Source organism: Mucilaginibacter ginsenosidivorax, assembly GCF_007971525.1.
Taxonomy (GTDB): domain Bacteria; phylum Bacteroidota; class Bacteroidia; order Sphingobacteriales; family Sphingobacteriaceae; genus Mucilaginibacter; species Mucilaginibacter ginsenosidivorax.
The window spans coordinates 7428397-7486067 of sequence record NZ_CP042437.1 but is presented as its reverse complement, the minus strand read 5'-3'; the positions used below and the strand labels follow the sequence as shown (position 1 = coordinate 7486067).

The 57671-nt window shown below is 41.9% G+C and carries 46 protein-coding genes (2 of these 46 only partly in view); 22 read left to right on the top strand and 24 right to left on the bottom strand.

The window, feature by feature from the left end; genetic code table 11:
• The 7 genes from FSB76_RS30715 to FSB76_RS30685 all read right to left on the bottom strand — a co-directional run.
• On the bottom strand, nt 1-770 hold the 5' portion of the coding sequence (locus FSB76_RS30715) for a tetratricopeptide repeat protein (protein ID WP_147060363.1). It extends 307 nt beyond the left edge of the window; only the first 770 of its 1077 coding nucleotides appear in the window; it begins with the start codon at nt 768-770; its stop codon lies beyond the left edge, outside the window.
• Nucleotides 771-817: 47 nt separating this feature from the next.
• Nucleotides 818-3382: a DNA gyrase subunit A gene (gyrA, locus tag FSB76_RS30710; protein WP_147060361.1), complete on the bottom strand. Its 2565-nt coding sequence runs from the start codon at nt 3380-3382 to the stop codon at nt 818-820.
• A gap of 163 nt (nt 3383-3545) precedes the next feature.
• Complete coding sequence (locus tag FSB76_RS30705; protein WP_147060358.1) at nt 3546-3944, bottom strand: hypothetical protein; 399 nt, start codon at nt 3942-3944, stop codon at nt 3546-3548.
• An 11-nt stretch (nt 3945-3955) separates the two neighbouring features.
• Entirely contained in the window at nt 3956-4870 is a 915-nt protein-coding gene (gene hemF, locus FSB76_RS30700; RefSeq protein ID WP_147060356.1) for an oxygen-dependent coproporphyrinogen oxidase, read from the bottom strand.
• A 230-nt stretch (nt 4871-5100) separates the two neighbouring features.
• Entirely contained in the window at nt 5101-6333 is a 1233-nt protein-coding gene (locus FSB76_RS30695; RefSeq protein WP_147060354.1) for an MFS transporter, read from the bottom strand.
• Nucleotides 6334-6445: 112 nt separating this feature from the next.
• On the bottom strand, nt 6446-6643 hold the full coding sequence (locus FSB76_RS30690; RefSeq protein ID WP_090650362.1) for a cold-shock protein: 198 nt from the start codon (nt 6641-6643) through the stop codon (nt 6446-6448).
• 139 nt (nt 6644-6782) lie between these two features.
• Nucleotides 6783-7418 (bottom strand): peroxiredoxin, encoded by a 636-nt coding sequence (locus FSB76_RS30685; protein ID WP_147060352.1) that lies wholly within the window; start codon nt 7416-7418, stop codon nt 6783-6785.
• A 148-nt stretch (nt 7419-7566) separates the two neighbouring features.
• Between FSB76_RS30685 and FSB76_RS30680 the strand changes: the two genes are divergently transcribed.
• Complete coding sequence (locus FSB76_RS30680; protein ID WP_147060350.1) at nt 7567-9351, top strand: glycoside hydrolase family 15 protein; 1785 nt, start codon at nt 7567-7569, stop codon at nt 9349-9351.
• A 185-nt stretch (nt 9352-9536) separates the two neighbouring features.
• Here FSB76_RS30680 and FSB76_RS30675 read toward each other — a convergent pair whose 3' ends face one another.
• The 6 genes from FSB76_RS30675 to FSB76_RS30650 all read right to left on the bottom strand — a co-directional run bounded on the left by FSB76_RS30675 (nt 9537) and on the right by FSB76_RS30650 (nt 16372).
• On the bottom strand, nt 9537-11750 hold the full coding sequence (locus FSB76_RS30675) for a bifunctional alpha,alpha-trehalose-phosphate synthase (UDP-forming)/trehalose-phosphatase (protein WP_147060348.1): 2214 nt from the start codon (nt 11748-11750) through the stop codon (nt 9537-9539).
• A 144-nt stretch (nt 11751-11894) separates the two neighbouring features.
• Nucleotides 11895-12374 carry a hypothetical protein gene (locus FSB76_RS30670; protein ID WP_147060346.1) on the bottom strand — a complete coding sequence of 160 codons (480 nt, stop codon included), beginning with the start codon at nt 12372-12374 and terminating at the stop codon, nt 11895-11897.
• 597 nt (nt 12375-12971) lie between these two features.
• Nucleotides 12972-13451, bottom strand: coding sequence for a hypothetical protein (locus FSB76_RS30665; protein WP_147060344.1), 480 nt, complete (start codon nt 13449-13451; stop codon nt 12972-12974).
• Between the two features lie 227 nt (nt 13452-13678).
• A complete protein-coding gene (locus FSB76_RS30660; protein WP_147060341.1) occupies nt 13679-14488 on the bottom strand; it encodes a glucose 1-dehydrogenase in 810 nt (269 codons plus the stop codon).
• 106 nt (nt 14489-14594) lie between these two features.
• Nucleotides 14595-15767, bottom strand: coding sequence for an MFS transporter (locus tag FSB76_RS30655; RefSeq protein ID WP_147060339.1), 1173 nt, complete (start codon nt 15765-15767; stop codon nt 14595-14597).
• Between the two features lie 20 nt (nt 15768-15787).
• Nucleotides 15788-16372 carry a Crp/Fnr family transcriptional regulator gene (locus tag FSB76_RS30650; RefSeq protein WP_147060337.1) on the bottom strand — a complete coding sequence of 195 codons (585 nt, stop codon included), beginning with the start codon at nt 16370-16372 and terminating at the stop codon, nt 15788-15790.
• Nucleotides 16373-16542: 170 nt separating this feature from the next.
• Here FSB76_RS30650 and FSB76_RS30645 point away from each other — a divergent pair, with 170 nt between their 5' ends.
• The 9 genes from FSB76_RS30645 to FSB76_RS30605 all read left to right on the top strand — a co-directional run bounded on the left by FSB76_RS30645 (nt 16543) and on the right by FSB76_RS30605 (nt 34065).
• Complete coding sequence (locus tag FSB76_RS30645) at nt 16543-17697, top strand: putative sensor domain DACNV-containing protein (protein ID WP_147060335.1); 1155 nt, start codon at nt 16543-16545, stop codon at nt 17695-17697.
• A 129-nt stretch (nt 17698-17826) separates the two neighbouring features.
• Nucleotides 17827-20412: a DUF3857 domain-containing protein gene (locus FSB76_RS30640; protein ID WP_147060333.1), complete on the top strand. Its 2586-nt coding sequence runs from the start codon at nt 17827-17829 to the stop codon at nt 20410-20412.
• A gap of 248 nt (nt 20413-20660) precedes the next feature.
• The gene (locus FSB76_RS30635) at nt 20661-21884 is read left to right on the top strand and encodes a Pycsar system effector family protein (protein WP_147060331.1); all 1224 of its coding nucleotides are present in this window, start codon (nt 20661-20663) and stop codon (nt 21882-21884) included.
• Nucleotides 21885-21921: 37 nt separating this feature from the next.
• A complete protein-coding gene (gene ppk1, locus FSB76_RS30630; protein WP_147060329.1) occupies nt 21922-23961 on the top strand; it encodes a polyphosphate kinase 1 in 2040 nt (679 codons plus the stop codon).
• The gene (locus FSB76_RS30625; protein ID WP_147060327.1) at nt 23954-24826 is read left to right on the top strand and encodes an SdiA-regulated domain-containing protein; all 873 of its coding nucleotides are present in this window, start codon (nt 23954-23956) and stop codon (nt 24824-24826) included. The genes ppk1 and FSB76_RS30625 overlap by 8 nt, the downstream gene beginning before the upstream one ends.
• A 4-nt stretch (nt 24827-24830) precedes the next feature.
• On the top strand, nt 24831-25457 hold the full coding sequence (locus FSB76_RS30620; RefSeq protein WP_147060325.1) for a phosphatase PAP2 family protein: 627 nt from the start codon (nt 24831-24833) through the stop codon (nt 25455-25457).
• Nucleotides 25450-29052, top strand: a complete 3603-nt coding sequence (locus FSB76_RS30615; protein ID WP_147060323.1) for a BamA/TamA family outer membrane protein — start codon at nt 25450-25452, stop codon at nt 29050-29052. Before FSB76_RS30620 ends, FSB76_RS30615 begins: the two co-directional genes overlap by 8 nt.
• A 20-nt stretch (nt 29053-29072) precedes the next feature.
• The gene (locus FSB76_RS30610) at nt 29073-31421 is read left to right on the top strand and encodes a GAF domain-containing protein (protein ID WP_147060321.1); all 2349 of its coding nucleotides are present in this window, start codon (nt 29073-29075) and stop codon (nt 31419-31421) included.
• A 52-nt stretch (nt 31422-31473) separates the two neighbouring features.
• Nucleotides 31474-34065, top strand: coding sequence for a BamA/TamA family outer membrane protein (locus FSB76_RS30605; RefSeq protein ID WP_147060319.1), 2592 nt, complete (start codon nt 31474-31476; stop codon nt 34063-34065).
• Nucleotides 34066-34291: 226 nt separating this feature from the next.
• On the opposite strand, the gene FSB76_RS30600 is transcribed toward FSB76_RS30605, so the two are convergent.
• Nucleotides 34292-37318, bottom strand: a complete 3027-nt coding sequence (locus tag FSB76_RS30600; RefSeq protein WP_147060317.1) for a glycosyltransferase family 117 protein — start codon at nt 37316-37318, stop codon at nt 34292-34294.
• Nucleotides 37319-37517: 199 nt separating this feature from the next.
• On the opposite strand from FSB76_RS30600, the gene FSB76_RS30595 reads away from it, so the two are divergent.
• Nucleotides 37518-39206, top strand: a complete 1689-nt coding sequence (locus tag FSB76_RS30595; RefSeq protein ID WP_147060316.1) for a capsule assembly Wzi family protein — start codon at nt 37518-37520, stop codon at nt 39204-39206.
• Nucleotides 39207-39299: 93 nt separating this feature from the next.
• On the opposite strand, the gene FSB76_RS32300 is transcribed toward FSB76_RS30595, so the two are convergent.
• Nucleotides 39300-39443 carry a hypothetical protein gene (locus FSB76_RS32300; RefSeq protein ID WP_158643017.1) on the bottom strand — a complete coding sequence of 48 codons (144 nt, stop codon included), beginning with the start codon at nt 39441-39443 and terminating at the stop codon, nt 39300-39302.
• 81 nt (nt 39444-39524) lie between these two features.
• On the opposite strand from FSB76_RS32300, the gene FSB76_RS30590 reads away from it, so the two are divergent.
• From FSB76_RS30590 to FSB76_RS30565, 6 genes are all read left to right on the top strand, one after another.
• Nucleotides 39525-40571, top strand: a complete 1047-nt coding sequence (locus FSB76_RS30590) for a winged helix DNA-binding domain-containing protein (RefSeq protein WP_147060314.1) — start codon at nt 39525-39527, stop codon at nt 40569-40571.
• Nucleotides 40572-40741: 170 nt separating this feature from the next.
• Nucleotides 40742-41296, top strand: coding sequence for a carboxymuconolactone decarboxylase family protein (locus tag FSB76_RS30585; RefSeq protein ID WP_147060312.1), 555 nt, complete (start codon nt 40742-40744; stop codon nt 41294-41296).
• A 181-nt stretch (nt 41297-41477) separates the two neighbouring features.
• Complete coding sequence (locus FSB76_RS30580) at nt 41478-41897, top strand: nuclear transport factor 2 family protein (protein ID WP_225976360.1); 420 nt, start codon at nt 41478-41480, stop codon at nt 41895-41897.
• Nucleotides 41898-41908: 11 nt separating this feature from the next.
• On the top strand, nt 41909-42523 hold the full coding sequence (locus tag FSB76_RS30575; RefSeq protein WP_147060310.1) for a pyridoxamine 5'-phosphate oxidase family protein: 615 nt from the start codon (nt 41909-41911) through the stop codon (nt 42521-42523).
• On the top strand, nt 42524-43423 hold the full coding sequence (locus FSB76_RS30570; protein WP_147060308.1) for a helix-turn-helix domain-containing protein: 900 nt from the start codon (nt 42524-42526) through the stop codon (nt 43421-43423).
• A 47-nt stretch (nt 43424-43470) separates the two neighbouring features.
• A complete protein-coding gene (locus FSB76_RS30565; protein WP_147060305.1) occupies nt 43471-44241 on the top strand; it encodes a DNA-formamidopyrimidine glycosylase family protein in 771 nt (256 codons plus the stop codon).
• 303 nt (nt 44242-44544) lie between these two features.
• On the opposite strand, the gene FSB76_RS30560 is transcribed toward FSB76_RS30565, so the two are convergent.
• From FSB76_RS30560 to FSB76_RS30545, 4 genes are all read right to left on the bottom strand, one after another.
• Nucleotides 44545-44970: a GNAT family N-acetyltransferase gene (locus FSB76_RS30560; protein ID WP_147060303.1), complete on the bottom strand. Its 426-nt coding sequence runs from the start codon at nt 44968-44970 to the stop codon at nt 44545-44547.
• On the bottom strand, nt 44936-45445 hold the full coding sequence (locus FSB76_RS30555) for a low affinity iron permease family protein (protein ID WP_147060301.1): 510 nt from the start codon (nt 45443-45445) through the stop codon (nt 44936-44938). Before FSB76_RS30555 ends, FSB76_RS30560 begins: the two co-directional genes overlap by 35 nt.
• A gap of 93 nt (nt 45446-45538) precedes the next feature.
• Nucleotides 45539-46618, bottom strand: coding sequence for a class II fructose-bisphosphate aldolase (gene fbaA, locus FSB76_RS30550; RefSeq protein ID WP_147060299.1), 1080 nt, complete (start codon nt 46616-46618; stop codon nt 45539-45541).
• Nucleotides 46619-46842: 224 nt separating this feature from the next.
• On the bottom strand, nt 46843-48366 hold the full coding sequence (locus FSB76_RS30545) for a lipase family protein (protein WP_147060297.1): 1524 nt from the start codon (nt 48364-48366) through the stop codon (nt 46843-46845).
• Between the two features lie 301 nt (nt 48367-48667).
• On the opposite strand from FSB76_RS30545, the gene accD reads away from it, so the two are divergent.
• Nucleotides 48668-49513 carry an acetyl-CoA carboxylase, carboxyltransferase subunit beta gene (accD, locus tag FSB76_RS30540; RefSeq protein WP_147061123.1) on the top strand — a complete coding sequence of 282 codons (846 nt, stop codon included), beginning with the start codon at nt 48668-48670 and terminating at the stop codon, nt 49511-49513.
• 77 nt (nt 49514-49590) lie between these two features.
• Here accD and FSB76_RS30535 read toward each other — a convergent pair whose 3' ends face one another.
• Nucleotides 49591-50076: a hypothetical protein gene (locus FSB76_RS30535; RefSeq protein ID WP_147060295.1), complete on the bottom strand. Its 486-nt coding sequence runs from the start codon at nt 50074-50076 to the stop codon at nt 49591-49593.
• Nucleotides 50077-50156: 80 nt separating this feature from the next.
• A complete protein-coding gene (gpmA, locus tag FSB76_RS30530; protein WP_147060293.1) occupies nt 50157-50846 on the bottom strand; it encodes a 2,3-diphosphoglycerate-dependent phosphoglycerate mutase in 690 nt (229 codons plus the stop codon).
• 104 nt (nt 50847-50950) lie between these two features.
• Between gpmA and FSB76_RS30525 the strand changes: the two genes are divergently transcribed.
• Nucleotides 50951-51541, top strand: a complete 591-nt coding sequence (locus tag FSB76_RS30525) for an acetate uptake transporter (RefSeq protein ID WP_147060291.1) — start codon at nt 50951-50953, stop codon at nt 51539-51541.
• 23 nt (nt 51542-51564) lie between these two features.
• Complete coding sequence (locus tag FSB76_RS30520) at nt 51565-51948, top strand: SRPBCC domain-containing protein (RefSeq protein WP_147060290.1); 384 nt, start codon at nt 51565-51567, stop codon at nt 51946-51948.
• 128 nt (nt 51949-52076) lie between these two features.
• Here FSB76_RS30520 and FSB76_RS30515 read toward each other — a convergent pair whose 3' ends face one another.
• The 3 genes from FSB76_RS30515 to FSB76_RS30505 all read right to left on the bottom strand — a co-directional run bounded on the left by FSB76_RS30515 (nt 52077) and on the right by FSB76_RS30505 (nt 53457).
• A complete protein-coding gene (locus FSB76_RS30515; RefSeq protein WP_147060288.1) occupies nt 52077-52511 on the bottom strand; it encodes an OsmC family protein in 435 nt (144 codons plus the stop codon).
• Nucleotides 52512-52604: 93 nt separating this feature from the next.
• A complete protein-coding gene (locus FSB76_RS30510) occupies nt 52605-53021 on the bottom strand; it encodes a DUF3052 family protein (RefSeq protein ID WP_147060285.1) in 417 nt (138 codons plus the stop codon).
• A 4-nt stretch (nt 53022-53025) separates the two neighbouring features.
• Nucleotides 53026-53457 carry a DinB family protein gene (locus FSB76_RS30505; protein WP_147060283.1) on the bottom strand — a complete coding sequence of 144 codons (432 nt, stop codon included), beginning with the start codon at nt 53455-53457 and terminating at the stop codon, nt 53026-53028.
• Nucleotides 53458-53713: 256 nt separating this feature from the next.
• Between FSB76_RS30505 and FSB76_RS30500 the strand changes: the two genes are divergently transcribed.
• Both FSB76_RS30500 and FSB76_RS30495 read left to right on the top strand, forming a co-directional pair.
• Complete coding sequence (locus FSB76_RS30500; protein ID WP_147060281.1) at nt 53714-54961, top strand: nucleoside recognition domain-containing protein; 1248 nt, start codon at nt 53714-53716, stop codon at nt 54959-54961.
• A gap of 197 nt (nt 54962-55158) precedes the next feature.
• On the top strand, nt 55159-57671 hold the 5' portion of the coding sequence (locus tag FSB76_RS30495) for a PKD domain-containing protein (RefSeq protein WP_147060279.1). Its footprint extends 1615 nt past the window's final position; only the first 2513 of its 4128 coding nucleotides appear in the window; the start codon lies at nt 55159-55161; its stop codon lies beyond the right edge, outside the window.

Sequence of the window (57671 nt, the reverse complement as noted above, 5' to 3'; positions counted from 1 at the left end):
CAATTGGCTGCTACGAATGCAATATCGGCGTTATTTGAATTAATATCAAGTAGTTGGGCAATTAATGGCTCTAACGCTTTATAGTCCTTTAAATTGTTGTAGATGTTTGCCTCGTCAAGCAGTAAAAAACGATCGTTTGGCACAAGTTTCCTGCCTTTTTTTAGTATCTGCAGTGCTTTTGAAGTATCACCCAACGATTTATAAATACTCGACGCTGTTTCAATGTACTCGGTACGGGTGCTATCTACGGCTAACAGGTTACTGTAATACTTAGCCGCATCTACCAAATTCCCCATCTTGTTATTGGCATAGGCTATGTAATCATTGATTTGCTTAAAATTAGGGGCGTACTTTTTGGCATTTTCAAATGACTGCCGGCCGTTAGCGAAATCAGAATTATTTACAAATTCAAACCCCTTCCTGATGTAAACGTTGGTCAGGCACCGTTTTACATAATCCATTTCGGGCTGATAATTATATATCTTGCTTTTGGCCGAGAGCTTGTCGGTAAGATCTGATGTTTGTGCTAATAATGTGGCAGGCTGTCCCAGCGTATTTGCAGAATCAATAAATAAAATACTTGCGTTAATCAACGCCCGGTAGGTATTCTTAGCTAAATCTGCCGAATCTGATTTGGTAACTACCAGGCTATCTGCCGATTTTTTTGCCGCCCGCAGGTATTTCAGATCTTTACTTTGCTTGTAGAAAGCAAGGTTATTAACTACAACTTTCAGCGCTTCGGACTGAGCGAAGGCAAAAGTTGTAGTCATGAATGGTATTAAAACCGATAAAACAATTTTACGGCACTGCATATTTGTTATTCAGTTGGTGGTTCGTCAGTTTTTGATTCTTCGCTGCTTTCGGTCGCGTCGTTTTCCTCCGCTGTACCTGCTTCTGCATTTTCATCAAGTTCCTTCTCTTCATCCTCGTCGTGCTCAATTTTAGCAACCGAAGCTATCTCGTCGTTACCTTTGAGGGTTATCAAACGCACACCTTGCGTGGCCCTGCCCATTGTGCGCAGTTCACTCACGGCGATACGAATAATAATACCCGATTTGTTGATGATCATCAAATCTTCTTTATCAGTAACACCTTTTATGGCAACAAGGTTTCCGGTTTTTTCGGTAATATTTAAAGTTTTTACACCCTTACCGCCACGGTTGGTTACCCTATAGTCGTCAATATCGGTACGTTTACCATAGCCTTTTTCAGATACCACCAATACGGTTGTCTCGCTGTCGTTGATGCTGATCATACCAACAACCTCATCTGTTTCATCATCCAAAGTAATACCACGCACACCTGTTGCGGTACGGCCCATTGGTCTAACTGTCGACTCGTTAAAGCGGATAGCCCTGCCCGATTTAAGCGCCATAACAATTTCGCTGCTGCCTGTAGTTAAGGTTGCTTCTAATAATGAGTCGCCCTCATTAATGTTGATAGCATTGATACCGTTTGCGCGCGGACGAGAGTACGCTTCCAAAGAAGTTTTCTTAATGGTACCTTTTTTGGTACACATAATAATAAAGTTGTTCTCCAGGTATTCTTTATCCTTAAGGCTGATAAGCTTGATGTATGCCTTAATATTCTCCTCTTTAGGGATATTGATGATATTCTGGATAGCACGTCCTTTTGAGGTGCGTGTTCCTTCGGGAATTTCAAATACACGTAACCAATAACATTGGCCCGATTCGGTAAAGAATAGCATGTAGTTATGGTTGGATGCAACCAATAAATGCTCAATAAAATCGGCATCGCGGCTATTGCTGCCGATAGAGCCCTTACCGCCCCTGCCCTGCCGACGATATTCGGTTAAAGGCGTACGCTTAATATAACCTTCGCGCGATATAGTGATAACCACATCTTCATCCTCAATAAAGTCTTCTGTCTGCATTTCGGCAGAAGAGTGAACCATTTCGGTACGGCGTTCATCACCGTATTTTTCTTTGATCTCTAACAGCTCATCTTTAATAATCTGCATTCTTAAACCTTCATCGGCCAGGATAGATTTCAAGTGCTCAATCAGTTTCATTAAGGCTGCGTATTCGTCCTTGATCTTATCACGCTCAAGTCCGGTTAACCGGCGAAGCGTCATATCCAATATAGCGCGTGCCTGGATATCACTTAATCCAAACTGGGCCATCAAACCTTCCCTTGCTTCGTCAGGAGTTTGTGATGCGCGTATCAGGCGGATAACTTCATCCAAATGATCTAAGGCTATCAATAAGCCTTCTAAAATATGGGCGCGTTTTTCGGCTTCTGCAAGTTCAAATTTGGTACGGCGAATAACAACCTCATGCCTGTGCTCCACAAAGTGGTGTATCAGGTCTTTCAGGTTCAGCATCATCGGGCGGCCGTTAACCAGCGCGATGTTGTTTACACTAAATGATGTTTGTAAAGCAGTATATTTGAACAGGTTATTTAGTACGATAGCTGCATTAGCTTCGCGTTTTATCTCATAAACTATGCGGATACCTTCCCTGCTCGATTCATCGCGGATAGCAGAAATACCCTCCAGCTTTTTATCGTTCACCAGTTCGGCAGTACGCTCAATCATCAGCGCTTTGTTTACCTGGTAAGGTACTTCGGTAACAATAATACGCTCCCTGTCGTTTCCGTGAGTTTCGATCTCGGCCCGCGACCGGATAACAATCCTGCCCCTGCCTGTCTCTAACGCCTCACGCGGGCCTTCAAAACCGTAAATAATACCACCTGTAGGGAAATCGGGGCCTTTTACATATTTCATCAGCTCGGTAACCTCTATCTGGCGGTTATCAATTAACGCGATAGTAGCGTCAATAACCTCTGATAAATTGTGGGGCGCCATATTGGTGGCCATACCCACCGCAATACCCGAAGCGCCGTTAACCAAAAGGTTAGGGAATTTTGCAGGTAAAACGGTTGGCTCCTGTAACGAGTCGTCGAAGTTTAACTGAAAATCGATGGTATCTTTGTTGATGTCGGCCAGCATCTCTTCGGCAAGCTTTTGTAAGCGGGCCTCGGTATAACGCATTGCCGCAGGCTCATCTCCATCTATCGAACCATAGTTACCCTGTCCCTCAACAAGCAGGTAGCGTAAACTCCACTCCTGGGCCATACGCACCATGGTATCGTAAACAGATTTGTCACCATGGGGGTGATATTTACCCATTACCTCGCCCACAATACGGGCCGATTTTTTGTAGGGCTTATTGTTATTTAAACCCAAATCAAGCATGCCAAATAAAACACGCCTGTGTACCGGTTTCAATCCATCGCGGACATCGGGCAGCGCCCTGGAAACAATCACCGACATTGAATAATCAATGTACGCAGATCGCATTTCCTCATCAATATTTATCGAAATTATTCTGTCTTCTTTGCTTGAATTATCGTCAGCCATTTTTATTTATTTGTAGAACCTTCTCTCTGTTTTTCGTGTTAAAAATTGATTTTTAAACGACCTGCGAAGTTAAGAAAATAGTTGACTAATGTGCCAATTTTGGCAACAATATGCATGCATAATTTATACACACCAACTAATTTATTAACGTTGCAGGTTTGGTTTATTTGATTTTTACCCAGTGATCTTCAACCTTATTACCGTTGGGTAAAACGGTGAATAATTTAAGTGTATCATTACTAATTGTATAGGTATATTTCACTATCTTATTAAGTAATTGTGAGGATTGCAGGCTGTAGGTTTGTGTTTCCAAACAGGTATCGGCCAGCAATTGGTAGTCTCCTTTTTCATAAACCACATCCTTCTCGCCTTTTTCTTTTAAAACGGCTTTATAGTGTAATTTATCATAAGTACGCTGTAAAGTATAGGCCGTTGAAGCGCTATCCGTTTTGCCGTTAACCACGCCTCCCCTATATTCCCATACGCCTTTAAGCGGATAATCCATCGCGGCAAATGAGCATAAAAAGCAAATTGTTAAAATTGGCAGCACAAGCTTTTTCATAGGTAATGATATTAAGCCCAGTTAATCCCTTTTTTTAGTAAAGATAGTGTTTTTTCTTCCTCGCTGCCCGGCGTTGCCTGGTAGTTATACACCCATTTGGCGGTTGGCGGCAGGCTCATCAATATCGATTCGATACGCCCATTGGTTTCCAGCCCAAATTTGGTGCCGGCATCATAAACCAGGTTAAACTCGGTATAGCGGCTGCGGCGCTGGTATTGCCACAATTGCTCATCTTCGGTAAATGATTTATTGCGGTTACGGTTTACCAGCTCGGTATAAGTTGGGATAAAAGAACGGCCTAACGCTTTCGAAAAATCAAAAATATTTTCCCATGATAATTCATCATTGGCGGTAAGCCTGTCATAAAAAACGCCGCCTATGCCCCGGGTTTCTTGCCGGTGTTTGATAAAAAAATAATCATCGGCCCAAAGTTTAAACCGGTGGTAAAAATCATGATAATAGCTATCGCAAACGTTTTTTAAACTGGTATGGAAAAACTTAGCATCCCCATCAATAACATAGTGCGGTGTAAGGTCGATGCCGCCGCCAAACCACCGGACAGGTGGCTTATCGCCCGACATAGATGATGGCATCTCAAAATACCGGATGTTCATGTGGATGATGGGCACCATTGGATGATTTGGATGAATCACGATAGACACACCCGTCGCAAAAAAATCATCAGAGTCTACCTGCAAAGCCCTTTTCATGGTATCGGGCAGATGGCCATGCACGGCCGAAAAATTTACGCCCCCCTTTTCAAAAATATTGCCATTTTGAATAATGCGCGTACGGCCGCCGCCGCCGCCTTCCCGCTCCCATTTTTCTTCTTCAAATTTAGCCTGTCCATCTGTCAGTTCAAGCGCCGCACATATCTCGTCCTGTATCTGTTGGTAGTCTGCAGCTATTTGTTCTTTGCTAATCATTAATGCAAATGTAATTTTTTTGGTTGATTAAGTTGGATTGAGTTGAATGGGTTGGATTAAGTTGATTAGGTTGGATTGAGTTGACTACCGCTTTGGGCTTAAAAAACTGAACTGATTCAAAGGAGTAAATTAATAGACTTTGCGTAAAATTAATTTAAAAAATCATTTGCCCTAATCCAACTTAATCAACCCAATCAAACTCAATCAACTTATTCCAACCATTAACCAACCTAACTTATCTCCACATAATCCAAATCCTTACCAAAGGTTTCTTTTAACTGGCTTAATGAGAGTAAGGCAATTAGAGTAAGTATGCCCATCATGATATAGCCGCTGGTTATCATGCCGTAATGTACTTTAAAAGCATTGAAAGCAAGGGTGATAGGTATAAGCGCGCCCCTTACAAAGTTCGGGACCGTAGTAGTAACTGTTGAGCGGATGTTGGTGCCAAATTGTTCGGCTGCTATTGTCACAAAAGTTGCCCAATAACCAACAGAGCATCCCATAAAGAAACAAATCCAGACGAATTGCTGGGATGATAAGCCAAATGCCCTTAAATAATATACCACGCATCCCACAGAAACCAGCAGGAATACAGCCATAGTAAGTTTTCTTGATTTTGTTACCTGGGCAAGTAAGCCGGCAAAAATATCTCCGACTGAAATACCTATGTAAGTATACAATACACCAGTGCCGGCACTTAGGGTATCTTTGGCATGCAATGCAACACCAAACTCGGGGCTAAAGGTTACCAATATTCCAACTACATACCAGAGCGGCGCCCCTATTAAAATGCAAAAAAGATATTTTTTAAACCTGTCCCAACTGGTAAAAAGGATTAACATATTCCCTTTAGACACCTCGCTTCGCTCCACGTTTTTAAACATGCCCGATTCAAAAGTGCCTATCCGTAGCAACAACAACAGGATACCCAAACCGCCGCCTACAAAATAAGCCCGTTGCCATCCGTATTTAGCTACGTTTACGGCAGCCACCGCGCCGAAGAGTCCAATAACAGCCACTATCATGGTTCCATAACCACGCTTTTCTTTACTTAGTGTCTCGGATACCAGGGTAATACCGGCACCAAGTTCGCCGGCAAGGCCAATACCTGCAATAAAACGGATAACTGCGTACGTATTTACATCGGTTACCAAACCATTGGCAAAATTGGCAATGGAGTACAGTAAAATTGAACCAAACAAAACTTTGATGCGACCTAATTTATCGCCGATTATTCCCCATAAAATCCCACCCAGCAAAAGGCCAAACATTTGAACATTTATAATGAATTGCCCTTTAGCCAAAAGTTCGGCCGCGGGCACACCAATATCCTTAAGACTTTGTACCCTTACTATGGAGAAAATTAAAAGATCATAGATATCAACAAAATAGCCAAGCGAAGCTACGAGTACAAGGAAAATCATGTTCCTGGTTGCCCTGGCGGCGGTAGAGTCAGTCATAGTTGTATATAATTGGGTAGCTAAAGTAGCAGAATTATGTATATAATTTAAAAAAAACAGCACAAAAAAACCCCTGTGTATGCAGAGGTCTCTTATTAAGAACTTTGGTTAACTATGCTTTTTTAACATTTACTGCCTGTAATCCTTTTCTGCCTTCTTCCACTTCGTAGGTAACGCTATCATTATCTTTAATTGCATTTACGCCGCCTTGCACATCCTTAAAGTGTACAAAAAGATCTTTACCGTCTTCGGTAACAATAAAGCCATAACCTTTTTGTGTGTTAAACCATTTTACTTTTCCAGTTTTCATAATTATAATTATCGTATTAAAAATTGTTGTGAGATTAAAAACTAAAGCCAAACTGAAAATAAAATGGTTTTAATGTTCAGACGGAATAGATAACCCTATCTTTTTCAAATATATAAAATAATTAATAAACCAAATAAAATTATTTATTTGGTTGCGGAGTAGTGCGTAAGTAGGGTTTTATGAGTGTGAAACCCTTTGGAAATTTGGCCGGGATGTCTTCTGTCTTGGTAGCGGGTACCACAACAACATCTTCTCCGTCCTTCCAATCGGCCGGGGTAGCTACGCCGTAATTGGCCGTTAACTGCAACGAATCAATAACCCTTAAAATTTCCTGGAAGTTACGCCCGGTTGATGCAGGATAGGTAATAATTAACTTAACAGCTTTATCCGGCCCGATAATAAACAATGAGCGCACCGTTGCATTTACTGATGCATTTGGATGGATCATATCGTAAGCTTCAGAAATTTTACGGTCTTCATCAGCAATAATCGGGAAGTTTACCTCCACGCCTTGCGTTTCGTTAATATCATTTATCCATCCGGTATGTGATTCAACCGAATCAACACTAAGAGCCAAAACCTTAACATTGCGCTTAGCAAATTCATCTTTTAACGCGGCCGTTTTACCAAGTTCGGTAGTGCATACCGGTGTGTAATCTCCTGGGTGCGAGAATAATACTGCCCAGCTATCGCCAAGATATTCGTAAAAGTCTATTTCTCCTGCCGAGGTTTTTGCTTGAAAATTTGGGGCTTTGTCGCCTAATCGTAAACTCATGACTATTGTTTTTTGTAGATTTAAAGTCTACTAAGTTAATATGCATTAATTGACAAATCCAAATTAATCAGAAATTATACCGCTTTTTACGCCAACATTACACAAGGTATGTTGTTGAACAATTGAACCACGCTAAAAACTAACATTAATGGCACGACATACCTACGATACCGGGATAATTGGAAACTGCGCTTTTTTGGCGCACATACACAAAAACACAAATATTGAGTGGCTTTGCTGGCCCCGATTTGACAGCACGTTTATTTTTGGTGGTTTACTGGACAAGAAAAAGGGCGGCGAGTTTTCAATTTTACCTGAAGGTGAATACACGTCGCATCAATATTATCTTGAAAACACCAATGTGTTGATTACCGAAATAAGCCCGGCCACCGGCGGTATGTACCGGGTAACCGACTTTGCCCCTCGTTTTTATCAGCATCAGCGTTATTATAAACCATTAATGTTGTTCCGAAAAATTGAAGCCATCGAAGGATCGCCAAGGGTTAAAGTAAAATGTGAGCCTGTATCTGAATACGGTGCTGTAAAACTTAGGGTAAACCGGGGTAGTAATCACATTCAATACCTTGGCGGCGAAGAAAACATCAGGCTAACCACCAATATACCTATCAGCTATGTTTTTGATGAGCAGCCATTTGTGCTCAACGAAATCAAATACCTGGCCCTTACCTATGGCGAACCACTGGAAGCGCCGCTGATTACAACTGCCGAACGTTTTTTATCCGAAACTATCCAGTACTGGCGCACCTGGATTAAACACTCCTCTATCGCCACCTATTTTCAACCCTACGTCATCCGGTCGGGACTGGCTTTGAAAATACACCAGTTTGAGGACACAGGAGCCATTATTGCGGCCAGCACTACCAGTTTACCGGAATCACCGGGAAGTGGCCGTAATTGGGATTACAGGTACTGCTGGCTGCGTGATACTTACTATGTGATAACCGCCCTTAACCACATTGGACACTTTGAGGAAATGGAGCGGTATTTTAGCTATGTTACCGATATATCTTTCTCGACAGATGAGCGGTATCAGCCCTTATATAGCATTACCGGTAAAAAAGACCTGGTAGAAAATGTTTTAACCGATTTGGAAGGCTACCTGGGCAATCAGCCCGTACGCGTTGGCAACCAGGCGTCCGAACATATTCAGAATGATATCTATGGACAGGTAATGATCTCTATGTTACCGCTTTATACCGATCATCGCTTTGTATTCTCCGAAAGAAAAGACTCGGTGCGATGGATTGAATTTTTGCTGAAGAAAATTGAATTTACAATTGACGAGAAAGATGCAGGGATTTGGGAGTTCAGGAACATGGCCAATATCCACTGTTACAGCAACCTGTTTCAATGGGCGGGAGCATCAGCTGCCGAAAAAATGGCGCGCACGATAGATAATCAGGAACTAATTGATAAGGCTGTATCTTTAAAAGACCGCGCAGCTGCACATATTGAAAGCTGCTATGACCCCATTAGGAAGGTATATACCAATTCGGCAGGCAGTTCAAACTTGGATGCCAGTACCTTGCAGCTTATCATGATGAATTACCTCGACCCCACATCGCAGCGGGCAAAAGATCATTTAATCGCACTTGAAAATGAGCTAAAAGCATCTAATGGTTTATTTTACAGATATTTATATAAAGATGATTTTGGCAAACCTAAAACCACTTTCCTTATCTGTGCATTCTGGTACGTTGAAGCACTGGCCAGCGTTGGCCGCATTGATGATGCCCAGCGCGAGTTTGGCAACCTGCTCAAGTACTCCAATCACCTATTGCTTTTCAGCGAGGATGTGGATGAAAACGATGGCAGCCAGTGGGGGAATTTCCCTCAGGCCTACAGCCATGTGGGATTAATGAACGCGGCTTACAGGATTGCTATTAAGTTGGATAGGCCTATTTTCCTCTAAAAAGACGATTTTTCGTTTTATTTTTTGTTGGCGTTAGTTAATGGGTGCAATTTCCCTGTCATCCTGAGGTACGAAGGATCTATCAACTGTGCACGACCTATAAAAGTTCGCGAATAGATGCTTCGTACCTCAGCATGACAGTCTTCTATTTTTGAGTGTCATACTTTCAAATCTGCACGTCTGCATCAATCCTGCAAAATCCGTGAATCTTGTCCTACATGTTGTTTGGTAAAGCTGGTGAGTAGTTTTCGTACTTCCTGCGGGTTGCGCAGGTAAAATTTAGCAGCCGATATATTACTACCCACTTTAATGGTAATGGCACTTTCGGGCAGGGCTTTAAAAATATCTTCATCAGTATAATCATCGCCAAAGGCTATTACAAAGTCGTACTCTTTACCCTCTGTCAGGGTTAAAGCTGCTTTGCCTTTATTGATATCCATATTCTTCACTTCCAGCACCTTATCCCCTGCCAATAGCTGTAAACCTTTATCGCTGGCCAGGTATTTAAGGTTATTCATCAACTCCCCTGCCCTGAGCTCGCCAAGGCCGGCCTGTGCCTTGCGGTAATGCCATACCAACGAGTATGTTTTCTCTTCGATGAACGATCCTGGCGTGCGGTCAACGTAGGTTTCCAATAGTGGGTATATATCGTGTTTCCATTGGTCAGACAGGCCGGCAATTCTGTGCCATGTAGTACCCGGTTGTTTAAACCAGGAGCCATGCTCGGCTATCAGGTACATATCCGTGTGCTGAAACCACTCGTCAAGGTTTTCATGCTTTCGCCCACTGATGAGCACAACCTGGTTGGCGGGGTCCTCTGTTAGCTTTTGAATGATGCTGTAAAGCTCCTTATCGGGGCTGGCCTGCTCAATAGCCGATCTGAAACCGACCAGTGTACCATCGTAATCTAAAAAAATGATGCGCTTTTTGGTTTTACTGTACCGGTTAATGATAGATTGCTCTGTAGTGTTGCTCACATGCCTGGTTTGCAAGGAGCGCTGCATCAATTTCACCTCCTTAAGCCTGTCCATAAAAATTTTAACCCAATGCCTGATATTAAATTTAGCCACCAGCTGGCGCATGGGGATCATGCGTTTTTTTTGCTCATCAAGGGGCATGTTAATTGCCTGCAGTATGGCCCTGCATACCTCACCGGTATTGTTGGGGTTTACAATTATAGCGTCTATCAACTCTTTAGATGCGCCTGCCATCTCGCTCATAATCAGTACGCCATCGTTATTTACGCGGCTGGCTACATATTCTTTACTCACCAAATTCATCCCATCGCGCATCGGGGTAACAAGGCAAACATCCGCGGTAGTATATAAGGCCGAAAGCGTTTCGAGGGGAAACGATCTGTAATAATAATGGATAGGGCTCCAATCCATAGTACGGTAAATGGAATTGATATTCCCCACCTTCTTATCAATTTCGTCGCGCAGGTGTGCGTACTGCGGCACCGTGTCGCGCGATGGTACCACTATCATGTAAAGGGCTATATTTTCAATACACTCGGGGCACAATTGCAACAATAATTCAAATGCCGCAAGCCGTTGTAATATACCTTTGCTGTAATCAAGCCTATCAACAGACAGTATGAGTTTACCATCCCTGAAGTTATTCTTGATCAGTTCTACCTGGTGTTTTACGTCGTCCTGCAGCGGTAACGATGCATATTTTTGTTCGTCAATCCCCATGGGAAACGATTCGACTACGATGGACCGTTCGCCGGTCGCGATGATATTTGCCGAAGATGTTACCGGCAAAATACGGGTTGTAGCACCTAAAAAATGCCTTACATCATCAAAGGTATGCAAGCCAATCAGGTCGGCCCCAAGCATTCCTTCCAATAATTCCGATCTCCAGGGAATCAATCTAAACATTTCATGCGACGGGAAAGGTATATGCAGGAAAAATCCGATAGAAACATCAGGGATTTCGTGCCTGACCAGGGCCGGCAGTAACAGCAATTGGTAGTCATGTATCCAGATAACATCGCCCGGTTCGGCAATAGTGAGTATCACATCCCTGAATTTTTTATTTACCGCCTGGTAAAAATCCCAGTTTGATTGCTTATAGGTAGCATAGGTAGATGCGTAGTAGTGAAAAACAGGCCATAAAACCTCGTTCGAGAAGCCTTCATAATATTGATTAATCTCCTCCTGGTCGAGAAAAACAGGTACCAGGCTCAATTCTTTCAACTGTTTTGTTACCGTATCTTTATCCTGCTGTTCTGTAATTTCAACACCAGGCCATCCTATCCATACGTTATCACCCTGCTTGTAAATTGAACCTAAGCCGGTTGCTAAACCTCCCTCGCTTGACGACAAATTGTAGTCGTTATCAGTCTTTGAGATTTTCACAGGTAACCGGTTAGAAACAATAATAGTCTTTGGCATATAATTATAAATATTTTAACTAATACTTTATAAAGGTTTAAACAGCCAAGTTGTTTGATAAAATGTAATTATTGCAATTATGATAAAATAAAAAAGCCACCCCAATAATTGGGATGGCTTGTATAAGGGTATTTTTTTGGAAAATTATTTCACTTGTTGAAAAAACTCAAGGTTTGCTTGTTGAGTTATCCTTACAAGTACTTCGTGTTTATCGTTTTTCAGATCAACAAAGTATGAAGTAGCATCAATGTTTGAATTGATGTCGGTATTAGCCTGGTAAACAATTACTTCGTTAATGTCGTAACCAGCGTAATCTTTGCTGATTTGTTTCATTGTTTTAGCTGGGATGGCTTTAGCGTCAACGCGTTGAGTTAGGCCAAGGTATTCGCCGTTAAGGTTGTAAAAAGCAGTTTTCTTTACGCCATCAACAGTAAATGTTGCTTTCTGGGTATTTTTAGTTACTGTCCAGTTTACATCTTTTGCATCAGCAAAATCAACGGTAAAACCATGTAACGCTACGTATGATACATTGGTACCTCCATCATTCTTTTTACCGCCATCGGCAGCAAATACATTAACACTTAATAAAGCGGCAATTGCGGTTGTTAAAAATATCTTTTTCATGTTGTTTTAAATCTTAAATCCACAACAAAAATAGACTAATATTATAAATTTGGCAACTAAAATTTAATTTTTATGAATATTTGATAATTATAGTGGATTTAAAGTATAAAATTTAATTTTTGGCAATACACTTAGTGTATATTTTACAATATCTTAAAGAATTGAAAGGCTTGTAAATCGGTTTAGCTAATGCTAAATGCTTTAAACAAGGAACTATTCGCTTCAAATTTGCCATCCTGCATTAAATTCCAAGGGGCAACTCCTGCCTTTAGCCCGGGTAGAAAATTTTAAAATGTTGAAGGGAAAATGACATTGTAAAATTGCTGTCATACTGAGTGTTAAAACTTCGTGAAATTCTGAAGGGAATGACGTATATCGCATGTCGGCGAGTCGACTCACCCCGACGAGGCTACGCCCGTCTGCCCCTCTCTCCGACTGCGTCGCATAGAGGGGTTCAAGGTCGAATGTTTATTTGAACTGAAACACACCCTGAATGCGCTTTAATTTATTTAATGACTCCCCGCTAAATCGATTCAAGCAATAAAGCCACCCTGGATACCAGGGTGGCTTGTAAATAGTTGTGATGTTTTTAAAGAATTACCTTACTTGTTGAAAAAACTCAAGGTTTGCTTGTTGGGTTATTCTTACAAGCACTTCGTGTTTGTTGTTTTTAAGATCAACAAAGTATGAAGTAGCATCAATATTTGAATTTACTTCGGTGTTAGCCTGGTAAACAATTACTTCGCCTACTTCGTAACCAGCGTAATCTTTGTTAATTTGTTTCATTGTTTTAGCAGGGATAGCTTTAACGTCAACGCGTTGAGTTAGGCCAAGGTATTCGCCGTTAAGGTTGTAAAAAGCTGTTTTCCTAACGCCATCAACAGTGAACGATGCTTTTTGGCAATTTTTAGTTACTGTCCAGTTTACATCTGTTGCATCAGCAAAGTCAACAGTAAAACCATGTAATGCTACGTATGATACGTTTGCACCTCCGTCAGCTTTTTTACCGCCATCGGCAGCGAATACATTAACGCTTAATAAAGCGGCTATTGCAGTGGTAATAAATATCTTTTTCATGTTATGTTAAATTTTAAATCCACAACAAAAATAGGCTAATGTTGTAATTTTGGCAAATAAAATTTAATTTTTATGAATATTTGATAATAACAGTCAAATTGACGTATAAAATTTAATTTTTCGCAATTTACTTAGTGTATAAATTACAATATCTTCAGCACAAAAACAGATTAATATCGATTTAGCAAACTGCTAAACCGATAAGTTTATGTTTAATTTACACGGAGTTAACCATTGTCCGCAAATCCGGGATATAAAGTCATGCCGCCATCCATAAATATGGTTGTACCGGTTATATAGTCGGCTTGGTCTGATGCCAGCCATGCTGCCAGCTGCCCAATATCGGCAGGTTTGCCTATCCGGTTATAAGGTATCAGGGTTAATAATTTATCAAGCGCTTCGGGTGTATCCCAGGCCGATTTGTTGATAGGAGTTTGAATAGCGCCCGGGCCAATGCCTACAACCCTGATTTTATGCGGCGCAAGTTCCTGGGCTATACTTTTCATAAACATACTGATGCCACCTTTACTGGCGGCATAGTTAACATGACCTGCCCACGGAATTACTTCATGTACGCTGCTCATACAAATGATTTTGCCGGCCGCCATGCTCCTATCTTCAACTACTCCCCTGCGGATAAATTCCTTAGCGGCCTCGCGAGAGCATAAAAACTGGCCGGTAAGGTTGATGCTGATTACCGTGTTCCAATCTGCCAGGCTCATGTCTATAAATTTAGAATCTTTTTGCAGGCCGGCATTGTTAACCAATATATCAATGGTGCCGTAACGGGCAAACATTTGAGCAAACATGGCTTTTACATCGTCTTCGTGGCTTACGTCGGCCTGCACAGCGAAGGCCTCGCCGCCAGAGGCGGTGATTTGGGCTACAACATCATCGGCAGCCGCCTGGTTGTGCGCGTAATTGATTACTACTTTGGCACCCGCTGCGGCCAGCGCCAGGGCAACGCCTTTACCTATGCCACTATCGGCGCCTGTTACCAGGGCCGACTGGTCTTTTAACGATGGAATTTGATTCATGCTAACAGTTTTGATTGTTCAATATAACCAATAAAATTGCGGGAATAATGTTTTAGCACGATTTAAGGATTTTTTTCCGGTATCATCGGAACAATGTTCTGATGGATTATCCCAACACTTCGGCGGCTTCCACTTCTTCTTTGATGCGGGCAACCATCATGACAATAAGTGCGCCGAAGCCCGATACTATCCCAAATGCCCAGCGTAAACCGGCGGCCTGGGCTACAAAGCCAACAAACGGCGGGATAATTAAAAAGCCAAGGTAGCTAACGGTAGATATTGCCGCCAGTGCCTGCCCGCTTTTTAATGTTTTGGACCTGCCTGCCATACTGAATACCAGTGGCACTACACATGAGATACCTAAACCAACCATGGCATAGCCAATAAAAGCGGTATATATATAAGGTAAAAGCACGGCCATTAAAAAACCAAGTAAAATAAATATGCCGCTAAAGTTCAACACTTTTTTAATACTGGTGGCGGCTACTATCCTATCGCCGGTAAAGCGCCCAAGTGTCATAAAAAACATATAAACTACAAAAGCAGCTGTTGAGGTAGCTTTAGGTGCATGCAGCGCTTTTTGAAAGTAAATGCTGCTCCAGTCATACATGGTGTTTTCGCAGGCCATACAGGCAAAAGCAATGAGCGCGAATTTAAGGAGGTCTTTGTCTGGAAACGAGAAAACAGTAGTGCTGCTTTGTCCGTATGCGGCTTGCTCCAGCGTACTGGGATAAAACCAGAGTGTAAGTATAAACAGTACAACACTCACGCCAATAAGGTGATAGGTTGGCGCAACATTAAAGTACACCATAATATAGCCTACCGCTGCCCCGGCAAAACCTGCCAGGCTCCAGATGCCATGAAAAGTAACCATAATGGGTTTATCATACATGGCCTGCACCCCTACCGCCTGCGCGTTCACGGTTATGGCAATTATGTTACGCATAGAGCCTATAAAAAACAATACCAGGATAAGCTGCCACATATAGGCGGTAAAACCAGGCAGACATAGCAGCAGAGTAAATGCAGTTATCCCGAAAAACATAATGCTGCGGCTGCTAAAATAACTGAGCATTTTGGAGGTGACAGGCATGGTAAGCATCAGGCCTATTGGCAGGGAAAGTAACACCACCCCTAATTCAGCATCGTTTAAATGTAACTGCTGTTGCAATGATGGGATGCGCGATGCCCAGGATGAGTACCCAAACCCCGAAATAAAGAAAAAAATACTGATGCCGGTACGTAGTTTAGCCCTGTTAGCAACACTGGTGTTATCCATTTGCCAAAAGTAAAAATAAATTATTTGCCTGCCAGCTGTTTACGTATCCGGCTCAAAGTTTCCGGCGAAATACCCAGGTACGAGGCGATCATGTTTTGCGGAAAACGCTGTAAAAATGCCGGGTAGGTTTCCATAAGATGGGTATACCTGTCTTCGGCAGTGTTGCTGATTGCTGAATGGATGCGCTGCTGATGCGTAATATAACTGCGTTGGTTCATCTTATCAACCATAAAATTGATAGCAGGCACCGATATTTTGAGTGCATTGATGCCGGGTTTGGTTACCTGTAGCAATTCTGAATCTTCAACCGCTTCAATGTGGTAGCTGCTTGGCGTTCCGGAAATAAAAGCTTCATAATCGGCCATCCACCACCGTTCAATGCCAAATCTTACAATGTGTTCGTTACCCTTATCATCCACGGTAAACTGCCGCAATGCCCCTTTATTGATAAATGACAGATATTTGCACGGATCGCCCTCCTGTAAAAGGTATTGCCTTTTGCGAAGCTTTTTAGGCTTAAAAGCATCCGCAATCAGCCTTATTTCATGTTCGGTAAGCGTAAGGCCCGAGTAATCGGCAACGTATTGTAAAAAGATATCGTACATCCTGATGTTTAGAACTTCAAAAATAGAGATATAATTAATTCGCACCGCGGTTAATTATCCGCCAATTGCAATTTTGAGGCATTTGTTTGTGTTGGCGGCTTTTATGACCTATTTTTGGTAGACAATCTTTTTTAGCCGGCCATACCGGCAGGCATCATCTTAAAAACAGCATGGAATCAAGGACAATTACCTCTGAACCAACCTATAAAGCAGCCCGGAAAATTGCCCCGGCAATTGAACGGCATTTTAAACATTTCCATTCATTAGCGGCAGATAACCCTGCCGAGCTTGGCCTTACGCCTGATATACAAACTATCGAAACCCTTATAGATTTAGCTTTCTGGGCAAGCTTGCGCCGCGAAGAAGGTTATTCGCCCAAGTTTACGCTTGCTTTTTTACCACCCGAAAGCGCCGGCCAACCTTTGTTATTTGGCCATAAAATAAAGCTGGCCCCCAACATACTTACCAAATTTGCTTCGGCCGTACAGCAGCCTGGTATACACCTTGGCGTTTGTTTAGAGGATGGTGAACTATATGTTTGGGGAACAACCCTTGCCATACCTGCTTATTGTTTTGTTTTGGAAGTAATTGAACCAGGGCTGCTGGTAATTAAACATCGCCGTGTTGATGGTTTTGGCAAGTTTGTAAATATTGCCATTTTAAAAGGCGACGAAATAAAGGTAGTTGACGAAAACGGGTCGACCCTATCTGACTGCCCCAATATACTTACCTCGATGCTTGATTTTACCCTGCCATCGTCATGGAACGATCCGGTGAATGTGCTGGTGCAACTGGCAGCATCTATGCAGGCTCATAAACGGGGCGGTATTTTGCTGGTGGTTCCATCGGGCAGCGATGACTGGCTGGAGTCGATCATCCAGCCTATCTCCTACCCTGTTTCGCCCGCATTTTCTGGCCTTACCGACCTGATGATACACCAGGGAATTGAAAAGTACCATACGCCCTGGCAAGAAAAATTGCGCCGCGCTGTTGACACCATCGGCGGGTTAACATCTATAGATGGTGCTACTGTAATTAACGATAAACATGAACTGCTGGCCTTTGGGGCCAAAATAGGCCGTTCATCAAAAAGCACCCGTGTTGAAGAAATTGTTGTGACCGAGCCGGTTGTTGGCTGCTCCACCAGGGTGATCCACCCGGCGCAAAATGGCGGTACAAGGCATTTATCGGCAGCGCAGTTTGTGTTCGATCAAAAGGATGCCATAGCATTGGTGGCTTCGCAGGACGGCAGGTTTACGGTTTTTGCATGGTCGCCGGTGGTAAATATGGTGCATGCCCACCAGATTGATATATTGTTGCTGTAAAATAACCATCAATCTGTTAATCAACATATAAAACCTATCTACTGTGGCCGCGAAATTAATTTGGGGCGAGGCTAAATATTTGATAAATAATTATTAATCCGGCTTCTTTTTTTTATTTTCATAGCCGGTATGCAAAATTGCTTTAAACTATACTTTAGCCTTATTACTGGTATTTTACTGTTGTTTATTAATAACCAGTGCGTTATGGCGGCAAATACGCCCGCGGTACATGTAACACCAAGGCCCGGCTGGTTAAGTGTTTGCAAACCTTACAACCAAAGGCCATCGGCGCGTACCATAGAAAAAGGATATTTTTTCGCGCTTATAGAGCAGCAGATACACGTTGAACTGAAGGCCGATTACCACCATGTAATTAAAGAGATAGTATCTGAAACCGGCATTCAAAATGCATCGCAAATAAACGTTAGTTTCGATCCAAGCTTCCAGCGTCTTGATTTTCATGAAATAACCGTATGGCGCAATAATAAGCCCATTAATCGCTTAAATGTAGCCGGCTTTAAGGTAATTGCCGACGAGCAGGACCTATCAAATTTTATTTACCAGGGCAGCTATTCGGCATTGTTAATTCTTGATGACATCCGCAAAGGCGACAGGATTGAATATTCGTACACCCTCACCGGCCGCAACCCCATTTTTGATGGCCGTTTTTGTGATGATATATCTTTTCAATGGTATCAACCCATAGCGCACCAGTATACAGTGCTGGTAGCATCGGCACAACGAAAATTAAACTTCAAGGCCATCAATACCATACCTAAAGCGGTTATTACTCAAAGTGCCGGCTTAACGCGATACCAATATGAGGCTTTCCAGGTACCACCTGCACATGATGACGATAACCAGCCTGCCTGGTACGAAAGCAGGCCCCGTGTACAGATCAGTGAATTTGACGGCTGGGCAGGTGTGGTTAATTGGGCGCTCGGCATTAATCCGGCAGCAACCAATATCAAAGGCGAACTGGCGCAGCGCATAACCGAAATAAAGGCCAAAACAGGTAACGACCAGGTAAAATATTTCCGGGAGGCAGTTAAAACCGTGCAAAATGAGGTGCGGTATATGGGTATAGAAATGGGACAATACTCGCACAAGGCCAACAACCCCGAAAAAGTGTTTAAGCAGCGCTACGGCGATTGTAAAGATAAATCGTTGTTACTGGTATCAATGCTGAAAGCAGATGGAATAGATGCGTCGATGGTACTGGTGAATTCGAACGTTAGGGCACATATTGAAAATTACCTGCCAACTTACTATGCATTTGATCACGCTGTAGTAACTGCCAACGTAAAGGGCAAACAAGTTTGGGTCGACGCGACGATTGATTACCAGGGAGGCACAGGTACCGATATCTATTTTCCTAATTATGGTAAGGGCCTGGTGTTAAAAACTGGCAATTCTTCGCTAACTACTATACCGCAATCCAGGCCGGGCAAGGTAATCTTTAACGATATATATAAGGTAAAAAACGACCATTCGCCGGTATTGTTCACCGTAAAAACAACCTATACGTTAAATGAAGCCGATGATATCCGTAGCCACCTTGCTTCAACAGGCATGGCCGAAACAGAAAAAAGCTACCTGGATTATTACGCTAAAACGTACGCCAAAATCGAACAAAAAGACTCGATTACCGTAGATGACGATCTGGATAAAAACGTACTTACCACCACGGAAACCTATACTATAAAAGACTTTTTCAGGGTAGATACCGAGACGAATAAAAAATCGGCCGATTTATATGCCAACTACATTTCGCAGCAGCTGCCATCTTTAAACGGGAGAATAAAAACGCCCGTATCGTTGAATTATCCGCTTGATTATGACTATACTATAAACGTTATATTAAAGGGCGGCTGGGATATTACCGACAGAACCAATGCTATTACAAGGGATTATTATAAATTTTCGTCCGATTATACCTCATCGGGCGATACCTTACAGCTTAATTACAAACTTGCTTATTTAAAGGACAATGTGCCTGTAAATAAGCTGGACGAATTTAAAAGCGATATCAAAAAGCTTAACAGCGACGGCCTGAGCTACAGCTTTAGTTACGGGGCAACCACCGACCCTGAATCAAACATCAACAACCCGATGGTTGTTTTTGCCGGCTTTTTGGTAGTTGGCCTGATTTTTTTAGGCGTGTGGATTTATCAGCGCGAAACACCTGCAATTGTTTTTAGCTATGGCTCAACATTTATGCCTATTGGTGGCTGGCTCATACTGGTAGCCATTGGCCTTGGAGCTACTGCACTTAGCGTTTGCTGGAATATTTTTAACGGCAATTATTTTGATATGGCCACCTGGAACTCCTATACCACAAGTAAATATGGCTTTAGCAGCAAGCTTTTACTGATTATTGGGGCCGGCGGCAATATCATACTATTGATGCTGGCTGTGTTTTGCCTTATTCTTTTATTAAACAAGCGCGATATATTCCCTAAAGTTATTACCGGTTATTTTTTATATGCATTAGGATTTGGCGTTGTTTTTTACATCATATCGTTAACCGTGCATAATGATAAAGTTGCTGGCCAGGCTTTGTACTTTTTAATAAGAGCAGGCCTTGTTTCGGCAATCTGGATCCCGTATTTCAAACGGTCTACCCGGGTTGAGGATACTTTTATTGTGCCTTATCCGCCTTACAATTACAGTTACGAAGGTCCCGATTCAGCATATCCGGCAGCTAAAGACTAAATTATATTTCAATTTAGCAACGTAATACCGTGATTTAGCGATATATCAAACCTTTATGACAATGATTTTTAATTAAGCATTTGAAAATTAGGTATTTAATTAATGGCATAGGTTTGGCAAAGTAGTTTTGGTTGTAATGCAATTTAGCCCGCATCAATTAATTATCGGCAATAAATTAGCTTATAACATTAAACCCGCAGCAAATAGGGATTTTTAGAATAAATTTGATTAAATAATTACACAGGCCAATGAAATTTCAACAATTATTAGAAGACGTAAAAAAATACGTGATATCCTATTTTGATGCCTACCAGGATCCCAATTTAATTTATCACGACCTTCAGCATACTAAAGATGTTGTAGCCGCTGCTACAAAAATTGCCAACCACTACCAACTTAGCGACGAAGATTTTTTTGTTGTGGTAGCTGCCTCATGGTTTCATGATACAGGATATTTTACTGATAAAGCCGAACACGAAGCAAAGAGCATAAGCATTGCCGGGCATGAGCTTAAACAACTAAAAGTAAGCGATGCGGTAATTGAAAAAGTAAAAGGCTGTATTATGGCTACCGAAATGCCACAGAAACCCGTTGGTTTGTTACAGGAAATTATATGTGATGCCGATCTTTTTCATTTAGGAACCGATGATTTTAACGAACGCAGTAAACTGGTGCGTAAAGAAATTGAAAAGGTAAAAAATATTGTACTTGATAAAGACGTGTGGCGTCAAAAAAGTATCGAACTGCTGCAATCGCACCGTTATTTTACCGACTATTGCCGCCTGCTGCTTGGCGATCAGCAGCAAAAAAACCTGGATAAGCTGATAGGCAAACAGGCACTGGTAAAAGATAAGGCTCCCGTAATAGCCATAACCGACGAAGATGTTGTGGCTGATACAGATGATGAGAAGGCTGATACCGAAAAGCATGGTAAAAAGCATAAAACGGATAAGCCAGAACGCGGTATCGAAACCATGTTCCGCATTAGTTCCAGCAATCACCAGCGACTGAGCGATATGGCCGATAATAAAGCCCATATCATGATCACGGTGAACTCCATCATTCTATCGGCTATTATTAGTTTGGTGCTTCGTAAAATTGATGAACATTCCAACCTGTTGGTGCCAACCTTTATGCTGCTTGGGGTAAGTTTGCTCACCATCACCTTTTCGATACTGGCAACACGCCCATCGATACCTAACGGGGTATTTACCCATGATGATATCGAGAATAAAACCGTAAACCTTTTATTTTTTGGTAATTTTTACCGCATGTCCCTCGAAAAATACAGCGAGGGAATGGTTAAAATGATGGACGACAGCGATTTCCTGTACGGTAGCCTTATACGCGATAATTACTCGCAAGGTGTGGTGTTGGGTAAAAAATACCGCTTGTTACGTGCATCATACAATGTATTCATGTTCGGCCTTATCATTTCGGTAGTCGCGTTCATTATTTCAACACTGATCTAAAGCGGTAATTACTACGCCGTTAAAAATATATTTACCTATGGATCATTACTCATTTTTTGACAGGGATTTAAGCTGGCTGCTTTTTAACGAACGGATTTTGATGGAGGCCGGAAAAGAAACCTTGCCATTGATGGAAAGGGTGAACTTTCTCTCCATATTTTCGTCTAATTTAGATGAATTTTACCGGGTGCGCATGCCCGTATTACTGGCCCTGCATAATCTGGCCAAACATGGCAACAGCGAAAAAGAGGATGTATTGCTGGAAGCCCAGGAACTGATAGGCCATCAGCAACAAAAATTCGGACAGGTTTTTACCGGCGAGATTATCCCTTTATTAAAAGCCCCAAAAATCACACTGCTTTTTAACGAACCGATACCCAATGAAATTGCAGATAAGGTAAGCGACTACTTTTACAGCCAGGTTATGGCTTTTTTACAACCGATAGACCTGGCTGATACCAAAAAGAATTTCTTCCCCGAAAATAACCGCTTGTACTTTTTAGTGAACCTGCAGGCTGAAAACAAAACCGAACGCAATGTAATCCTCAACATTCCATCAAACCAATTGCCCCGGTTTTACGGCGTTAATACAGATGATGGGCAATACATTGTTTTTTTGGATGATATAATCAGGCATAACCTGGATAAGTTATTCAAAAATGAGGTACTTACAGGCTGTTACAGCATTAAAATAACCCGCGATGCCGAGCTTGACCTGGATGATGAGTACCAGGGCGACCTATCTGAACAGGTTGAAAAACAATTACTAAAACGCGACCTGGGCATTGCTACCCGTTTTTTGCACCAGCCTGGCGTGCCATTACGCACCTTGCATTTTATAACCGATAAATTTAATCTGCAAAGTTCAAGCGTGGTGGAAGGTGGCATGTACCACAACCTTAAGGATTTATCGGGCTTGCCGGTTAATAATCCATCGTTGCGCTACACACGCTGGGCTCCTTTAGTGGGGTACCATGTGAGCGATGCAGGATCGTTGTTTGACCATATCGAAACGCGGGATTATATTTTTCATACACCCTATCAATCGTACAATACAATTCTTCGTTTTTTTAATGAAGCCGCTACTGATATTTCGGTCAAAGAGATCTCTGTTACCTTGTACCGGGTGGCCAGTGATTCGCGCATTGTAAATGCTTTAATAAGCGCGGCTAACAATGGCAAAAAAGTGCGTGTTATGGTTGAGCTGAAAGCGCGGTTTGATGAGGCCAACAACATTAAATGGGCAAAAAAAATGAAAGCCGTCGGTGTGGATATTATTTACAGCAATACCGCATTAAAGGTACACGCAAAAATTGCTTTGGTAAAAAGGCAGGTTGATGGGCGCGACAAATATTCGGGACTGCTTGCTACCGGTAATTTTAACGAAAGCACTGCCGCGTTTTATACCGATCATATCATGATGACGGCCAATTCGTTGTTGTTGCGCGAAATGGAATTATTGTTCATGTTTTTGGCAAAGGGTAAAAAATCGGCAGATGGATACCCTATTGACTTTAAGCACCTGCTGGTAGCCCAGTTTAATTTGCAGGACCGTTTTTTAGTGTTGATTGACCAGGAAATTGCCAATGCCAAACAAGGCCTGCCAGCATTTATCACTATAAAACTTAACAACCTGGAAGAACGCACGCTAATAGCCAAACTTTATGAAGCCTCGCAGGCTGGAGTTAAAATATCACTGATAGTACGCAGCATTTGCTGCCTTATACCAGGTGTGCAGGGAATGAGCGAAAACATTACCATAAAGCGTATTGTAGACCGCTACCTGGAGCATGGCCGGATTTTTATCTTCCACAATAGAGGCGACGAAAAGGTTTTTCTTGGTTCGGCCGATTGGATGAACCGGAATATTTACAGGCGGGTTGAGGTTTGTTTCCCGGTTTATGATAATCATATAAAGGCGGAAGTTTTACAGTTGATAAACCTTCAGCTTAATGATAACGTACAGGCCGTTAGGCTTAACAATGAGTTGCAAAACATCAATATACAACCGATACCACCTTTAGTGCAATCGCAAAAGGCAATTTATGAATTTCTAAAATCGAAGCTTAATGATTAAGGATATGCGCAACACATTGCTGGGTGTTATTGTAGCAGGTATATTGCTAAGCATCTCCTGTGCCAACAAAACGGGCACACATGGTTACGATAGTCCCACAGGATACAACCTTAATAAACCTGTAAAATATTATATGCCCGATGGCCTGCTTGAAATATCCGGAATAGCCTTTAACAACGGCAAAAGTGATTCGGTTTATGCCGAACAGGACGAAGACGGGAACATCTATTACCTAAAATTGGGCGATAAGCAGGTTAGCTACAGCAAATTTGGTAAAAAGGGTGACTATGAGGATATCGCTATTTGCCATAAACAGGTAATTATGCTGCGGAGCGACGGGGTACTGTTTACATTCCCATTTAGCCAGGTACGGAATAAGGAAATTCCCGGCGTGCAAAAACTGGAGGGGCTGTTACCCGATGGCGAATATGAAGGGATGCATACCGATGACAAAAGCGGGCTGGTATACGTGTTATGTAAGCATTGTGCCGACGACAATACCACAAAAAGCAGTAGCGGTACTATTTTGGCTTTACAAGCCGATGGTACACTTAAGCAAAGCGGAAGTTTTAGCGTAGACGTAAAAACAATAGAAAAGATAACCGGGAAAAAGAAGGTCAATTTCCATCCATCGGCATTAACTCAAAACAGCAAAACCGGCGAATGGTATATTTTATCATCAGTTAACAAAATGCTGGTGGTTGCCGATAGCAATTGGAGCGTAAAGGCAGTTTACAGTTTAGACCCCGCCATTTTTAACCAGCCCGAAGGGATGGCATTTGATAATCAATACAATCTTTATATCTCAAACGAGGGCAGCAAGACAAGTGCTGGCAATATTTTTAAATTTAATTATACCAAATAAACTGATGACCAAGGGAAAAAAACTACTGTTTGTATTATTTACAATAATTAACCTGATAGGTTTTCAGTTCTGCTACGCTCAAAATGCAGATATCGATATTTTAAAAAGTATCAATCCGCAAAATCCAACGTCGGGCTATTGGCGTACCACCAGTACATCGGCCTACTACGTAGCGGGTGCGGCTTCCTTCGGTACCTTGATATATGGGTTGGCAAGCGGCAATCAAACCGCAAAACAAAATGGCGTAGAGGCCGTGATTAACCTGGGCGCTACCGAATTGTTTACTTACGTTGTTAAAATGAGCGTAAACCGCACGCGCCCGGCAGATAGATACCCTAATGATGTATTTGTAACTTCACCCACGCACGGACAATCATTTCCGTCGGGCCACAGCAGTCTTGCTTTTGCTACAGCAGCTACCATATCTATACAATATCATAAGTGGTACGTAACCGTACCTGCTTATTTATGGGCTTCGTCTGTTGGATACTCGCGCTTGTACCTGGGCAAGCATTATCCATCAGATGTGCTTGCCGGCGCGGCCGTGGGTATTGGTACTGCATATGCGGGTCACTGGCTTAATCAAAAACTATTTAAAAAGCATACTGTAATTCATAAAGGCCATGATTAAAAAATTACTTCTGCTATTGATATTATTAATGGGCGGTTTAAATTTACTGGCCCAGGATTCGGTAAAATACCGGGTGATACTTATAGGCGATGCCGGCGAAATGGATACGCAGCAAAGCGCAGTTTTAAAGCACGCGGCCGCCAACATTATCAAAAACAAAACCATTGTGATGTACCTTGGCGATAATATTTATCCCAGGGGAATGGGCTTGCCCGGCAGCCCCGAAGAGAAACAAACCCAAAAGATACTTCAATCGCAATACCAACCTATGCGGGCCAATGGCGCACCGGTTTATTTTTTACCCGGCAACCACGATTGGGATAAAATGGGGCCGCAGGGCCTGGCCAAAATAAAAAGGGAATGGGCGTTTTTAGAAGAACAGCAGGATAGCCTGTTAAAAATGGTGCCTGCCAACGGCTGCCCTGACCCGGTTGAAATAAACCTTGGCGATAACCTAACGGTTATAGCATTTGACAGCGAATGGTGGCTATACCAGTACAGTAAAGCCAATGATGCCGCCGAATGCGATTGCAAAACCAAAGAGGATATTGTTGATAAATTTGAACAGATCCTGAGCCGCAACCGCAACAAGGTTATCCTGCTGGCATCGCACCATCCGTTTCAAAGTTATGGCACCCATGGCGGCTATTTTTCGTTGAAGGATCACATTTTCCCATTGACAGCTATAAACAGCAACCTGCTTATTCCGTTGCCTGTGTTAGGGTCGTTGTATCCCTTTTTGCGATCATCATTCCCCAACCCCGAGGACCTAAACCACCCTTTATACAAAGATATGATGAAACGGATAGATGGGGTGTTTAAAGATTTTCCCAACGTTATCCACGTGGCCGGGCACGAGCATGGCCTGCAGTTGATAAAAGATAACCAGCTACAGGTGGTAAGCGGCGCAGGCGCCAAGCATACCTATGCTATAAAGGGCAAAAATTCCCTGTTTGCCGATGCTACCCAGGGATATGTGATAGCCGATATTCTCACTGATAACAGCATACGTTTTACCTACTATATAGATGGTGAAACCGGGGTAAAACAGGCATTTGTTTACACTCAGCCTTACACACCGGTTAAACCATTACCGGCAGCCCCGTTTAAAGTAATTACTGCAGATAGCCTGGTAATTAAAGTGCACCCATCGTACGATAGCGTAAGTAAATTTCATCGTTTACTTTTTGGCGAAAACTACCGTAAGGAATGGGCTGCCGATACTAAACTGCCTGTTATCAATATAGCCACCTTTCAAGGAGGGCTGACGCCGGAGAAATTGGGTGGTGGTTTTCAAACACACTCCCTACGTTTAATTGACAAAACCGGCAAGGAATGGGTTATCCGCAGCGTTGAAAAAAGCCCGGAAAAATTATTACCCCCCGAGTTCCAGGAGACTTTCGCCCGGGATTGGGTTATGGATGCCCAAAGCGCGCAACATCCGTTTTCGGCTCTGATCGTGCCGCCCCTGGCCGATGCGGTGCATGTGCCGCATACCAACCCGCAAATAGGTGTGATATCGCCCGACGAAAGATTGGGCAAATTTAACAAGGTATTTGATAACAAGGCTGTATTGATTGAAGAGCGGGAGCCTACCGGAAAATCAGACAACTCGCTCAAGATGGTTGCCAATATGCTGAAAGATAATGATAACAGCATTGATGCACAGACATTTTTGCGCGGCCGATTACTCGATTTGCTTATTGGCGATTGGGACAGGCGTGGCGACCAATGGCGTTGGCAGCGCGCCAAAACTGATAAAGGCATTTATTATACAGGCGTACCCCGAGATAGAGACCAGGCACTTTACACCAACCAGGGTATTATACCATACTTCGCATCACGCGAATGGGCTGTGCCCGATTTACAGGGCTTTGATGGCAAAATCAAGAATATATACTATTCATTATGGAGCAGCATGTTTGCCGATTTGTTCCCGGGGATGAAATACAATCACGAAGATTGGACACGCATTGTTAATGAATTTGTAGCTGCCGAAACCGACGAGGTTTTAGAAGCCGGGCTGCGCCGTTTACCCGCATCTGCCTATAAACTAAGACATGATGTTTTATTAAAACAATTGAAGGAACGCCGCGCGAACATCCCGGCTGCTATGGAGGAGTTTTATAAGATCAGCAATAAAATTGTCGAGATTCACACCTCGAAAAAAAATGAGCTTTTTAACATTAAAGATATCCCTGGTGATGGCTTAAATATCACTATTAATAAAATCAGCAGTGGCGGTAAAGTGCGGGATACATTGATGAACATCAATTTTATGCCTGATATTACCAAAGAGATCAGGATTTACCTGGGTGCAGGTGCCGATAAAGTGGTTTTAAATAACGCCACATCGCCCATAAAACTCAGGTTTGTTGATAGCGTTGATGTAAAGGATTATAACATTGTACGTTCAAAAAACAAAGTGCAGATTTATGACCCCGGTACGCTGAAATTAACAGGCGATAGCACCAGGGTTCGCAAGTATTTCTCGGCCGATAGTGCCAATATTTCGTACATGGCGGTAAACCTGTCAAACGTTACCATGCCTATGGCTAATATCGAGATAAACCCAGACGAAGGATTTTTATTAGGACTTGGGTTTAAGTATACACACCAGGATAGTTTTCGTAAATTCCCGTATAACGATGTACAGCAGGTGTTTTTGAGCCACTCATTTTCAACCAAAGCTTTTAGGGCCAGTTACAGCGGCGAGTGGATTAAAGCTATTGGCAATGCTAATCTGTTATTGCAATTCCAGGCCAATTCACCGGAAAATATTAACTTTTTTGGCCGGGGTAACGAAACTGTATTTGATAAAACTGGGAATTATAAAAAGTTTTACCGTACCCGGTTCACAACCGTTCAGTTCGATCCGGCCTTAACCTGGCATAGCGCCGGAGGCACCACGGTAACCGTTGGGCCATCATTACAGTATTATAATTTAAATGCTGCTGACAATGCAGGCCGTTTAATTACAAATCCCTTACTCACCAATAGTACAGATAGTTATACCTTTGATGAGCGAAAACTTTTTGCCGGCGCAATTTTTAACTTCACAAGCGATTTGCGCAACAATAAGATACTACCTGCCTGGGGAAGCTACGTAAATGTTAAATTACAGGGGTACAAAGGTTTAAATAGTAATTCAAACTCGTTCATACAATTGACACCACAGGCGGCTTTGTACAAAAGCTTAAATACCAATGGTACCATTGTGCTGGCCGAGCGAATAGGCGGAGGTGTAACCATTGGCAAAACGGCTTTTTATCAATCGTTATTTTTAGGCGGGCAGGATAACTTATTAGGTTACAGGCTTTACCGCTTTGCCGGTCAATATAGTTTTTACAACAATTTGGAACTGCGATTAAAATTGTTTGATTTTGCAAGTTATATTGTACCCGGGCAAGCTGGCTTGGTAGGCTTTTATGATATTGGCCGCGTTTGGGAAAATGGCGAACATTCTGATAAATGGCACAATGGCACAGGCGCCGGCTTATACATTGCCCCTGCCAAATTAGCGGTTATAAAAATTGTAGCCGGGCACTCTGAAGAAGGTTGGTATCCTTATTTATCAACAGCCTTTAGGTTTTAACTTAAGGTAATTTACAAAAAATGCATACCGAAGTACTCAACATAAGTAAAAATGATTGTAATGTTTGCCAGGTAGAAACCTGCCTTACGTTTGATCCTTTTGTAGCGCATTTACAGGAGCGTGTAAAAACAGAAAAGACCCTTAAATCTGAGTTTTATAAATACGTACTCAATAAGTTTGAAACAGACTTGTGTATCGATCTGGAGGTGAATCCCGATTATGCCGAAATGTACAGGGGCACATTGGAGTTGATTTACAGCATACTTACACCACCTATTTTAAATGAAAAAGAGTTTTTTTGGGCACTGAGCACGCCAGTGCCCGAAAAGATATTTTTCAGTACCGAGGCGTTTTTTGAATTTCATTCCAGTCACCATTCCGGCCTGTATGCGGTTAACATGCCCGATCAGGACTTGTTTGCCCAACGCCAGAAACGTTTTATTTACAACCTGATACTGGAACGAATGTATGGCTTTAGTACAATACTCAGGAACGAGTTATTGTACAGCTATGTAGACCCCGATACCAAACTTACGCGCTATTATAACATTTTTACCAACCCGCAATTTGTTAATGTGGTAGCAAAGGGAGAATTGCCTGTTTTAAGCTTTGAGGCCATTGAGCCTTACCTTAATGATTTTGAAGGTATAGATGTTCTTGAACGCATTTTGCCACTTTCCAATTTTAAGTTCGAAGGATTCTCAGTAATAACGTTAACCGACGTTACCCTGCCCCATGCGATGGAAAGCATCAGGAACGAGCTGGTTAACCACTCCAGTAACGAAACTGAGCAATATGAGCACATCATCAACTCGTTAAAAACCCTATCCGAAGACCCTGCCATTGAATTTGGCCTGATGCCTTTTTTAACCGTAAATAACCGGCCTATATTTGATACCGATGAGTGCTCGCAAAGTGTGCTTATGTCGTCGGCAAAAAAATACAGCATGGCCGAGGAAACTTTTGTGGCTATTGCCGATGACTATAACAGGAACCCCAAGCCCATATTTTTTAATGTCATTAATGACGAAAAGACTATAAAGTTTCCTTTTTTAAAGGTGTTAAAGCAATCGGGCGTTAAATCGTACGGTATTTTCCCGGTTTACTACAATAAAAAAAATGTAGGTATCCTTGAAGTATATGCCTACAAGGAAATAGCATTTTATGAAAAACTGCTATCCAAGCTGCAAACTGCTATGCCACTGATAGCGCAATTACTCCAAAACAGCATCGATCAGTTTAACGACCGTATTGAGCGGATAATAAAAGATAAGTTTACCTCGTTGCAGCCATCGGTACAGTGGAAATTCAATGAGGTGGCATGGGAGTACCTTAAAAGCGGCAATAAAAAACGTAAGAACCAGGAAATAGAAACTGTTGTTTTTGATAATGTATATCCGCTTTTTGGGGCAATAGACATCCGCAACTCTACCATTGAGCGTAACACCGCTTTACAGGACGATTTAAAGGGATTTCTTACGCTGGTCATGGAAACCCTTGCCAAGTTAAAAAAACACATCCACCTGCGCCTTATTGACAACCTGGTATTTAAATGCGATGAATGGCTGCAAAAAGTTAGCGGTTTTATTACCACAAACGACGAACTTACGCTGGATGGTTTTGTAAAAGATGAGCTGAACCCGTTCCTGGAACATTTCAGGCAGAACTATCCCGATGAAAAACCGGTGATAGATAAATATTTTGCCGCGCTTTCTGAAGATACAGGCCTGTCTTATGCCAACAGACGTAACCTGGAAAATTCCATGCAGCTTATCAACAACAGCATTAATCATTACCTGGAAGTGGCGCAGGATGAGGTACAGGAATCGTATCCCTGTTATTTCGAAAAATTCAGGACCGATGGTGTTGAATACGACATTTACATAGGCCAGTCCATTGCCCCCAGCCGGGTTTTTGATTTGCTCTATTTAAAAAATATCCGCCTGTGGCAACTAAGATCGATGGCCGAAATAGCAAGACTTACCAACTCATTAACCGACCAGATCTCGCATCCACTGCAAACAACCCAGCTGATTTTTATCCACTCAAACCCTATCCAGATCAGCTTCAGGAATGACGAACGCCGTTTTGATGTGGAAGGGGCTTATAACATCAGGTATGAGGTAGTTAAAAAGCGTATTGATAAAGTATTGATAGCCGGCACTGTTGAGCGCCTTACCCAGCCAGGCAAAATAGCCATGGTATATTTTAACGCCAACGAGGCAACCGAATACCATGAATATATTAAATACCTGCAGGATTCGCATATCTTGAATAATGATCTTGAATACCTCGACCTGGAGGAACTACAAGGGGTTACCGGACTTAAAGCCTTGCGGGTTGGCGTGAATTATGATTTTAAATCATAAAACAAAACGATGTATTAAACTATTGTGTACTATGCGTTATTAGCTTATCACCTTGAAAAATACATACCTAAAAAACAGGCCGGCCAAAAGTTTATTACTGCTGTTATTAGCAATAGCAGCAGCAACGCGCGTTTCTGCGCAAAACACAGGCGATAGCGTTAAGCTGGCTATTGAGCCCGGGTACAATAACGTGAGCGGTGCCCATCGTTTTTTCCTTGGCGAAAATTACCGTAAGTTGTGGGCTGCACCGGTAAAACTTCGCATTTTTCATATCCAGGCTGAGAAGGGCGGCTTAAAAATTCTGCAAAAAGGCGGCGGGCAGCAAACCAAATCACTACGCCTGCAAGACCCCACCGGGCAGCAATGGGTATTAAGAACCATCCAGAAATATCCCGAAAAGGGTTTACCGCCCAGCTTGCGGCCAACAGTAGCTAAGGATATCCTGCAAGACCAGGTATCTGCCGCACACCCTTTCTCGGCTTTAACCGTGCCACCATTGGCCACGGCATTAGGTATCCCCCACTCCAACCCCGAAATTGTTTACATGCCCGATGATCCTGCCCTTGGCGATTACCGCAAGGATTTTGCCAACCAGGTTTTCTTGTTTGAAGAACGCGAGCCGCTGGATGCCGAAAAAACCGACAACACCGATAAAGTGCAACGTAAACTGCAGGAAGATAATGATAACCGGGTTGATGAAAAAACGGTGCTGCGCGCCCGCCTGCTGGATATGCTGCTGGGCGATTGGGACAGACACGAAGACCAATGGCGCTGGGAAAAACTGGCAGGCGAAAAGGGAACCACTTACGAACCTGTACCACGCGACCGCGACCAGGTTTATTACAAAACCTCGGGACTATTCCCGTGGATAGTGGCGCACCAATGGCTCAAATCAAAGTTCCAGGGCTACAGTGGCGAAATAAGGGACATTAATGGCTGGAATTTTAACGCCCGATATTTTGACCGTTATTTCCTGAATGACTTAAGCGAAGACGATTGGAAAGAACAGATAGCCTTTGTGCAAAGTACGTTAACCGACAACCTGATAAAAAGTGCGGTTAAACGGATGCCCGATACCATATTCAAACTTTCGGGTACCGAAATCATCGGCAAAATGATTGCCCGCAGAAACATACTGGATAAACAGGCCATGGAATATTACCGTTTTATAGCCAAACAGGTAGAGATACCCGCAAGCGATAAAACAGATAAGTTTACCATTAGTAATGAAGCAGGGGGCAACCTTACGGTTACCGTCAATAAGATCAAAAAAGATGGAACCGTTGATAAAATAACCTACAAACGCACCTTTAAACCGGATGTAACCGAAGAGGTAAGGTTATATGGTTTTGCCGGAGACGATCAGTTTATAGTTACCGGCAGTAATCCCTCGCCTATAAAAGTGCGGATGGTTGGTGGTAATGGGGTAGATAGTTTTTATGTAGATAAAAGCCTGCACAATAAAAGCAATTTGTATGTGTACGACCGGTCGGATCAGCCGAATAAGTTACCGTCATCAGCCGACGCGAAGATTCGTACGTCAACAGATACAGCCGTAAACCAGTACGATAAAAAAAGCTTTAAATTTGACAGGTTTGAGCCCATTGTACTGGCCAATTATAGCCCAGATTTAGGGATTTCGTTAATTGCCGGTTTATCATGGGAAAAGCACGGTTTCCGAAAAGAACCTTATGCCTTTCGTGATGAATTCCTTGTAAATTATAACCTGGGCAGGCAATCATTCATGCTCACCTACACGGCCGATTGGAAGAAAGCCATAGGTAATAATGACCTGGGCATTAATATCAAATCATTAGGGCCGCACAACCTCAGTAACTTTTTTGGCATAGGCAACAACACTATTTTTGAAAACGAGGGCGATAAGGAAATTAGCTATTATCGTAATCGATACGATTTTGTTACGGCCAATGTATCCCTTAGTCAAACCAATAATAACTGGCAGTTTAATGAGGGCATCGCCGGGCAATATTATAACAGCAGCGCATCAAACAATACCAGTCGTTTTTTGAACGGTTACAACCAGGCCAACCCCGATCAAAATGTATTTGGCACAAAATTCTACACCGGCATTTTGGCCAGTGCCCGGTTGGACACCCGCAATAAGGCAACCATCCCCACCAAAGGCATTTTATGGAATACCACCGTTGGCGGCTACACCGGTATAAGCAAAAACAGCCATAACACCTACGGGCAAATCCTTACGGAGTTTAGCTTTTACCTCAACCCCGATCAGGATTCGATATTGGTAATAGCCAACAGAACCGGCCTTGGCACCACCGTTGGCGATGCTACGTATTTTCAATTGATGAAACTTGGCGGTGCACAAAATTTCCGTGGTTTCCACACCAACAGGTTTACCGGCAAAACTATAGCCTATAACAACCTGGAATTACGCCTTAAAGTATTGGATTTTACATCGTACCTCCTACCCGGCTCCCTGGGTATTATCGGCTTTAACGATGTAGGCCGCGTTTGGGTACCCGGCGAAAAATCAGATCAGTGGCATGATGGCTATGGCGGCGGCTTTTATATCATCCCGGCCCAACTGGTATTAATTGAGGCCGTGATGGGCTTTTCAAAAGAGGGATCGTTGCCTTACATTACTATCGGGTTGAGGTTTTAAGCTTACTGATTTTCCCGTTATTTGATAGCCTAATATTGATGGCCGTTTATTGGTTGAGCTTTGGTTGGTTTGGTCAACTACACGCAAAACAATCAATCTATAAAAACAATGAACGTAAAAGAAGCTCCCTATAAAAGCATAAAAGGAAATTTCCTTTTCAAAAAATTTCCTTTTATGCCATACAAATCAAAAGTCTCCCCACCCGGGGGAGATTTAGAGGGGGCTACTATTGTTGCCCATCATTCAATAACGGTGCAAACTTTTTAACGTAATCCTTTAACTGCCCATCGAATTTTTTAAATAACGCTGGCTGGTTGTTTTCTTTTACAAAATCAGTTACCCCATTTAGTATCTGCAACCCTATTTGTACATCACGCCTGCTCAATGTGTTATCGTTTGTAGTCAGCAAATGATAATTGTAATCAAGCTGATCGGTTACGTACTCATCAAGATGGTTTGCCATTTTGGTCCCCAACACAACGTCATTTAATTGAAATGCCATTTGTATCAAAAATATTTTACGGCCGGCTATATCAATGTAAGGGTTAATGTCGGGCATTTCCTGGTCGTATTTGTGCAGTACTTTCAAGGCCAGGTCATTATGTCCTTCCTTCATCAGGTTTTGAATCAAGTCGGTAAAAGTAGTGGTCATTACCGGGTAAAACATCGATGTTGATTCGTGATCAAGATATTTAGCAGTTTTAAAGTTCCCGAATTTAAACTTGGTCATCACGTTATTGTACATCACCATGGTGTTTGTTTTACTCAACTGGTCATGTACCGTTGTATCTTTTTGAAAAGGTATTAAATGATAAGTAAAACCCTCTTTATACAGGTATGGCTGTAAACCAATCAGGTTTTCGTTGCCAATAGTGGTAGTGAAGCAAATAGGCCTTTTCCAGTTATTATGGGCAAGTATATCCAATATGGCCAGGTTCTCTTTTGTTACATAATTTGGTGGAAATTTCCAATCCATTACGCTTGCAAGCCTGCTTTTTTGATCCGGGGTTACCACGCCCATTTTTACCACCTGGTCTGGGTTTATGGTTAGTTTCAGGTTTTTAGTTGGCAGGTAATTTCCAAAATCGCCGCTTTGGTATTCAACTTGTGCGGCTTTATCGTCAGATGTGATAAAGTCAAAAACTTCTTTTACTTCCTGCGGACCGTCTAATTTCTTGTCGTTAAAATAAATGGCATCACGTACCCCTTCCTTATATTTATCATAAGGCATGGTAATAGGCAAAGGATCCGATTCATTCATCTTTTTCTGCATCTGGCGGATGTACCAGTCGCCGGTAAATAAACTCAGGTTCACGATGCGTACATCGGGCCTGATGCCTTCAACTTCCTGGTCATACCATAACGAGTAGGTATCATTATCGCCATAGGTAAACAAAATAGCATCTTTAGGGCACGATATCAGGTAGTTATAAGCCATATCATGCGGTGTCATTTTGGTTGAACGATCATGATTGCCCCACTCCTTGCTGGCCAGCAAAACAGGCGCAGCCAATAAACACACGGCTGTTGAAGCTAAAGCTGCAGTTTTGCCGTCAATAAATTTACGGGCGCTTTCGGCAATGGCTATCACACCTAAACCTATCCAGATTGCAAAGGCATAAAAGGAGCCAACGTAGGAGTAATCACGCTCGCGTGGTTGCACATTGGCTTGATTAACATATAACACGATGGCCAGACCGGTAAAGAAAAAAAGTAGCAACACTACCAATGCATCTTTCTTTTTACGGTTAAAATGGTAGGCGGCACCTATTAAGCCTATAATAAGCGGTAATGCGTATAATGGTGTATAGGTTACGGCACTTGTAACTGATTTGGGCAAATGCCTGCCACCATCAAATATTCCGGTTGTCCAGTTACCATCAATGGCTACCATACTTTGCTGCCCATCGGCATCGTTATACCGGCCAACAAAGTTCCATAAAAAATAACGCCAGTACATCTGGTACATTTGCCAGGTAAACATCCAGCTTAAGTTGTTTGCAAAGTTTGGCGCCTGCCCTTCAGGGATACGTAACCACTCTTTATAAAACTGTACGTCCTGAGGGTCGGTACTATACATGCGCGGCAGAAATGTTGTATGGCTATACTCTGTCTCTATTTTTTTACCGGCATTTTCGTATTTGGTGTCACCCTTGCGATAGATGATGCTTCCCTCTTTTTGATCAGTAACTGTAGCGTCGTAGTATTGGCCAAACAGTAAAGGATTTTCACCGTATTGAATGCGGTTTAAGTAACCATACAGGGTAAATGCATTGTCGGGGTGCGAGTTATTTAAATCGGGATTTGCAGTTGCCCTGATAGGGATATAGGCAAATGAGCCATAACCAAAATAAATGAACGCCAGGCATAACAATGCAAGGTTAAGCGTTGGCTTTTTTGCACGTATACTATATATAATACCCGTTACAAGCGCTGCCACTATGATGAGCATAAAAAAGAATGCCCCGCTGCCAAAGCCCAGTCCTAAGCTATTAACAAAGAAAAGGTCAAAATAAGCAGCAAACTTAATGGTGTATCCCCTAACGCCATACTGTACCAGTCCCAGAATAACTATACCGGCCAAAAACGCCAGTATACCGTTGCCTACATTGATATTTTTACTTCTGCGGAAGAAATAAACAATAGCCAAGGCCGGTATAGTTAATAAATTAAGCAGGTGAATACCTATTGATAATCCTATAACATAGGCAATAAAAACCAGCCATTTATCGGCACCTTTTTCATCGGCGTGGGCATCCCATTTTAAAATGGCCCAAAATACAATAGCGGTACATAGTGATGATAAAGCAAATACGATAGTTTCAACAGCCGAGAACCAAAAAGTATCGGTATAAGTGAATGCCAATGCGCCAACCAGGCCGGCACCCATAATTAGTATAAGGTTTGTTTGGCTAACTTCTTCATCGCGTTTATTGAGCAATAACTTCTTGGCCAATGCAGTAATTGTCCAAAATAAAAACATAATAGTAGCCCCGCTTGCAATAGCCGACCCCATGTTTGTATAATAAGGCACCTTGGCATTATTGCCGAATGAAAGCAATGAAAACAGCTTGCCCAACATGGCAAAAACAGGGTACCCCGGTTGGTGGGCTACCTGCAACCGGTAGGCGCATGAAATAAATTCACCGCAATCCCAAAAACTAACTGACGGTTCTAATGTTAAAATGTAGGTAATTGAAGCTATAACAAAGCAAAGCCAGCCTAAAAGATTATTGATTTTTTTGTACTGCATTTATATAAATAGTAAGGATTTTTATCGCGCGGGCAAATATCACTATTTTTAAATGGTAATTAAAAAAAACAGTTTGCCTGTGCCAAATTTAACATTTATTAACTTTTTAGAACAACGATATTCAGACTAAACACTTTCTGCAAAATCTATTACCAATGAAAATTTTTATCTTACCATAAATAATACTTATTTTGTTGCGATGCAAAAAATCTACCCATTTCTATCCATAAAATCAATTTTCTTAGCCGGAGCCATCCTGGTTTCGGTTCAAGGAGCTAAGGCGCAGTCAACTTACCTGCCAAACTCCTACCAGTTGTACCAAAAGTTCAACGCCGATATTTATTCAACAAAAACATCGTTCCACAGCTCCTTACGTCCCTTTTTGATAGATAGCCTTATTCAACACAGCTATGACTCGGTGATGAATGTTGGAGTTAATCCCGACCGGAAAAGCTGGTTTACCCGCAAATTATTAAATGAACACCTTTTTGAAGTTAAAAGGCCCAATTACACTTTTTACGGCGATGTTATCCTGGATTTGGATCTGAGTAAAGATTTTAACGCAAAAACAGGAGGCCTGGCTCAAAGATATTCGGCACAGGGGCAACTGGCCACTTTAACGGTAAATTCAAGTAATTACTTAAATACCCGTGGTTACCAGTTTGGGGGCACGGTTGGCAAAAACTTTTCGTTTTTTACCAGCGGGTTCGAGAACTCAGCCAAATTCCCTACGTATTATAATACTGTAGTTAATGCCAATCAATTTATACCTGGCCAGGCCTATTTAAGGAATTACCAGGGGATAGCTAAAAACTCGGCCGATTGGTCGTACGTAACTGCAATTTTATCATACAACGTTAGCAAAAATGTCAACGTTACCCTGGGCGAGGATAAAATGTTTATTGGCGATGGCTACCGGTCATTATTGTTATCAGATTATGCAGCAAATATGCCACTGCTAAGGGTTACCGCAAATTTGGGCAAACACGTGCAATACATGGCCGCATGGGCCTATATTGAAGACCTGAAAGAAACAAAGTTCGATACCTTTGGTAGCAACCGTCGCAAATGGGCTTTTTTCCATTACATCGACTGGAACGTGAGTAACAGGGTTTCCTTTGGTTTCTTTAATGCCCTTATTTCTCCTGAGGCAGATGCAACGGGTAACAGGCGCGGTTTTGATGCTAACATGATAAACCCGATTTTCTTCTCCAGTTCGTTAGGCCCGTCTCAGCAACCAAAAGATAATACTTTAGTCGGCTTTACAGCCAAATATAAAATTCTGGATAAAACGGCCTTATATGCCCAGCTATTGTTAGATAGGTTTAAAGCTGGCGGCTTTTTCTCGGGTAATAATGCCGATAACACTAATGGCGTGCAGGTGGGTATCCGCGGAGCCGATCTTTTTGCTGTTAAACACTTTAATTATCTTTTTGAATTTAATACAGTTAAACCGTATACTTATCAAAATGCCAACACCATAAGCAGCTATAATTTTTATGGCGACCCGTTGGCGCATCCTTATGGCGCAAATTTCAGGGAGGCCCTGGGTATTCTGAATTACTCTTTCGGGCGGATTGACCTGCAAGGGCAGATAAATTACGCTAAATACGGTACCGATTCGCTAAGTACCATCAACAACGGCAAAATTGTGAACAAACCATTTGTACCGACAGCAGCTACCACCACAACTGTTGGCCAGGGGCTGAGCACCCAGCTTTACTATGCCGAAGGCACTATTTCATTTTTGATTAACCCTAAATATAACCTCCGTTTTGAATTAAGTGGTTTATACCGCCAGGAAAAAAGTGCTAAAGCAGATAACAAAACAACGATGCTTACTTTTGGACTGAGAAGTTCGTTCAGGAATCTATATCATGATTTTTAAACAGGATTAAGCCAGATTTACGGGATTTTTTCGAAGATATATTTTACAACGTGATGCATATAGTATCACGTTTTTTGTTTATCAATACTATAATCATCTTTCCTGTTTTTGTGCGCTAAACGCCAGGCCAACTGCAATGCCCAATGATATACCTATAGCAATGTCGTGAAGCGCTATGCCCAGGGCCACGCCTATTGCAATACCTGTTGCTAAATACGATGAGTTAATGTTTTTCATTTACTTATAATAAATTATTGCTACTGACATGCCTTTGTCATTAAGGCCTGATAAATTTACAATATAACTCAAATACTATCTATGAAAGATAACCCATTAGCCCGGCTGCGAATGTATAACCAGTACATTAGCAACCCAGTTTTCGGCAACCCGGAGGATGTTGTTAAAAACATGCTGGCCATGCAGGCCCAGGATTACGCCGGGGCTAAATGGGCTTTAGGGATACGTATGGCATCGGCAAATGAAAGCGTTGTTGAGCAGGCAATTACCGATGGACGTATATTACGTACACATTTGCTGAGGCCTACCTGGCATTTTGTTGCGCCCGCAGATATTCGTTGGCTCCTGGCGCTTACTGCCCCGCGCATACATGCCATTAACTCCGGGATGTACAAAAAATTTGAATTAAATGCTATCGTATTCAATAAAGCTAATAATGTATTTATAAAAAACATGCAGGGTAATAAACAACTCACCAGGGCAGAGCTAACTGACGCGCTGAACAGAGATCATATCCCAACCGACGATTTACGCTTCACTCTATTACTGATGAATGCCGAGCTTGACGGCGTTATTTGCAGCGGTGGTCGCGTTGGCAAACAATTTACTTACGCCTTGCTTGACGAGCGGGCACCGGCAACCCCATTGCTAACCCATGACGAAGCGCTGAGAAAATTGGCGGGAGGCTTTTTTAATACCCGCGGCCCCGCTACCGTTCACGATTTCGCCAACTGGTCGGGGCTTACCATTGCAGATGCAGGTATTGGCCTGGAGCATATAAAAGGGGAATTAATAAGCGAATTGATTGAAGGAAAAACCTATTGGATGCCAGATCGCACAGCAACTACCCCAACTAAAAATAAAGTGTATTTGCTTCCCGCGTTTGACGAATTTGCCATAGCTTATAAAGATCGTGATGCCCTGGTTGCGCCCCGATACAGGGAGCAAGCCCGTCATCTAATTTTCGATCCGGTAATAGTGATGGACTACCAGGTTGTTGGTAACTGGAAGCGGGCAATTAAAACAAATGATGTTGCTATCACCTACAACTTGTTTGGCGATTTCAAAAAAACACAAGGCAAAGCTTTGGAAGCTGCTGCAAAAAGGTACAAGAACTTTTTATTATAGAAGCCATTGTTTAACAGGAAGTAACAAAACCATTGCGGCTTTGCCTCTTTGCGCAAAAAAACGCAGTTGGGAAAATTATCCATCTACTAACGAAATTCATCCATGTTATAGCTTTGCCGCTGTGTGCACTTTTGTAATGTCAATAACGACAAACAAAAAAACATACTACAATGGCACGTTTAAAAGCATTAAGTCCTGACGAAGCAACAGGCAAAACCAAAGAATTATTTACTGCTATACAAAGCAAATTGGGTGTTGTACCTAATATGATGCGCACCATGGGCAATTCGCCAGCCTTATTAGAAGGTTACCTGAACCTTAGCGGCGCATTAGCACATGGCAAGCTTGGTGCAAAAACCGGTGAGTTGTTGGCCATGGCTGTATCCGAAAAAAATAATTGTGATTACTGTTTATCCGCACATACTTATATTGGCGAAAAGCTGGCACATATTGACGCTGCAACTTTAACCGATGCCCGTAACGCGAATAGCCATGATGCTAAAACAGCTGCGGCTTTGCAATTTGCAACCATATTAACAGCAAAACAGGGCCTGGTAAATAATGCCGACGTTGAAGCAATAAAGGCCGCTGGCTTTACTGATGGTGAAATAGGTGAAATTGTTGGTCACGTGGCATTAAATGTTCTGACCAACTATTTTAACAATACCGCCAAAACCGACATCGATTTCCCTGTTGTAAACGCTTATAATTCTGTCGAAGCTTAATAAAAAGAATCAAGAATTAAGAGTCAAGAATTAAGACAGCTTCAAATATTTTTTTGCATGATAAAAAGAATCAAGAGGCAAGAATCAAGAATTAAGACAGGTTCATTTTTTTTTCATCTTGATTCTTGACTCTTGACTCTTGATTCTGTTTCACTACTTTTATCAACTTTAAAACAACTTCATGATGGAAAATAAGCGATATCCCCTCCCTCCTTTTAACATAGAAACAGCGCAGCAGAAGGTGCAGGCTGCCGAGGATGCCTGGAACACCCGCGATCCTGAAAAGGTGAGCCTTGCCTATACCATTGATACCGAATGGCGTAACCGCACCGATTTTATAAATGGCCGCGAAGAAGTTAAACAGTTTTTAACCCGGAAATGGGAGAAAGAACTGGATTACAAATTAAAGAAAGAACTTTGGGGGTTCCGCGAAAACCGGATGGCCGTAAGGTTTGAGTATGAATGGCATGACCATACCGGGCAGTGGTACCGCAGCTATGGCAACGAACTTTGGGAATTTGATGAGAACGGCTACATGCAAAAACGTTTTGCCAGCATCAATGATATGCCTATTGCCGAAGCCGACAGAAAACTGTTTTAAAAGCTAAGATCATGAATTATGCACAAATTGCATTTACCGACGCCGTAAAGGGTTTCCAGGAACGATACGGCAGCCGGGTCGGTTATGCACGGCAACAGGAATTTAAATACACAGATGGCTTTACCGAAAGTGAGGAGGATTTTATAAGCCAGCAGGATAATTTTTACATGTCAACTATCAGCGAAAGCGGGTACCCTTATATACAGTTTCGCGGTGGGCCTAAAGGCTTTTTAAAGGTTTTGGATCATGAAACCCTTGGCTTTATTGATTTTGGAGGAAACAAACAATACATATCCGCAGGTAATTTGGCTACCCATAATAAGGTAGCTTTATTCCTGTTAGATCAGGCTGCAAAAGCCCGGCTTAAGATTTTTGCAGAAGCGAGTATTTTAGATATCGAAAATAATGCCGAATTGTATGATAAGCTAAACCTGCCCGATTATAAATTTAAGCCCGAAAGAATCATCCTGTTAAAGGTAAAAGCTTACGACTGGAACTGCCCACAACATATCACCTCAAGATACACCCTTGAGGAGATTCAACATGAGTTTGCAGCCCAACACGAATATATCAATAAATTAAGAGCCGAAAACCAGGCACTTAAAGCACAATTAGCATCAAAATAAATGGCCGACAATCAAAATACATTTACCCTGGTCGATCCTTTAACCGGGAACCTCGCCTTCAAACTTTTTTTGTTTGAGGATAACAGCTATTTTGACCATTTACAGCGTAATAATTATTTTTCGGTTATCTGGGTAAAAGGAGGATCGGGCCGGTTAAAATCCGACTTTTCGGAATACAGCTTTGAAAAGGACAACTTGTTGGCGTTTACACCCTATCAACCGTTCATGCTTTCTACAGAGCAAGCTATTAATGGCGCGGCTATCCAGTTTCACCCTGATTTTTTTTGCATCCATAAACATCATAAAGAAGTATCATGCAGCGGCATTCTGTTTGATAATATTTACCATCCGCCATATATAAAAATCGACTCCACCAGCGCGGCTACCTTTGATATGATAATAAACCAGGTAAAAGCCGAGATGCAAAACAAGGGTATGGCCCAATTTGATATCCTGGTATCGTATCTGAAAATTTTCTTGATCACGGCATCCCGCCTAAAATCCGAGCAGCAGGCGTTGGACAGGGATCCCGACAAAGTGAACAAAGAGCCATTTGTTTTACAAAGCCTGCAGGATGCCATCGAGATACATTACAAAACCAAACATAGCGCGAGTGACTATGCCGATATGCTCAACATTTCGGCAAAGGCGCTTGCCCGTATCACCAAAAGCCATTTTAATAAAACTATCAGTAACCTGATTGCCGAACGCATTATCATCGAGGCTAAACGCGAATTGTATTTAACCAATAAACCTGTAAAAGAAATTGCATGGGAACTGGGGTATGAAGACGAATACTATTTCAGCCGGTTTTTTAAAACCAATGCCGATGTATCGCCGCAAATGTACCGGGAGACAGTAGGCGTTGGCAGGGCAAGTGACAATCAGCTGGTAAATTAAAAACTAATCCTTTTATATTTGGTTTGATTTTTAAAACATCAACCACCATGCCCGAACTACCCGACCTGCAGGCTTTTAGCCACAACCTTGATAAAAAACTTGGCGGTAAAACCGTTAAGGAAATTGTTATAGTTAATGCCAAAAAGCTTAATGTAAGCCATGAGCAACTAAAGGATACCCTTGAAGGCCAAAAGCTGGATAAGGTGTATCGCGAAGGCAAAGAACTTTATTTAAAGTTCGATAAGGGTGATATCCTGGCCCTGCACCTGATGCTGCACGGTAAGTTGTTTTTATTTGATAAAAAAAACGAAAATAAATATCCCATCATCGAATTACATTTTACCGATGGCAGTGGCCTGGTGCTAACTGATTTCCAGGGCATTGCAAACCCCACTTTAAACCCTGAAGAAAAAGAATCGCCGGATGCCATGGCAATCGACGCTGATTTTTTAAAAACAAGGTTAATTAAAACCAAAACCAACATAAAAACCGTTCTATTAGATCAAAAGATCATCAGGGGTATTGGTAATGCGTACGCCGATGAAATATTGTGGCATGCAGGCATCTCCCCTTTTTCGGCAAGCAACAAAATACCCGAGGCAAAGCTTAAAGATCTTACTTATTCCATTCACGATGTTTTAAAAAATGCGGAAAAGGCGATCCTTAAATCGAACCCCGATATCATAAACGGTGAAGTGCGGGACTTTATGCTGATCCATAACTCAAAGAAAACCCACAGCCCGAAAGGTGCTGAAATCAAGGTGAAAGAAGGCTCGAGAAAAACTTATTATACAGACGAGCAGGAATTGTTTGAGTAGCATACGTCCGGTAATAGATAAACAGCGACTCCCCATAATTAAAAAATCGTTGTTGAGAGTATCTATTTAAAGATATTTCTCGTTGCGAGATATAGGATGATTGTTAAAAAAGGGCTGTCATGGTGAGTAACCGATATTTGCTTTTAGCAAATAACCGCATTGAAAATGACATTTTTTAATACTGATAACCAGCAAGTTACAGACTTGTCATTGGCAGCTTGTCGAACCATAGTGGGAAAAGGCCTCTCCGCGCGGGTCTTCGACAGGCTCAGACTGACAGGCCAATCATTACTATCCTGAAATCTACTTCTTAACCATTTTATAATGTCTCATCCCAGCTTCTTCAAACTCCGGCCCCGACTGCTCAAAACCGAACCTTGTATATAATGAGGCTGCTTGTACCTGTGCATGCAGGTAAACGTAATCTGCATCGGCCGGTAAAGCTTCCAGCGCGGCATTTACAAGAGCCTTACCTACACCCACCCCTCTGAATTTTTCAAGTACGGCAAAACGTTCCAGCTTATAGCCTTTATCTGTCTTTCTCCACCGGCAGGCACCTGCAGGCTCACCGTCTACCGTTGCCAAAAAATGGGTGGATTCATCATCAAATTCAACCTCAAGTTCGGGTGGGCAATCCTGGCCAATAACAAACACTTCATATCTGATAGCTGATGCTTTATCCAAGTCGGCCTGTTCAATTACTTTTTTTACTTCTGTTTTCGACGGCATTGGTGTAATGTGTACTCGTTTTAAGGTGCTCTAATTTGCTGTTATGATTTGCGGCCGCGGCATCAATAGAGTGCGTGCACGTGATATCATCTTCCAGTTCGGCAAGGTCAGATAGTTGTACATAAAACTTGTGCAGTTGATCAAGCTCCTGTTCATTTAAATCTTCAATATCAACCATCCGGTTACTTGCGCCCTGGTGCGAAGCCAGCAATTCATTCAGCTTTAAATGTATGGCTTTTGAATCTTTATTTTGTGATTTTTGGATCAAAAAAACCATCAAAAAGGTAACTATTGTTGTACCTGTGTTAATGATAAGCTGCCAGGTATTGGAGTACTGAAAAATTGGACCTGTTACGCCCCATACAATGATGATGGCCACAGCGCCTATAAAGGCAGCGGAACTTCCGGTAGCGATAGTTGCCCAGTTGGCAAACCTTTCAAACAGATTTTTTTTCTTTTTTTTTGCCTTAGCCATTTCGTAGATGTTACTTAGTGATCATTTTGGCTAAACAACAAAGCGCCGGTACATTTGTTGCACCGGCGCTTTAATAGTTTTAAAATTGGTTATTTATAGTTTGCTGGTGGCATCGATACAATTAAGATCTTCAAAAGCCGCTGCAAGTCTTTTTACAAAATTCTCTTCGCCTTTGCGTAACCATACGCGCGGATCGTAATATTTTTTGTTTGGAGAATCTTCGCCATCAGGGCTGCCAATTTGCGATTGCAGGTAACCTTCTTTTGATTTATAGTAATCTTTAATACCTTCCCAGTATGCCCATTGCATATCGGTATCAATGTTCATTTTAACCGCGCCGTATGAAATGGCCTCACGGATTTCTTCCTGGCTTGAACCAGAACCGCCGTGGAATACAAAGTTGATGGGTTTTTCTTCGGCTAAGTTGAATTTTTGTTTTACATACTCTTGTGAGTTATGCAAAATAACCGGCTGTAATTTAACGTTGCCTGGTTTGTAAACGCCATGGACGTTACCAAAAGCAGCAGCCACAGTAAAACGTGGGCTCACTTTTAATAAGTGCTCATATGAGTAAGAAACCTCTTCTGGTTGCGTATATAAACGAGAGCTGTCAACATCTGAGTTGTCAACACCATCTTCTTCGCCACCGGTAACACCTAATTCAATTTCAAGTGTCATGCCCATTTTGGCCATACGTTCCAGGTATTTAGCAGATATCTCGATATTTTCTTCGATAGGTTCTTCAGAAAGATCAAGCATGTGCGATGAAAAAAGAGGCTTGCCTGTTTCGGCAAAAAACTTCTCGCCATGATCTAACAGGCCGTCAATCCACGGTAATAATTTTTTTGCGGCGTGGTCGGTATGTAAAATTACAGCAACGCCATAATGTTCAGCCAGTAAGTGAACATGCTTTGCAGCCGATACACCTCCTAAAATACAGGCTTGCAGTTTTGAATTATCTAATGATTTGCCGGCGTAAAATTGTGCACCGCCATTTGATAGCTGAATAATAACCGGAGAATTTACCAGCTTAGCTGTTTCCATAACCGCGTTAATAGTATTGGTACCTATAACGTTTACTGCCGGCAAAGCAAACTGATGCTTTTTAGCTGCTTCAAACAGTTCCTGCACCTGATCGCCGTGCAGAACACCTTTATAATTTTTTAAATCCATGAGCTTTTATTTGGGCCTCGAAGTTATAAAAATTCTTTGTTTTTGATAAGAAATGTTGCTATTAATAGCTGAATATTAACATTTTGTTCAGCTTTATTAGCAAAGTATATTAAAACGATAGTTTTAAAGGGAAAAATGATAATAAAAGGGCAAAATTGAGTTAAATTCACCTCTTTTATTATCATTTTCATAATATCAGGTTAACCTTAAAGGTAACAGTATAATCAATTTACATAATCGGTGCCGGGTTCAATGTCGCTAAAGTCATGATTATAAGGCATTGGGCCATCATATTGCATCAAGGTGAATACCTGCTGGCTTACAACACGCTGCAGGCATATATCAATAAGTGTAGTTGAATTTGGTTGTATAACTTTTTTCAGAAATTCGTCGTCGGCTTTTATTTCAAATGGTACATATTTAATAAAACCGGTATCAGGACGCGGATTTACAATCAGGCCCAGCTTTTCTGCACCCGTTAATTTCGGGCGCAATTCTTTCCCATCATACGTAATAGGTTCACTTCCGTTCATGATATCATGGTTAACAAAATACGTTACGGTTTGCGGCGATATACTGTTTTGCTGCCTGTCGGCAAAAAAGCCTTCAGGTAAATGATTTGGATCGGCATTGTCGCCGGCGGTAAAAATAAGGTCATAATCTGTTACCGGGTAATCCTCCGAATCATGAATCCTGAAAATTACCATCGAAAACTTATCGTGAATAAAATACCTGTCGTGCAGAAAAAAGCCTTCCGATACTTTCTCTACCTGCTCCACCGTCTGAACTTCATTTGTCTGAGCTGCAAATGCATCGGCAAGCGCATTGTAATCAGCTATATTATTTACTTTAATACAATCCAATATCGCTTCAATTAATGCAGCGCTTTCTGCGGAATCAGTTGTAGCGTCTTCTTTTGGGCTGGCCATAATTCCCATGGTGGTACCCGAGTGTGCCTTCCATTTAACAATCCTGAACGCTGTTTTAGGGGCTGTGTCAAACTCCACCGTCATTGCCTCTGGCGTATCTTTACCACCGGTGTTAATAACCGGCCCTTGCTTTACACTTACATAAGTAGCGTTTAAGTTAGCGGCGGCTGACCTTACCACACCATCTGAACCAAGTTCGCCGGTATACGAATTAAGGTTGTCATAAAATGCACGGTCGATTGACTGCCCTATGATGCTAAACGGAAAAATGCCATTTTCGCCAATCTCCCCTCCTTTTCCTTTTATCCACTTTTCATTAAGGTCCCATGATTTATCGCTGCCAAGTTCCAGCCAATTAAGTACGCCCTGCCCTGGCTCTACTTTCTCAAACCACGATTTTAACCTGCTTATTTTACTTTTCCCCAATTGTGCCAATGCCGAACCAAAGTTGGCAGGCGCCAGCATAATCAAATGGCTCATAGGGCAAACGGTGGCATCGGGCTTATTATAATAAAAATCAAACCATTCCCTTACTACCGGCCCTCCGGTAGAGTGAGTTATACATATAAAGCGGTTATTAGCGGCTATCTCGGCCGATAACTGCTCCCGAACAGCATGTTCAAATGCCCTGGAAATATCGTGCAATTGTACTTCGTCATGAAAGCTGACGTATTGCCCAAGGTAAATATCTTTAACTGTTACTGTTGGAGCAATGTTGGTAGCCTCGTTTTTTAAACGCAGGGGTAATTGGCCGTAGGTGTTGAGGTTGGTAACGCTCCAACCATGAACAAACACAAGTACAAGATTGTCTGATTTCATCGGATTAAAATTTAGGTGATTAAAAATATAATGTTACAAATTTAAAACGATAGTGTCTTTAATTTAAATACCTTATTTAAAACCAAATAGCATAACCATTAAAGGCGAAAATACATTTTGCAATTGGTTAAGCCAGGCAGCGGCCATTGCCAATTTTTCTTTGTTAAACAGTACTATATACCTGGTTACAAGCGGTAAATTATAGTGTAGCAATTTTTATAAACTTATTAGTAATCCATATTTAAACAGTTTATAATTTTTTTCGTTTCTTTGTAGCCAATTGAAAGAGTTAGACATAGATATGGCGTGGTTTAAACGAGAGTTGAAAGGGATAATTACGACTACTGAGGAAAAGAAGGAAACCCCTGATGGTATCTGGAATAAATGCCCTAATTGTAAGAAACCTTTACACTATTCTGAGCAGGTTGAAAATCAATATGTTTGCCATTACTGTGGCTTTCACCTGCGCATAGGTTCAAAAGAGTATTTTTCTGTTTTGTTTGATAATAACGAGTTTACAGAATTGTTTGCCGATTTAACATCAGGCGATCCGCTGCATTTTGAAGACACAAAAAAGTATACTGATAGGCTGAAAGAAACGCAGGCAAAAACCGGCTTGAAAGACGCTATCCGTGCAGGTGTTGGTAAAATTGACGGACAAGATATTGTGATTGCCTGTATGGACTTTAATTTCATAGGCGGTTCGATGGGATCGGTAGTAGGCGAAAAAATTGCCCGCTCAATAGATCATAGCATAGCTAACAAGATCCCATTCCTGATGATATCCAAATCTGGCGGTGCAAGGATGATGGAAGCCGCATTTTCATTGATGCAAATGGCCAAAACATCTGCAAAGCTGGCTTTGTTGTCACAAGCTAAAATTCCCTACATCTCTTTATTAACCGACCCTACAACAGGAGGTGTTACAGCATCATATGCTATGCTGGGCGATATAAACATTGCCGAGCCTGGTTCATTGATTGGCTTTGCCGGCCCAAGGGTTATAAAAGAAACCATTAAGAAAGATTTACCAAAAGGATTCCAGACCGCTGAGTTTGTTCAGGAACATGGTTTCCTTGATTTTATAGTTGATCGCCGGGAAATGAAAGAGAAACTGGCTTCGTTTTTGAAGATGATGAAAAACTAAGTTTCGGATATAATACGAATCATAAAGAAAGGCCCAACTCGGGCCTTTCTTGCTTATACAGGATTTTTCTGATCGTATTACTTCGCAAAAAAAACAGCAATACGCTTGCCAAAGGCAACTGTTAAAATACCTACAAATACTTTTGTTATTGATGATATTACCGCGTTTTGATCGTTTTCGTTGGCTATATTGTATAAGCGATACAGCAAATCAGGAACGGTGTTAACAATAAGCAAGCCGCCGATAATAATAAGGGCTATCTCGTATATTACCTTTCTATCTGCAAACAATTTTACATTTTCCTGCTTATCTGCACTATTTGTAACAAGCCTGGTAATTAGTTTTGTGCCGGCTATTAAAAAGATGGATAAGGCCATTATAAACACAAAATTTATGATATTTAGCCAAAATAGATTCATTTGCTCAGTAGCGTGATCGGAACCCGAAATGGCACTGAACGTTTTTAAGAAGGTAAAAAAACCGGGAACTTTGGATAGGTTGGAAACCAGCAGGTAAACACCAAGTATCTTTATGGTTATTTCATAAATATCAGATTTCTTCATTTTTGATTTAGCGTATGGTTTATAATCAATCGGGACGACTAAGATAAACAAATGCCGTACATATCCATGAAAATCAAACTTCAATCCAAATAATAATGCCTTATCTGGTTTAACCCGTGATCCAATTCATAAACCCAGGGTGTAGCCGTGGGTATTTCAAGTTGGGTTACCTGCTCATCGGTAAGGCAATCTATATATTTAATTAACGACCGCAGACTGTTGCCATGGGCAACTACAATTACCTTTTGGTTACGGCGCATGGCACTTACAATGGTTTCGTTCCAAAATGGCAATACCCTATCCATGGTCTCGCTGAGGTTTTCTGTAAGTGGTAACTCACGGTCTGTTAAATCTTTATATCGCAAATCATGGCCGGGAAACCGCGGATCGTCGCGGGTAACAGCAGGCGGGTGTTCATTGGGGTCGCGGCGCCATTTTTGAACCTGTTCGGCACCATATCTTGCTATGGCTTCATCTTTGTTCATTCCCTGTAAAGCACCGTAAAAACGTTCATTCAGTCGCCATGATTTCTCAACCGGGATCCATAAATGATCCAACTCCTCCAATATAAAATGCATGGTTTTAATTGATCGTTTTAAATAGGATGTAAAACCGACATCAAAGTTGTAACCGTTCTTTTTTAGGGTTTCCCCTGCTTTGTGAGCTTGCAGGTAGCCGTTTTCGGATAAATCGACATCCTCCCAACCTGTGAAACGATTTTCGAGGTTAAAAACACTTTCGCCGTGGCGTATCAATACTATTTTTTGCATAGGTATTTGCTTAACGCAAAAGTAAGGGCAGAGTTGTAAATAAAATTGTAAAATATTCATAAATCAATTAGCTTGCATTATAAACCAATTAATTCTAAACCAATATGATCCCTACTACACCTGCCCCTGTAAAGGATGGCATCGCTAATCCGGCTCCGCTTGGGCTTTGCGCCTTCGGTATGACAACCGTTTTATTAAACATTCATAACGCCGGCTTTTTTGAAATGAACAGCATGATACTGGCTATGGGCATTTTTTATGGTGGCCTGGCCCAGGTTATTGCAGGAGTTATTGAGGCAAAAAAGAATAACACATTTGGGTTAACCGCATTTACATCGTACGGCTTTTTTTGGCTATCGTTGGTTGGTCTTATTGTAATGCCCAAACTGGGCTGGGCCACTGCACCATCTGAGGGTGCAATGTGTGCTTATTTAGCCATTTGGGGCGTGTTTACGTTCCTGTTGTTTTTTGGTACATTAAAGTTAAACCGTGCATTACAGTTTGTTTTTGCATCGTTAACCATATTGTTTTTCTTATTAGTGGCAGGTGATGCAACAGGTAACGCTACTATTAAACATTTGGCTGGTTATGAGGGTATTATTTGTGGCGCATCGGCCATTTACACGGGTATTGCCAATGTGTTAAATGAAGTTTACGGCCGTGTTGTATTGCCAATAGGCCCGGTGAACGTTTAAAATAATCTTGCTAAATTGCGCAGGTGAAAGATTTTAAAAAATACTATAGCATACCGGCAACGCCCGACGAAATTTATATGGCATTAACTAACCCCATAACTATTGAGTTATGGACAGGTGAAACAGCCGAAATGAGTACTGAACCTGGTTCGGAATTTTCCATGTGGGATGGCAGTATTGTTGGCAAAAACATAGAGTTTGATCCAGGGAAAAAAATTGTACAGCAGTGGTATTTTGAAGGAAAGTCGGATGATTCGATAGTTACCATAAAACTACACCCCGACAAACAAGGTACATCTGCAGAGCTTAGGCATACCAACATCCCGGATGAAGATTTTGATGATATTACCGATGGTTGGACTTATAGCTATTTTGGTGGTTTAATAGACTTTTTTGAAGGCGAATAACTGGAATCGGTGCGGTAACAAGGTTAAAACAAAAAAAGCGATGAGTAGAATTCATCGCTTTTTAATGTCAAATAAAGTCCCGAGATAAATCTTAAAATTTCAAGAGCTTCATGGAGGCTGGTTGGCCTTTATATTTCCACTGCCGGATGAACAAATACCTTTGATTTGATTTCCGCGCCGGCTTTACCAAGCGTAGCAGCCACAGAACAATATTTATTTAATGATAACTCAACTGCGCGCGCTGCTTTATCCTCATCAATATCGCCATACAAGTGAAATTCAACTTCGATATCCTGCCATAACGATGGTTCTTTGCCGGCTTCACGTTCGCCGTTAACCACCATTTTATAGTCCTTTACTTCCTGGCGTTGTTTTTTTAAAATGCTGATAACATCAATCGCCGAACAGCCTGCAAGGCCCATTAACAGCATTTGCATCGGGCGTATCCCAAAATCCTGGCCGCCACTTTCGGGGCTGCTATCCATTTTTACAGTGTGACCAATGGAATCAACGGCCTCAAAGCCGAAATCGCCATGCACACGTTTAAGTTCTATTGTGGCCATAGTATTAAATTTATAATGATGCTAAGTTAGGTAATTGTTGGCGTTTGCTAAAGGTAGCTTATGATTGTTTACGCTGTTATTACCAAAAAAGTTTTACGCCAATGATTTTCTGTCCTTTACCGGGATAACTAATTTTAAACCCGACCAGATTTCGTCTACAGCACAAACTTTTATATCAACCAGCCCTATTTTGAGGGCAAAATTCCGGATCACATCTTCAGTAATATCAGTAAGCACCTTTGATGCTTTCTTGGGCCATGAAACCCATATCATACCATCCGGCTTTATTTGCTTCATCAACAGCGGCAAATCAGTTAAAAATTCATCCTGGCTTTTGGCGAAAAAATGGATCAGGTCTTTTTTAATACCGGCGTCATTCACAAAGTAAACTTCGGCCGGCATATCGGTGAATAACTGCAAATAATAGTCGGGGGCATTAATCAGCATTACTGTTGCCGATGCCTTTATACCCAGCTTTTTGGCCAGGGGTGTACCGGAGTATCCTGCCATAAATTCAGATAGTTTTTAAATGATGCATTAAATGTTCAACATAATCATTAGCCAACCATTCAACAGTTTGAAGGTTGGGTTCGCTTTTGCTGTTATCACAACGGGCAGTTAACCTGTCGGCCGGATAGTTTTCCCAAACCCTTATTATTTGCCTGTTAAGCAAAATCCAAAGATCAAGCAGTTCCTTAATGTCAACGTCATGGTAATGCTGCACGGCTACATAGGCATCCTGCTGGTAAACCAGTTTGAAATTTTCTTCATACGTGCAACGCACAAAACGTTGCAGGTTTATTTGGGCACTGTCAATCAGGTGGCCAATAACCTCTTTTTTAGACCATTTACCGGGCGCGGGTCTTAAATCCCAGTTATCATCAGAAGATCTGGTTTGCAAAAAATCGGTTATAGCAGTGTTTAAAATGGCCGAAGTGGTAGTCATTGTGTATCGTTTTTTATTAAATAAATTGGGAAGAGAATCAAGAGCCAAGAATCAGAAGTCAAGACAAAAACTGTAAGGTTAATCTGGACTGGAGATATAACCGACAACCTATTCTTAGTCATAATAGCCCCTTTCGCACTTGTCTTAATTCTTGACTCTTAATTCTTGACTCTATTCCCTCCCAAGTTAAGTATTTAAAAATTGTTATTTCATATTGAAATACAAAACCATTAACTTCAAAGCCTTAAAGACACATATGGCCCTTAATTATATCTGGATAGCATTTTTTTTGATCGCGTTTGTTGTAGCACTTATCAAGCTTGTTTTTTTTGGCGACGTAGAAGCTTTTAAATTACTTGTTGATGGTATTTTCAATTCGTCAAAATCATCGGTAATGGAAATTGCCTTGCCACTGATTGGTGCAATGGCTTTTTGGCTGGGTATATTAAATGTAGGGGAAAAAGCAGGCGCCATAAATTTCCTGTCGCGCCTTGTAGGCCCATTCTTTAGCCGCCTGTTTCCTGATGTGCCCAAAAAGCATCCGGCAGTTGGTCAAATGCTCATGAACTTTTCGGCCAATTTGCTTGGACTTGACAATGCAGCCACCCCACTGGGTTTAAAAGCCATGGGAAGCCTGCAAGAGTTAAACCAGGATAAAGAATCGGCATCAAATGCGCAGATCATGTTCCTGGTACTGCATACTTCGGGCCTGCAAATGCTGCCGGTTACCATTATTGCCCAACGTGCAATTATGAATGCCAAAGATCCTGCTGACGTGTTTTTGCCCTGTATTATTGCTACTTATGCCGCTACTGTAGTTGGCTTACTGATAGTTGCTGTAAAACAAAAAATTAACCTTTGGGATAGGGTAATAATAGCCTGGCTTGGCGGTTTAACTGCTTTTATTACCCTTGTAGTCTGGTATTTTACCACCCATTTATCGCATGAACAAATCAGCATAGTATCGAAGGTTGTAAGCAACTTTTTGCTATTCTTTATTCCGGTAGTATTTATCGTGGGTGGGTTGGTAAAAAAAATCAACGTATTTGATGTTTTTGTAGAAGGTGCCAAGAGTGGCTTTGAAACTTCAGTAAAAATTATCCCCTACCTGGTTGCCATGCTGGTAGGCATCAGCGTATTCAGGGCATGCGGGGCTTTAGATTATATGAACGATGGATTACGCTGGGTTTGTGTTAAAGCCGGTTTAGATACCCGTTTTGTTGATGCCATGCCCGTTGCTTACATGAAACCGCTAAGCGGATCGGGATCAAAAGGGATGATGATAGATGTAATGAAGCACTTTGGCACCGATAGTTTTGCGGGACATCTGGGCAGTATATTCAACGGATCGGCCGATACTACTTTTTACATTGTAGCATTGTACTTTGGCACTGTTGGCATCAAAAAATCACGCTATGCTATCCCCGCCGGCTTAATTGCCGATTTAGCCGGCATCATAACTGCCATATTTATTACCTACCTGTTTTTTGGCAATTTAAAATAATCCCGACATCGTTGTGAACGTTAATCATCAACAATTTTTACAGTTGTTATAAGTAATTATTTGTCCGTATTTTGTCGAATACATGCCGTACATTGAATTTTGCTTTTTGTAACAAATTGAGGTATTATTTGAAAATAAATACTATTTTTGGTACAACCATTAAATTTTAAGCAATTTAAGACGATAAAAGCAAGTGAATGAATAAAATATTTACTAAAAATTTATTTTTTTTTGCTTTATTTAATTTAGTTGCTTTTTCCGCCTTAGCGCAAACTATAACTATCGGTAATGTTGATGCCGGCCCTTATGCCCCTGGCTCTACGATAAGCGTTCCCATTCAGATAACGGGGACATGTATTGATCCTGCTAACACTTATAATCTTTACCTTTCAAACGCCAGCGGGAGTTTCGCATCGCAAAAATTAATCGGCAAATTTACGGGCATCTATGCAACCTTTGTAAACGGTATTATACCTGCCGGCACTACTCCTGGCGGTGGTTATTTGGTTAAGGTGTCGGCTACTAATCCGGCGGTTAGCAGCGGCGCTTCGGCTGCATTTTCAATTGTGGCAGGTGCAGGTACTGTTGCAGCTTTGAATTCGCAATCGATAGATGCTAATTATCCCGAAGTGTTTGGGTCATGTTCAGGGGTCAGCAATTCTTCTTACAATTTTATAAATACATCTACCGCAGGAGCGACTGTTATCGCAAGTTTTTACAATGAACTTTCGCAGGCAACCGAGGCATTAAATGTTGATTTTACCAACAATGGCAATTTTACAGCCAAAACAGCCAATTATACAATTAGCGTAAAAGCTACCGCAGGAGGCATTGTGGGTACCTATACTTATACCCTGGTTAATAACCTTGTTAACAATAGTTTTGGGGTTGAGGGCAGCACCACAGCCTGCCTTGGCAGCGGGGCTACTAATTTAACTTACAACATCGATCCTAACGTAATAAAAAACAACTATCCGGGGCTGCTTTATAACGTTTCCTGGGGCGATGGTACGCCAGCTGTATCTTATACCTACTGCCAGATACTTGCAGCCGGCGGCAAAGTTTCTCACGAATATGTTAAGGCGTCTTGCGGAAACATAGTTAAAGGCCAAAACAATTCCTTCGAGGTAAAACTGCAACTAATTAGTCCATTTTGTGGTAATGTAGGTACCCCTGTTGCCAGTTACGCTAAAGTTATTGCGCCGCCAATTAACCTGCCGGTTGTGCCGGTGGCTGCTTGTGTAAATACGGCGGTTAAATTTGTAAATAATTCGTTTCCGGGCGATGACCCCAACAGCACTTCAACAACCTGCTCAAATACCAAAGCCCGCTATACATGGCTTGTTGATGGTGTAACAAAACAAGTTAATTACAAACTGTCTGATGCGTTCATTTATACTTTTACAACTACCGGTACACATACGGTAACCTTACAGCTGCAAAACAATACCGGATCATGCGCCGTTGCCGATGTTACACAGAATATTTGTATCCAGGAACCTCCTGTGCCAGCCTTTTCACTGCCTGTTAATTCGGGTTGCATTCCTCTTGCAGTAACCCCGGTAAACACGTCAAAAATCGACTCAAATTGTAACAATACCAATAAGTACGTTTGGACTGTTACGGGGCCGACGCCGGTAGCTTATGCAAACGGAACAAATGCAAGCAGCCAAACGCCGCAGTTTTTGTTCAATAAAACAGGCGTTTACACTATCAAACTGGCCATCTCAACGGTAAGTTGTGGACTGATAACTGATGCCAATGTACAAACCGTTGTAGTTGATGATACGCCCACGGCTACACTATCAAAAGACACCGTATTTTGCGGAACAAATACTACCCTTAAATTTGATAATACCAACAACAGCGCTACCAGGGTAACATTTTCCGGATCGGCGCAAAACACCGGCGCAACATACAAATGGACGATAACCGGAGGCTCCTTTACATTTGTTAATAATACAACCGATGTTTCACAGTATCCGGTCATAAAGTTTAACGATTTTGCAAAGTATATCGTTACTGTAACCAATACCAACGTTTGCGGGGCACCAGCCACCAGCAGCCAGCGTTTAGAATTTATTGCGGCGCCAACAGTTACTGCGGGTAACTACCCTGCTATTTGTGCAGGAACACCTGTTAATTTGAATGGCATATCCAATAATCCTTCAATAAAAATGCGTTGGGCAGGCGGTACCGGTACTTTCAGCGACCCGAACCTGGCACAAACTGTTTACACTCCATCGGCTGCCGAAATAAAAGCGGGCAAGGTTACACTTGTTTTTCAGGGCATAACCACTCTGGCTGCACCCTGCGATACCATAGCCGACCCAACAACAATCATCATTAACAAGGCCGATTCAATTACAAGTAAAAATACAGTAACTTCATGTGCAGGAAAGCCGCTTAGTTATAATATCACGGCTACGAAACCCACCACAACATTTACCTGGGTAATTGATGCATCAAAAACCAGCGCAACTGCTGGTGGTTACACGGTAAGCGGCAGCGGCAGCTCCATAAACGATGTTTTGACTAACAGTGATTTAAACGCCAATGCAACTGTAACCTATAATATTATATCAACCAGCCAAGGGTGTGTAAGCGGCGTATTTGTGCTTACTGTAACTATCCCCCCGGCTATTGCTACGCCTTCATTTACCAAAGATAATAGTACCGCATGCGGTAATTTGCCGGTTCAGTTCACTAA

Coding starts and splice junctions, on each gene's coding strand:
- fbaA (WP_147060299.1), bottom strand. CDS start 46,618: ATGGATTTAAAAAATTATAAAGGTGTTCTGCACGGCGATCAGGTGCAG.
- gpmA (WP_147060293.1), bottom strand. CDS start 50,846: ATGCAAAAAATAGTATTGATACGCCACGGCGAAAGTGTTTTTAACCTC.
- FSB76_RS30575 (WP_147060310.1), top strand. CDS start 41,909: ATGAATTATGCACAAATTGCATTTACCGACGCCGTAAAGGGTTTCCAG.
- FSB76_RS30580 (WP_225976360.1), top strand. CDS start 41,478: ATGATGGAAAATAAGCGATATCCCCTCCCTCCTTTTAACATAGAAACA.
- FSB76_RS30705 (WP_147060358.1), bottom strand. CDS start 3,944: ATGAAAAAGCTTGTGCTGCCAATTTTAACAATTTGCTTTTTATGCTCA.
- FSB76_RS30565 (WP_147060305.1), top strand. CDS start 43,471: ATGCCCGAACTACCCGACCTGCAGGCTTTTAGCCACAACCTTGATAAA.
- FSB76_RS30590 (WP_147060314.1), top strand. CDS start 39,525: ATGAAAGATAACCCATTAGCCCGGCTGCGAATGTATAACCAGTACATT.
- FSB76_RS30645 (WP_147060335.1), top strand. CDS start 16,543: ATGGAATCAAGGACAATTACCTCTGAACCAACCTATAAAGCAGCCCGG.
- FSB76_RS30615 (WP_147060323.1), top strand. CDS start 25,450: ATGATTAAAAAATTACTTCTGCTATTGATATTATTAATGGGCGGTTTA.
- FSB76_RS30560 (WP_147060303.1), bottom strand. CDS start 44,970: ATGCCGTCGAAAACAGAAGTAAAAAAAGTAATTGAACAGGCCGACTTG.
- FSB76_RS30655 (WP_147060339.1), bottom strand. CDS start 15,767: ATGGATAACACCAGTGTTGCTAACAGGGCTAAACTACGTACCGGCATC.
- FSB76_RS30570 (WP_147060308.1), top strand. CDS start 42,524: ATGGCCGACAATCAAAATACATTTACCCTGGTCGATCCTTTAACCGGG.
- FSB76_RS30680 (WP_147060350.1), top strand. CDS start 7,567: ATGGCACGACATACCTACGATACCGGGATAATTGGAAACTGCGCTTTT.
- FSB76_RS30690 (WP_090650362.1), bottom strand. CDS start 6,643: ATGAAAACTGGAAAAGTAAAATGGTTTAACACACAAAAAGGTTATGGC.
- FSB76_RS30500 (WP_147060281.1), top strand. CDS start 53,714: ATGGCCCTTAATTATATCTGGATAGCATTTTTTTTGATCGCGTTTGTT.
- hemF (WP_147060356.1), bottom strand. CDS start 4,870: ATGATTAGCAAAGAACAAATAGCTGCAGACTACCAACAGATACAGGAC.
- FSB76_RS30505 (WP_147060283.1), bottom strand. CDS start 53,457: ATGACTACCACTTCGGCCATTTTAAACACTGCTATAACCGATTTTTTG.
- gyrA (WP_147060361.1), bottom strand. CDS start 3,382: ATGGCTGACGATAATTCAAGCAAAGAAGACAGAATAATTTCGATAAAT.
- FSB76_RS30625 (WP_147060327.1), top strand. CDS start 23,954: ATGATTAAGGATATGCGCAACACATTGCTGGGTGTTATTGTAGCAGGT.
- FSB76_RS30585 (WP_147060312.1), top strand. CDS start 40,742: ATGGCACGTTTAAAAGCATTAAGTCCTGACGAAGCAACAGGCAAAACC.
- FSB76_RS30515 (WP_147060288.1), bottom strand. CDS start 52,511: ATGGCCACAATAGAACTTAAACGTGTGCATGGCGATTTCGGCTTTGAG.
- FSB76_RS30670 (WP_147060346.1), bottom strand. CDS start 12,374: ATGAAAAAGATATTTTTAACAACCGCAATTGCCGCTTTATTAAGTGTT.
- FSB76_RS30695 (WP_147060354.1), bottom strand. CDS start 6,333: ATGACTGACTCTACCGCCGCCAGGGCAACCAGGAACATGATTTTCCTT.
- FSB76_RS30510 (WP_147060285.1), bottom strand. CDS start 53,021: ATGGCAGGATACTCCGGTACACCCCTGGCCAAAAAGCTGGGTATAAAG.
- FSB76_RS30545 (WP_147060297.1), bottom strand. CDS start 48,366: ATGAAATCAGACAATCTTGTACTTGTGTTTGTTCATGGTTGGAGCGTT.
- FSB76_RS30640 (WP_147060333.1), top strand. CDS start 17,827: ATGCAAAATTGCTTTAAACTATACTTTAGCCTTATTACTGGTATTTTA.
- FSB76_RS30525 (WP_147060291.1), top strand. CDS start 50,951: ATGATCCCTACTACACCTGCCCCTGTAAAGGATGGCATCGCTAATCCG.
- FSB76_RS30660 (WP_147060341.1), bottom strand. CDS start 14,488: ATGAATCAAATTCCATCGTTAAAAGACCAGTCGGCCCTGGTAACAGGC.
- FSB76_RS30595 (WP_147060316.1), top strand. CDS start 37,518: ATGCAAAAAATCTACCCATTTCTATCCATAAAATCAATTTTCTTAGCC.
- accD (WP_147061123.1), top strand. CDS start 48,668: ATGGCGTGGTTTAAACGAGAGTTGAAAGGGATAATTACGACTACTGAG.
- FSB76_RS32300 (WP_158643017.1), bottom strand. CDS start 39,443: ATGAAAAACATTAACTCATCGTATTTAGCAACAGGTATTGCAATAGGC.
- FSB76_RS30555 (WP_147060301.1), bottom strand. CDS start 45,445: ATGGCTAAGGCAAAAAAAAAGAAAAAAAATCTGTTTGAAAGGTTTGCC.
- FSB76_RS30685 (WP_147060352.1), bottom strand. CDS start 7,418: ATGAGTTTACGATTAGGCGACAAAGCCCCAAATTTTCAAGCAAAAACC.
- FSB76_RS30610 (WP_147060321.1), top strand. CDS start 29,073: ATGCATACCGAAGTACTCAACATAAGTAAAAATGATTGTAATGTTTGC.
- FSB76_RS30620 (WP_147060325.1), top strand. CDS start 24,831: ATGACCAAGGGAAAAAAACTACTGTTTGTATTATTTACAATAATTAAC.
- FSB76_RS30635 (WP_147060331.1), top strand. CDS start 20,661: ATGAAATTTCAACAATTATTAGAAGACGTAAAAAAATACGTGATATCC.
- FSB76_RS30600 (WP_147060317.1), bottom strand. CDS start 37,318: ATGCAGTACAAAAAAATCAATAATCTTTTAGGCTGGCTTTGCTTTGTT.
- FSB76_RS30535 (WP_147060295.1), bottom strand. CDS start 50,076: ATGAAGAAATCTGATATTTATGAAATAACCATAAAGATACTTGGTGTT.
- FSB76_RS30675 (WP_147060348.1), bottom strand. CDS start 11,750: ATGCCAAAGACTATTATTGTTTCTAACCGGTTACCTGTGAAAATCTCA.
- ppk1 (WP_147060329.1), top strand. CDS start 21,922: ATGGATCATTACTCATTTTTTGACAGGGATTTAAGCTGGCTGCTTTTT.
- FSB76_RS30665 (WP_147060344.1), bottom strand. CDS start 13,451: ATGAAAAAGATATTTATTACCACTGCAATAGCCGCTTTATTAAGCGTT.
- FSB76_RS30650 (WP_147060337.1), bottom strand. CDS start 16,372: ATGTACGATATCTTTTTACAATACGTTGCCGATTACTCGGGCCTTACG.